Here is a 55,558-nt window from a genome sequence, read left to right on the forward strand (position 1 = left end):
GTGCTGACCATGGTCGCCCGCCCGCTCAGCGTCGTCCTGTGCCTGACCCCGTTCCGGGTGCCCTGGCAGGAGCAGACGCTGATGTCCTGGGCCGGGCTGACCGGCGGTGCGGGGCGAGCGACGGCGGTCACACCACCGCGCCGCGCCAGCCCCCGGTCTCCAGGCCGCGCTCCTCGATGAACGTCTTGAAGCGCTCGAGGTCCCCCTTGGTCTGGCGCTTCACGAAGCCCAGCTTGTCGCCGACGTTCTCGGCGACGCCTTCCGGCTGGAACTCCATCTGGAGCATCACCTTCGTGTGGGCGTCGTCGAGCCGGTGGAAGGTCACCACCCCGGCCTGCCGGGCCTCGCCCGAGACCGTGGTCCAGGCGACCCGTTCGTCCGGGATCTGTTCGGTGATCTCCGCGTCGAACTCCCGGTGCACTCCGTTGACACTGGTCACCCAGTGCGTGAGCGTGTCGCTCCGCTGCTCGACGCGCTGCACGCCGCCCATGAACTCGGGGAAGCTCTCGAACTGCGTCCACTGGTTGTAGGCCGTGTGCACGGGCACGTCGACCTCGATGGATTCCTCGACCTGCGACACGGTCGTCTCCTCCTGTGTTGTCGGGTTCATCCTGTCGGTGCTGCCCGTGGCGGGTACCCGCCACAGCGGCGGCAAACAGGCCGGTTCGGTCAGTCGACGTCGAAGGTGTAATGGGCGGTGTGGTCGAGCAGGTCCGCCGGGGTGGTGTCGTTCCAGGGCCGCATCGTCTCGTGCAGGTCGACGACGTCCGGGGTACCGCCACCGGGGACGTACCCGGACCCCGGGTGCCGGCGCTGCCACCGGGCCCACAGTTTGTCGATGAAGGCGTGGTGCAGCCAGAACACCGGGTCGTTGGGGGAGACCCCGGTCGACATCTGTCCGCCGACCCACACATGGACCCGGTTGTGCAGGTTCACGCCGCGCCAGCCCTCCAGGTGATTGCGGAAGCCGTCGGAGGCGCTGTTCCAGGGAGCCATGTCGTAGGTCGCCATCGCGAGCACCGACTCGACCTCGGCCCGGGTCGGCAGCTCGCGGACGCCCGTGCCCAGTGAGCGGCGCAGGTAGGTGCGGCCGTCCACCCGGACGTTGATCGGCCAGCCGCCCGCCGCCGCGGCGAACGGACCGTCCATCACCTGGCCGTCCCGGCTGCGCCCGCTGCCGCCGAGGAAGTCCGGCGCCCACAGCGAGGATCGGGGCGAACGATCGGCGGACCAGTCCCAGTACGGCAGCGCCACCGAGGCGTCCACCGACTGCAGCGCCCGCTCGAACTCCAGCAGGAATCTGCGGTGCCACGGCAGGAAGGAGGGCGAACGGTGGCCGGTGCGCTCGCCGTCGTCGGTGTCGCCGAGGATGAACGCGTTGTGCGTGGTGACGAAGGCGTCGTAGCGGCCGGTGCGCTTGAGTTCGAGGAGGGCGGCGACCAGCCGCCGCTTCTCGTCGGCGGTCAGGGCGGCCTGGTTCTTGCGGACGGTCATGTGCGGTGCTCCAAGGGTGCGGAAGGGCAGGGCGGTCGGCGGGTCAGCCGGCCGGGAACGGGACGAGCCGGGCGCCCTGCAGTTCGTCGACCGCGGCGCGGGCCGCGGCCCGAGGCGTGGACACCGGGTCGTAGTGACTGACCACGCTGATCCAGGAGCCGTCGGCGTTGCGCATCACATGCAGCTCGACCCCGTCGACGTACACGGCGTAACCGCCCCCGTGGTGATGGCCGCCGCCGCCCTGGATCCGGCCCTGTATCCGGCGGCCCCGGTAGACCTCGTCGAAGGCCTCGGGGGAGCCGTGCGCAGGGTGCCCGCCGTCGCCGGCGCGGGCGGCACGGGCGGCGGGGACGGCGGCGAGCGTGGCGCCGGCGGCGACGGCGGCCGCGGTGAGTGCGCGACGACGGCTGAGTTGCGGCATGCGGGATCTCCCAGGGGATGAAGGGTCGGCGACCCCGCATGCCTATCGGCCGGGCGACGGGGCCGGGAAATCTCCCGAGAGAGGTTGGCTCCGATCCGGACATTCGCTTACAAGTGGTGCAGTCTTGAACCAAGATGATCTTGACCCTGGGTGCGGCCGCCGTGGGGCGGAACGGGCAATTCCTTTCCGCCGGGACACCGCTTCCGGTGATCTTTCTCGGGCCGCGATGTCGTCGGTGGTGTGGCTCACGTGCGAAAAGTGGCGCGATCGGGCAGGTGGGGCGTCCGCGAGGCGCCCTCGCCCCCTGCTACCCTGCGTCGTCAATCAACCACGTCTGGTAACTCCAAGGGGTGCGCGTGAAGGTCGCCTGTGTCGGCGGCGGGCCCGCCGGCCTGTATCTCTCGATCCTGCTCAAGCGGCAGGACCCGTCCCACGACGTCACCGTCCACGAGCGCAACCCGGAGGGCTCGACCTACGGCTGGGGCGTCACGTACTGGCAGGGTCTCCTCGACGAACTCCGCTTCCACGACCCCGAGTCGGCGCGCGCGATCGAGGAGAGCTCGGTCCGCTGGAACGAGGGCGTCGCGCACGTGAGGGACCTGGCGACCCGTCAGCCCGGCGACAACGGGCACGGCATCGGCCGTCACCGGCTGCTGGAGATCCTCGCGGACCGGGCCCGCGAGCTCGGCGTGCGGCTGGAGTTCGAGAGCGAGATCACCGCCGAGAACCTGCCGGACGCCGACCTCGTCGTGGCAGGCGACGGCGTCCGCAGCGCCCTGCGCACCCACCACGCGGACGACTTCGGCGCGCAGCTCACGGAGGGCCGCAACTCCTACGTCTGGCTCGGCACGACCAAGGTCTTCGACTCCTTCACCTTCGCCTTCGTGGAGACCGCGCACGGCTGGATCTGGTGCTACGGCTACCCCTTCAGCGACGAGCAGAGCACCTGCGTGATCGAGTGCGCCCCCGAGACCCTGACCGGGCTCGGCCTCGACCGGGCGAGCGAGGCCGACGGCCTCGCCGACCTGGAGAAGCTCTTCGCGCACATCCTCGACGGCCACCCCCTCGTCGGCCGCGCCTCCTCCGCCGGCGGCAGCGCCCAGTGGCTCACTTTCCGCACGCTGGTCAACCGCACCTGGCGCCACGGCAACCTCGTCCTTCTGGGCGACGCCGCGCACACCACCCACTACTCGATCGGCGCCGGCACCACCCTCGCCCTGGAGGACGCCATCGCCCTCGCCGAGGCGTTGCGCGAGAGCGCGGACCTTCCGCAGGCCCTCGACCGCTACGAACGCGTGCGCAAGTCCGCCCTGCTGTCCCAGCAGAGCGCCGCCCGCTACAGCGCCCAGTGGTACGAGAACCTCACCCGCTACATCCACCTGCCCCCGGAGCAGATGTTCGCCCTGCTGGGGCAGCGCCACTCGCCCCTGCTGCCCTATGTGCCGCCCCAGCTGTACTACCGCCTCGACAGGGCGGCGGGACGCCTCGAGGCGCTGCGCCGCCTCAAGCGCTGGCTGGGGCCGAAGCTGGCGCGCGGCGCGCACGCCCGCACGCTGACCTCCGGCAAGTAGTCCCGGGCGGGCCCGTCGCTCCGCGAGAACCTTGGGTGAATGACCATTCACTGCTAGGGTGAATGGTCATTCACCTAATTTTCGCGTGCCGTTCCGGCCGTTGGAGTGCCCATGGCGTCGCCCGCTCCGATACCCGCCCCGACCAGCGGGAACCCCACTCTGCGGACCCGGCTCGCCATTCCGGTCCTGGCGTACTGCGGAATTCTCATGGCGGTCATGCAGACGGTCGTCGTCCCACTGCTGCCCGACCTGCCCCGGCTCACCGGCGCCTCGGCGGGCGCCGTCTCCTGGATGGTCACCGCCGCACTGCTCTCCGGCGCCGTCCTCACCCCGGTCCTCGGCCGTGCCGGCGACATGTACGGCAAGCGGCGGGTGCTGCTCCTGTCGTTCTCCCTGATGGCCGCAGGCTCCGTGATCTGCGCCCTCACCTCCGACATCGGCGTGCTGATCGCGGCCCGCGCGCTGCAGGGCGCCGCGTCCTCCGTCGTCCCGCTGTCCATCAGCATCCTGCGCGACGAACTGCCCCCGCAGCGACGGGGATCCGCCATCGCGCTGATGAGTTCCACCGTCGGCATCGGCGCCGCGCTGGGTCTGCCCGCCGCAGCAGTGGTGGTGCAGTACGCGAACTGGCACGTGATGTTCTGGGTGACCGCCGCCCTGGGGGCCACCGGCGTCGCGCTCATCCGATGGGCGGTGCCCGAGTCGCCGGTGCGCGAGCCGGGCCGGTTCGACGTGACCGGCGCGCTCGGCCTCGCCGCGGGACTGATCTGCCTCCTGCTCGCCGTGTCCCAGGGCGGCCAGTGGGGCTGGGGCAGTCCCCGGATCGTCGGGCTCTTCCTCGGCGCCGCCGCCGTGCTCGGTCTGTGGTGGCGCCGGCAGCTGCGCTCCGCGGAGCCGCTGGTCGACCTGAGGCTGGTGTCCCGGCCGGGAGTGGGCCTCGCCCACGTGGCCGCACTGCTGACCGGCTTCGCCTTCTACGCCAACTCGCTGGTGACCGCCCAGCTGGTGCAGGCTCCCGAGGCGAGCGGGTACGGGCTCGGGCTGTCCATCGTCCAGACGGGTCTGTGCCTGCTGCCCGGCGGCATCACCATGCTGCTGTTCTCGCCGCTCTCCGCCCGCATCTCCGAGTCGCGCGGCCCCCGGATCACCCTCGCCCTCGGCGCCGCCGTCATCGCCGCGGGGTACGCCGTGCGCGTCGCCGACAGCCGTGAACTGTGGATGATCATGGTGGGAGCGACGATCGTGGCCACCGGCACGACCCTCGCCTACTCCGCGCTGCCCGCGCTGATCCTGCGCGCCGTCCCGCCCGGGCAGACCGCCTCGGCGAACGGCGTCAACGTCCTGATGCGCACCATCGGACAGGCCGTCTCCAGCGCCGCCGTCGCCGCCGTCCTCGTGCATCACACCAGCCTCCTCGGCGGGGCCCGGGTGCCCACGCTGCACGGCTATCTGGTGGCCTTCGGCGTCGCGGGCGCGGTGGCGCTCGGCGCCTGCGCGGTGGCGCTCGCCATTCCCGGCGACGCCCGGTCCGACGACACGCCGAGGCCCCTGGGCCGCACCCGGCCGGTGAGCGACGGGGCGAGGGAGGGAGCATGAACCCGTGATCACCCCACCCGACGCCTCGGACCCGACCGGCCCCCCGGCTCCCGCCCGGCGCGACGCCGAGGCGACCAGGGCCGCCATCCTGCGCGCCGCCCGGTACCTCCTCGCCCGCCAGGCCCACGCCGACATCACGCTCAAGGCCGTCGCGGAGCGTGCCGGAGTGAGCGCTCCGCTGGTCCTGAAGTACTTCGGCAACAAGGACGCCCTGTTCGCCCGGGTGATGTCCTTCCAGGAGGACGCCGACGTCCTGCTGGACGCCCCGCTGGAGCGACTGGGCCGGCACATGGTCCGGCACGTGCTGGTCAGCCAGCGCGAGCGGGGCGCCGACCCCCTGCTGCGCATCGCGTTCGCGCCCCTGCACGGCGACCACGGCGACGTCCTGCGCGCCAACTTCCGCACCCAGGTCACCGAACGCCTCGCCGCCCGCCTCACCGGCGCCGACCGCGGCGTCCGCGCCGAACTCGCCGTCGCCGCCCTGCTCGGCCTCGGCGTCATGTTCGGCATCGCCCGCGGGAGCGAACTGCGGGCGACGCCGGTCGACGACGTCGCCGACCGGTACGGGCCGACGATCCAGACCCACCTCGACGCCGGGCCAGGCGCCGCGGCGGCCCATGGCGGATGACACACTGACGGCATGGAAGAGCGCGAATTCGCCAGGTCCGGTCAGCACGCGTCCGTCGTCGGTCTCGGCACCTGGCAGCTGGGGGCCGACTGGGGCGACGTCGACGACAAGGAAGCCCTGACCGTGCTGGAAGCGGCGGCCGAGTCGGGAGTCACCTTCTTCGACACCGCCGACGTGTACGGCGACGGACGCAGCGAGCAGACCATCGCCGCCTTCCTGAGCGGCCGGCCCGACCTGCATGTGCTGGTCGCCACGAAGATGGGCCGCCGCGTCGACCAGATCCCCGAGAACTACGTCCTGGACAACTTCCGCGCCTGGAACGACCGCTCCCGCCGCAACCTCGGCGTCGACCGCGTCGACCTCGTGCAGCTGCACTGCCCGCCGACTCCCGTCTACTCCAGCGACGAGGTGTTCGACGCGCTCGACACCCTCGTCGAGGAGGAGCGCATCGCGCACTACGGGGTCAGCGTGGAGACCTGCGCCGAGGCCCTCACCGCGATCGCCCGGCCGGGCGTGGCGAGTGTGCAGATCATCCTCAACCCGTTCCGGCTCAAGCCCCTGATCGAGGTGCTCCCGGCGGCCCGCGAGGCCGGCGTCGGCATCATCGCCAGGGTTCCGCTCGCCTCCGGGCTGCTGTCCGGGAAGTACACCAGGGACACCGTCTTCCCGGAGAACGACCACCGCGCCTACAACCGCCACGGCGAGGCCTTCGACCAGGGCGAGACCTTCTCCGGCGTCGACTACGCCACCGGCGTCGAGGCCGCCGTCGAGTTCGCGTCCCTCGCCCCCGAGGGGTACACCCCGGCCCAGCTGGCGCTGCGCTGGATCGTCCAGCAGCCCGGCGTGACCACCGTGATCCCGGGCGCCCGGTCGCCCGAGCAGGCCCGCGCCAACGCGGCCGCCGCCAGGCTGCCGGAGCTCTCGGAGACCACCCTCGCGGCGGTCCGCGACCTCTACGACCGGCGGATCAGGGAGCAGGTCGAGGGCCGCTGGTAGACGACCCGGCGACGGGCGGCAAGAACGGCCGCTTCCGGGGTACTCGCGGTGAGGAGGGGGTCGAGGGACCCCGCGAACCGGGAGGACGGCAGAGGTGACCGACACGGCGACGAGCGCCGAGAGGCGCACGGGGCGCAACGAGACCGAGGAGGAGAGAGCCGACCGGATGTGGGGGGAGCTCATCCAGGAGATCCGCGTCGCCCAGACGGGTGTGCAGATCCTCTTCGGCTTCCTCCTGACCGTCGTGTTCACCCCTCGCTACGTGGAGCTTCAGGACGTCGACCAGGTCATCTACATCGTGACCGTGGTCCTCGGCGCCTGCGCGACCGGCGCCCTCATCGGCCCGGTCTCCCTGCACCGCCTGGTCTCCGGGCGCCGGGTCAAGCCGCAGGCGGTGCGGGTGGCGTCCAGGCTGACCCTCGTCGGCCTGCTCCTGCTGCTCGCCACCATGACCTCCTCGCTGCTGCTCATCCTGAGGGTGGCCACCCATGACGCGTTCGTGCCGTGGCTGGTCGCGGGCGTGGTCGCGTGGTACGGGCTGTGCTGGTTCGTGCTGCCCCTGTGGACCCGGAGCCACTACACCACGGACTGAGCGGGACCACCCGCCTCGGGGGCCCCGCCCCGTGCGCCGCGCAGCGCGGTGATGCAGCTGCCGATCGCCTGCTGAAGCTCCTCCAGCTGCTGGACCATGTCGTCCTCGTAGAAGTCCTGCGCGTCGACGTCGTCGAACGTCAGCTCCTCGAAGACCCTGGTCGCGCGCTGCAGGCTGCTGTAGAACTTCGTGCGCCGCTCCTGAACGCGCAGTTCGGGGTCGGCCTCCACGGTCTCCACGACCAGGTTCTTCATGGTGTCGTAGGCGTCGCTCGCCCACTCGCCGGAGTCCTCGCCGTCGTCCAGCTCGTCGAGCAGGGAGAGGTGCCGCTCGGCCTCCTGACGCAGCTCGGCGGGCGCGTCGAGGGTCTGCCCGGCGGGCGTCTTGATCAGGCCGGACTCGGCGATCTGGCGCACGTAGCCGATGCGGTCGGCCGAGCGGCTCTCGGAGGCCACGGCCTTCTTGAGGTCGTCGGTGCGCACGACGTCACGGGCCAGCTCGTGCTGCAGTTCCGGGTCCTCCTTGATGCGGTCCAGGAGGGCGGCGCGGGCCGCGCGGGCGGTCGAGGGGTCGGCGAGGATCGCGGCCCGCAGGGCGGTGGGGTTCTCCGCCACCTCCAGGGCCTTGGTCGGCCGGATTCCCTCGGCCTCGGCGGCCTCCGCGATCGCGGCGCCGCGCTCGGACGTCGCGCTGGAGCGCGAGACGTAGTAGGCCGGCCAGACCTCGGCGTCCGGCAGCTCGACCTCCTGGCCGGGCGCCAGCTCCTCGAAGTGGGGGACGAGGCCGTCGTCCGCGGCACGGTCCCACGCCTTGTAGAACCGCAGGACGCGCTCGGGGGAGCAGCCGGCCAGCCTGGCGAACTCCTTCGCCGACACCTTCGGCGTCTCCTGTGCGCTCTGCCCGCCCGGCCGGACGCTGCGCGCCACCAGCAGGCCGAAGGCCCATCCGCCGGTCCGCGCGTAGACGCCGAACTCGCGGGCGTCGCGCGCCACGAGGTCGGAAAGGGGCGCGGGGGACGTCTCGGCGGACGTCTCGACGGCCGTCTCGTGCGGGTCGATCGCCAGGGTCACGGGTGGGTCTCCTCTACAGGCTGCCGGCCGCGGGATCGGCGCCGCGGACGTCCGGAACGGCAGCCTATACGCGCTCCGCGGCAGGCCCGGGGCAGACCCGCGCGCGGGGCCGGACGGCGGTCACCCGAAGGCGCTGCGCAGCGCGGGCAGCAGGGTCTTCTCCGACCAGTCCAGGTAGGCGGGTTGGGCGTCGCCGCCGATCTGCACCAGGGCGACCTCCGTGAACCCGGCCTCGACGTACGGGCGTACGGCCTCGACGAACTCCTCCGGGTCGTCGCCGCAGGGAATCGAGGCGGCGACGTCGTCGGGCGTCACGAACCGGGTGGCCGCATCGAAGGAATCCGGGTGCGGCAGTTCGGAGTTCACCTTCCAGCCGCTGCCGAACCAGCGGAACTGCGCGTGCGCCCGCTGCACGGCCGTGTCCCGGTCGGCGTCGTGCGACACGGGAAGCTGGCCGACGCGCGGCTTGCCCGCGCCGCCGTGCCGGTCGAACGCCTCGAGCAGTCCCGGCTCGGGCTCGGTGGCGATCACCAGGTCGGCCAGCCGGCCCGCGAGCGCGCACGAGCGGTCGCCGGAGACGGCGATCCCGATCGGCGGCGGCTCGTCGGGAAGGTCCCACAGCCGGGCCGAGTCCACGTCGAAGTGGGCGCCGTGCCGGGTGACGTGCCGCCCCTCGAACAGGGCCCGGATGATCTCCACGGCCTCCTCGAGCATCTCGTGCCGGACGTCCACCGACGGCCACCCGCCGCCCACCACGTGCTCGTTGAGGTTCTCGCCCGAGCCGAGCCCCAGCCGGAAGCGCCCTTCGGACAGCAACTGCATCGTCGCCGCCTTCTGCGCCACCACCGCCGGGTGGTAGCGGAAGGTCGGACACGTCACGTACGTCATCAGCGGAATGCGCGAGGTGGCCTGGGCCGCCGCTCCGAGCACGCTCCAGGCGTAGGGAGCGTGGCCCTGCGAGCGCAGCCACGGGAAGAAGTGGTCCGACGTCACCGAGAAGTCGAAGCCCGCCTCCTCGGCCCGCACCACGTGGTCGACCAGGTCACGAGGGCCGGCCTGCTCGGTCATCATCGTGTATCCGATTCGCACCATGGGCCCCGAGTCCCCGGCCGCGGCGGGTGGAAACAGACCGCCGGCGATCGGGAGGACCGCCGGCATCCGAGGGGAGGGGCGGCGCCTCCCGCGGGCCCCCGCGCTCCCGGTCGCCGGGCTCAGGCGGCCGAACCGGGCCGGAAGGTCTTGAAGAACGTGTCGAGGGCCTGCCGGTTGGCGCTCGTGTTCCAGTCCGCGGCGGGCGTCGTCCAGCGGAGCGAGAAACTACGGTGTCCGCCGAGCAGGAATCCGCGGCCGAACGTGCGCTCCTGCCCGTCGGCGCCGTCCGAGACCCATTCCATGTCGGCGCCCTTGTAGCCGAGGTACGTCGTGGCTCTGATCTGGCCGATCCGCCGGAAACCCGCGGTCCGCCTCAGGTTGGGCTCGACGTCGTCGCGCCAGACGGCGACCGGGTCGGGTCCGGCGTCCTTGCTGTAGGTGACCGCGAGGGTGCGCGGGTCGCCCTTGGCGCCGAAGGTGACGCGATAGGCCCCGTCGGAGGCGCGGGCGGTGTTCAACCGCTGCCAGCCCTTGGGCAGGGCCACCGAGAAGCCTTCGTCGGCGTGGTAGACCCGGAAGCCGTCCGGGAGGGCGTCGGCGGTGGCGGGCGGCGAGGGCGAGGTCCGCGGGGGTGCGCTCGGGGAGGGACTCGCCGGCCTGCTGGGTGCGGGAGTCGGCGTGGGGGCCGGGTCCGGCGTGGCGGAGGCTCTGTCGCCCGCGTCCTCACCGGGCCCCGTGGCGGAGGCGGACGGCCGGGCCTGCGCGTCGCCCGCCGCCGTGTCGTCGCCGTCGGGCAGGCCCTGGGCCACGGCGAGCGCGGCGAGCGCCACGGTGACGACGGCAAGCGCGGTCCCGGCCGCCATCGCCCGGCCGCTCCACTGCGGTCCGACATTGCGTGCGGCGGCGCGGACGCGGCGCAGCCGGGGGGCGGGCACGGCGGCGTGCGGGTCGTCGTCCAGCAGTCGGGTCAGGGACTGGCGCACCACCGTGCGGGTCAGCCGCTCCCGGGAGTCCTTGCGCAGCAGCCCCTGCACGACCGGGGTGAGGGGCCCGGCGCGCAGCGGAGTGCGCAGGGGCAGCCTGTCCACGCCCTTCAGGGTGGCCTCGGGTCGGTCCCGGTCCCGGTACGGCGGCCGTCCCTCGACCATCGTGTAGAGGAGCGCGCCCAGCGTCCACAGGTCCGCGGCCGGGCCGATCCGCTCGTCGCGGGCCTGTTCGGGCGAGGCGTACGACGGGGCCGCCACGCGCGGGGCCAGGGTCGCGCCGGCCAGCCCGAACCCGGTGAGGACGAGGGGACCCTGGCTCCGCACGAAGATCTGCCCGGGGCTCAGCTCGCCATGGGTGATGCCCTCACCGTGCGCGACCTCGAGCACGTCGAGCAGCTGCAGCCCGATCGCCGCGGCCCGTCCCGGGCTGAACGCGCCCTTCTGCGCGATGAGCTGGCCCAGCGGGAGGCCGTCGATCCACTCGGTGACGGTCCACAGGGCCCCGTCCTCCTCCAGGGCGTCGACGACCGAGGCGATCCGGCCCGGGCACAGCCGGGCCATCGTCTCCGACATGCGCAGCACGCGGTCGGCGGCCTGGCGTGCCTTCTCCTCGCCCTGGTCGGCGGGCAGACCGATCCTGGTGACCAGGCAGGGCCGGGAAGCCCCGGTCTCCTCGACGTACTCGCCGTACCAGCTGACGCGGTTCGTCTCCCGGTGGACGACGTCGAGCAGCCGGTACCTGCCGGCGACCCACTCGTGCGTGGAGACGTGCGTCTTGACCATGGTCATCCCTCGTCGAAACCGCTGTCACCTTTCCCAGTGGTACGACCGGCGCGAGGGGGTCCGTTCAACGGGACGGCAACTCGGCCCGATTCCTGTCCTTCATTCAAGAAAGAGACTTCGCCGCGGGTCGAGTAAGTGTGCGAGAAAAGGGAATTGACGGGCTCCGGCCCGAGCCGCACCCGTCCCGTCCTGCGAGTGTAACCCGCGGTAAACGAGACATGCGGGTCTCTTCGGGCGTCCGCAAAACGCGCTTCCCGGCCGTGGTCCATTCCGCTCGACGACGCCTCGGCCGGGATTTCCCTCTTCACCGGCGAATCGACTCAGCGCACCTCGAACCGGTCCGTCCACGCCCTCATGTCGGCAGTCGTCGCGTTGCCCCCGCAGACCACCAGTCCCAGCCGTGCCCCGTCGCCGACCCGCTCGACGACCCGCCGGGCCGCGGGCAGCAGACAGCCGGCCGCCGGCTCCGTCCACACCTTCGCGTGCTCGGCGAAGTCCACGGACCCCCGCACGGCCTCCCGGTCGGAGACCACCAGCACCTCGGTGACCAGCGCACGGACGTGGTCGTACGTCAACCGCGAGACGCTCGGCGCGCTGAGGGTGGTGACGATCGACGACAGCGCCACCGGCACCGGCCCGCCCGCCGCCAGCGCCTCCGACATCGCCTGTGCGCCCTGCGTCTCCACGCCCCAGATCCGCACATCCGGCCGCCGCGCCCGCAGGGCCGCGGCGACACCCGCGATCAGCCCGCCGCCCCCGATGCTGACCAGCACGTCCGTGAGGTCGTCGGCGTCGGCGGCGAGCTCCAGACCGACGGTGCCCTGTCCGGCGACGACCAGCGGATCGTCGAACGGGTGCACCAGCGTGAGGCCTTCGTCGCGCAACCGCTCCACCAGCGCGAACGCGGCGTCCATGCCGTCGGTCAGCCGCACCGAGGCGCCGGCCGCCTCCGCGGTCTCCACGGAGCGCGCGGGCGCCGAGCGCGGCATCACCACCGTGGCCTTCACGTCCAGGGCGGCGGCCATCACCGCGAGCGCGACGCCGTGGTTCCCGCCGCTCACGGCCACCACCCCGGCCGCCCGCTCGGCCTCGCCCAGCGACAGCAGCTTCGCCGTCGCGCCCCGCACCTTGAACGAGCCGGTGCGCTGGAGGAGTTCGAGTTTCGTGGTCACGGGGACGCCGAGCAGGCCCGACAGGCCGGGGCTCGGCACAGTGGGGGTGCGGACGACATGTCCGGCGATCCGTACGGCGGCGGCTTCGATGTCCGAGATGCCGATCAAGGCGGTCACCCTTCCGGCGCGGGCGGCAGAAGACGACGGGACCGCGCCTTGGCTCTTCGTGTCCCCGCACCCTCACCCGGCGCCGCCGTGCAGGTCAACTCGCCGAGTGCCCGCGCGGGGCTCACCCCGACGCTCCGGCCTCCGGTTCCAGCAGCCGCTCGCGGTAGGCGATCGCCACGGCCTCCGTGCGGCTCGCCGCACCGAGCTTGGCGAGGATGTTGGAGACGTGCACGCTCGCCGTCTTGCCGCTGATGAACAGCTCCTCGCCGATCTGCCGGTTGCTGCGGCCGAGCCCGAGCAGCCGCAGCACCTCCTGCTCCCGGGCCGTCAGCGACGCCGGCCGGTCCCGGCCGCCCGCCGGTCCGTCGGCGAGCCGGCCGCGCCGGATCAGTGCGTCCGCCCGCTCCCGCAGCGGGCCGGCGCCCAGCCGGACGGCCGTCTCCCGGGCCGCGCCCGCCTCGACGGCGGCCTCCTCGCGACGGCCGGCCGTGAGCAGGGCCTGCGCGTACCGGAGCCGGCACCGCGCGAGCTCGTACACGTCGCCCTGGCCGAACGCCGCCACCGCCTGCTCCCAGAGCGCCGGGTCCGGTCCCACGGCGGCCCAGGCGCATTCGGCCTCCGCGCGGGCCAGCCAGGCGCGCCCCTCCGGCCCCTGCGGCGCGCCGGTCCCGCCGCGCAGGGCCACCGCCCGCGCGGGCTCCAGGAGTTCGGCGGCCACGGCCGCCCAGCGGCGGGCCGTCGCCTCGTCACCGGCGTGCCGCGCCTCGCAGGCCGCGTCCGCGACGGCCGGGAGGGCGAGCGCGGTGAGCCGCACGGTGACGTCGGGGCGCGTCCCCGCATCGTCCGTGAGGGACTCCACCGAGGACCGCAGCCGCGCCACCGCCGCCTCCGGGTCGCCGTTCGACGCCGCCGCGTCCGTCAGCACGATGCCCGCGACGAGCGTCGCCATCCAGTCGAAGCCCCCTTCGAGCAGGCCCCGGGCCCGTTCGACGGCCGTGCGTTCGCCGCGCGCGAGAGCCACGTACAACGCGGGACCGACCGCGAAGCCGCCCGAGGCGGGCAGCACCGCGAGATCGGCGGCCGCCGTGCGCAGGCACTCGTCCCAGCGGCCCAGGGTGTAGAGCACGAGCAACTGGAGATAGCGCATCTCCAGTGGGTAAAGAGAGGACAGCAGCCCGGCGCGGCGGGCCCGGTCCAGGCCCTCGGCCAGCCAGGGCAGGCACTCCTGCGGCTCCCCGGCCTCGAAGGCGCCCATGGCCAGGGTGAACAGGGCGCGCATCTCCACGGAGGTGTTGCCGCCGCGCAGGGCGAGTTCACGGGCCTCCTTCAAGCGGGCCCGGCCCTCGGGGGAGCGGCGGCCTTCGCCCTCCAGGTTGGCCAGCGAGACCAGCAGATCGGCCCGGGCGTCCGTCAGGTCCAGCCGCTCGGCGACCTCGAGGGCCTGCCGGGCGACCCTGAGGGCGGTGCCGAAGTCGCCGACCTGACGCGCCGCCAGGACATGTGTGGCGGCCGCCCACACCCATGTGGGCGACGGCGGTTCGGCGGGGATCATCGCCAGCGCCTCGCTGCTGTAGGCGAAGGCGGCCGTCAGGCTGTCCACGTTCATCAAGGTGCCCGCGAGCGTGTACCGCACCCGGGCGGCCAGTTCCGAGTCGGCGTCCTGGCCGACGCCCGCCAGCGCGGCCCGGGTCAGGGAGACCGCGCGGTGCGCCTCTCCGGCGCGCGCGGCGGCCGCCGAGGCGCGCAGCGTCAGCGTGACCCGGTCGCCTCCCTCGCCCGCCGGCAGGCCTTCGGCGGGCACGGACTCCCACAGGTCGAGCACGGATTCCAGATGCCGCAGTTCCTCGGCGGGCGCCCCGACGTGCTGTGCGTGGTCGGCGGCCTCCAGCGAGGCGGTGAGCGCCTCGAGCAGGTCGTGGCTCTCGCGGTAGTGGTGCGCCCGCTCGGCCGCCGTCTCGGCCCGCCGGCCCCGGCCGGCCAGCAGCCGGGCGAACGCACCGTGCAGCCGGGCCCGTTCGCCCGGAAGCAGGTCGGCGTACACCGCCTCGCGTGCGAGCGCGTGCCGGAAGGCGTACGTGCCGTCGTCGCCCGCCGCCAGCAGCCGGCGGCCCACGGCCTCGCGCAGCGCCGACTCCAGCTCGTCGTCCGGCAGGCCCATCGCGTCCCGCAGCAGGGCGTGCTCCACCCGACGGCCGGCGACGGCGGCCGTCCGCAGCACCTGCTGCGCGGCGTCGGGGAGTTGCTCGACGCGGATGAGCAGGAGATCGGCCAGCCCGCTCGGCATCCCGCCGGCCTCCGCGCACGCGGCGGCGGACAGCTCCTCCGCGTAGAAGGCGTTGCCCTCCGCGCGCGCCACGATCCCGCGCACCGTGGCGTCCGGCAGCGGGCGCTCCTCCAGGGACCGCACCAGGCGGGTCACCTCCGCGTCCCCCAGCGGGCGCAGTTCCAGCCGCTCCACGGCCGGCAGCCGTACCAGCTCCGCCAGCAGCGGGCGCAGCGGATGGCGGCGGTGCAGGTCGTCCGCACGGTAGGAGGCCAGCACCGCCAGCCGGTGACCCCGCCCCTCGCCCGCCGGCCGTTGCAGGAACCCGCGGCTGAGCAGGAAGCGCAGCAGGTCCCGGGAGGACTGGTCGGCCCAGTGCAGGTCCTCCAGGACGAGCAGCAGCGGAGCGACCTGCGACAGGTCGGCCAGCAGTGCCGCCATCCCCTCGAACAGCCGCAGCCGGCCCTCTCCGCCGGCCGCGCGGGCGGGGTCCCCGTCGTCCGGCGCCACGCCGCCCGCGCCCAGCAGCCGGTCGACCAGCGGATGCGCGCGGAGGACGGCGGCGAACCGCTCGTCGGCCGCCAGCGCGCCCAGGATCTCGGTGAACGGCAGGTAGGGCAGGCCCACGTCGCCGAGGTCGACGCAGTGGCCGGTCAGCACGGTCAGGCCGGATTCCGCGGCTCGCGCGGCGACCTCGCCGAGCACGCGCGTCTTGCCGACGCCCGCGTCCCCTGCGAGCAGCACGGCGCGCGCCTCGCCGTGGCGGGCGCGCTCCAGCACGCCGAGGAGCCGGGCGAGTTCCGCTTCCCGGCCGATGAACGGAGTGCTGAACACGGTCTGCGACACGCCTCCATCCTGGCACGCGCCACCGGCGACGCGGGCCACGACCAGGGACGGAGGCCGCGAGTGAGGGCCCGGCGCGGTCAGCGGTGCAGCGATCGCGCCCAGTCCTGCGGCACCCGTCCGGCCGGCCCCGGCGTCGGCTGGTCGGCGGGGTGGCTGACCGGCGGGGCCAGTTCCGGCCCCGACTCGTAGAGCTCGTCCGAGGAGTAGTCCCAGAACCACTCCTCGCCCGGCTCGAAGCTGCGGACCAGGGGATGCCCGGTGGCCTTGTAGTGGGCGGTGGCGTGCTGGGCGGGGGAGGAGTCGCAGCAGCCGACGTGCCCGCAGCTCGCGCAGCGCCGCAGGTGGAACCACCAGCCGCCCGCGGCGTCGCAGTCGACGCAGCCGTCGCCGCTGGGCGGGACGCTCGGGTCGATGCCGTCCACGTCGGTCATACGGGCTCCTCAAGGGTCGTGGGGTTCTCGGGGTCCTGGTCGCCGTCGACGCCGGGATCAGGTGCGGTCAGCGGCAGCAGGACCTGGAAGCGGGTGTCGCCCGGCGAGGACTCGACGTGCAGGCTGCCGTGGTGCTTGTTGACCACGATCCGCCACGAGATGTCCAGGCCCAGACCGGTGCCCTCGCCCACCGGCTTGGTGGTGAAGAACGGGTCGAAGATCCGGCCCCGGATGTCCGGCGGGATGCCGGGACCGGTGTCGCGGAACTCCACCAGCAGCCGGTCGCCCTCCCGCGCGGTCCGCACCGTCAGCGTGCCGTCGCCGCCGGCGCTGTCGACGGCGAACACGGCGTTGTCGACGAGGTTCGTCCACACCTGGTTGAGCTCGGCCGGGTAGGCGGGGATCTTCGGCACGGTCCGGTCGTAGTCCTTGACGACCTGGATGCGCCGGCCGATCTTGCCGCCGAGCATCAGCAGGGTGCTGTCGAGGAGCTCGTGCACGTCGACGACCCGGTACGGCGCACGGTCGAGCTGGGAGTACTGCTTGGCGGCGTCGACGAGATGGGAGATGCGGTTGGTCGAGTCGTCGATCTCGTCCATCAACAGCTCGGTCTCGACCGTGTAGTTGAGCCACCCGATCGCGCCCGGCAGGATGTCCTCGTCGACCGCGGCGGCCACCTGCTCCAGCCAGTCGACGTCGAGTCCGGCCTGCACGAAGGTCGGCGCGATCCGCCAGCCCTCGGGGAGGCCGTGGTCGTCGAGCCAGTCGGTGAGCGCGTCCTCCCGGTCGGAGGCCTCAAGCGGACTCAACGTCGGGGCCTTGGCGACCAGTTCGGCCGTGCGCTCCTGGATCTCGATCAGCCGGGTCAGCGCCGCCGGCTCGTAGCCGCCGGAGGCGATCACGGCCAGCTTGTGCCGCATCTTCGCCACCCGTTCCCGCAGCGTGGCGGTGGCCCGCACGGCAGCCGCCGCCGGGTTGTTCAGCTCGTGCGTGAGACCGGCCGACAGCGAGCCCAGCGCCAGCAGCCGTTCGCGCTGACCGATGGCCCGCTGGGTGTTCTTCGAACCGAAGAACAGCCCCTCCAGCAGATGGGCCGCCATCGGGAACCACTCCTGCATGACCGCCGAGAACGATTCGGCGGGCAGCACGAAGAACCGCGTCGGCTCCGTCACCCGCATCGAGTTCTGGTAGACCTGCGGCACCCGGTCGCCCAGGTAGGCCTGCATGGCCCCGGCGTACACCCCGCGCTGGGAGGTGCGGCTGACCTCGATGTCGTCCCCGCCGACCCTGCGGTACATCACGACCGAGCCCTCGATCATCACGTAGAAGCAGGTCGCCGGATCACCCTCGGTGTACACCGGGCCGGGCTCGAACTTCTCCACCCGCCCCTCGCCGCACAGCCGTCCCAGCTGGTCGGGGGAGAGCTTCTCGAACAGGAACAGCGAACTGATCTCGGCCGGGCTGCACGGCATCAGCCGCCCGCTCACGACTGCTCCAGGTAACGGTGGACGAGCATCACGGCCATGGCTCCCTCTCCGACGGCGGACGCGACGCGTTTGGCGGACTCGGCGCGCGCGTCGCCCGCCACGAACACGCCGGGAATGTTGGTCTCCAGGTGGTACGGCGGCCGGTCCAGCTCCCAGTCCGCCGGGGGCCGCCCGTCCGGCGTGAGGTCGGGGCCGGCGAGGATGAACCCGCGCTCGTCGCGCAGCACCGCGCCGTCCAGCCAGCCGGTCAGCGGGGCCGCGCCGATGAACACGAACAGCCACTGCGCGTCGACGAGTTCGCTCTGACCGGTGGCGACGTCCCGCAGCGTCAGCTGCTCCAGGCGCCCCTCCCCGTGCGCGCTCTCGACGACCGTCCCGGCGCGCACCGAGATGTTGGGCGCCTCCTCGATCTGCTGGATCAGGTAGTGCGACATCGACGCCGTCAGGGACTCCCCGCGCACCAGCAGGGTCACGGACTTGGCGCCCCGCGACAGGTACATCGCCGCCTGCCCGGCCGAGTTGGCGCCGCCCACGATGTAGACGTCGTGCCCCTGGCAGGAGGCCGCCTCCGTGAGCGCGGACCCGTAGAACACCCCGCAGCCGGTCAGTTCGTCGCAGCCCGGGGCGGCCAGCTGCCGGTAGGACACGCCCGTCGCGAGGATCACGCTGTGCGCGGCCACCGCGGAGCCGTCCGAGAAGCGCACCACCCGGGCGGACCCGTTGATCTCGAGCCCGGTCACCTCGCGCGCGGTGAGGATCTCCGCGCCGAACTTGGCGGCCTGACGGCGTGCCCGCTCGGTGAGCTGTCCTCCGGAGACCCCGTCCGGGAAGCCCAGGTAGTTCTCGATGCGGGAGCTCTGCCCGGCCTGTCCGCCGGTCGCCGACCGCTCCACGAGCACCGTCCGCAGCCCCTCGGAGGCCCCGTACACGGCCGCGCCGAGCCCGGCCGGGCCGCCGCCGATCACCACGAGGTCGTAGAACTCGGCCGTCGGCGTGGTCGCCAGGCCCACCTGGGCGGCCAGCTCGGGCACGTCCGGCTCGACCAGGGGGGTGCCCTCCGCGGTGACCACGAGCGGCAGCCGCTGCCCGTCCACGCCGGCCGCGGCCAGCAGCCGCTGCCCCTCGGGCTCGTCGGCGGAGTACCAGCGGTAAGGCACCTGATTGCGGGCCAGGAACTCCCGCACCTGCGAGGACCGCGCCGACCAGCGGTGCCCGACGACCTTCGTGGCGGGCACGGGCCGGTGGTCGCTGGCCCGCCAGGCGTCCAGCAGATCGTCCAGGACGGGGTAGAGCTTCTCCTCCGGCGGGTCCCACGGCTTCAGCAGGTAGTGGTCGAGGTCGACGACGTTGATCGCGTCGATCGCCGCACTCGTGTCGGCGTAGGCGGTCAGCAGGACCCGCCGGGCGCCCGGGTACACGTCCAGCGCCTGTTCGAGGAACTCGATGCCGTTCATCTGCGGCATCCGGTAGTCGGCCAGGATCACCGCCACCAGGTCGCCGCGCAGCTTCAGCTCGCGCAGCGCCTCCAGCGCGGACTCCCCGGACTCGGCGCGCACGATCCGGTACGAGGCCCCGTAGCGGCGCCTCAGGTCACGGGCGACGGCACGGGACACCCCCGGGTCGTCGTCCACGGTCAGGATGACGGTCCGCGCCGAATCGGCGGCCTGTGCCATGCGTCTCCCACCCCGAGAGGGTCGTCGGTCGTCACGGCACGGCGAAGCCCGCGCCGGCTTCGCCCATCGTATGTTCGATCGCCGGGGTTCGCTCGGAGTTGTCGGCGGGCCGTGCACTGGCGGCACAGTGCCGGGCGCGCACGGTCAAGACGTCCGCCGCTCTCCCAGCACGCAGAACTCGTTGCCCTCCGGGTCGGCCAGCACCACCCACGGCTGCTCGCCCTGGCCGATGTCCACGTGCCGGGCGCCCAGCGAGACCAGACGGGCGACCTCGGCGTCCCGGTCGTCCGGCCGGAAGTCCAGGTGGAGCCGGTTCTTGGCCGTCTTCGCATCCGGCGTCCGGCCGAACAGCAGGCCCGGCAGCCGGTCCGGCTCCGGTCGGATCTCGTACTCGTCGGGCGACTCGTCGACCACGACCCACCCGAGGGCCGCCGCCCACCAGCGCCCGAGCGCCACCGGATCGGCCGAGTCGACGATCACTTGCTCCCACTCCAAAGCCATGCCCGCAGCGTAGTGAAGACTGGGGCCGACGGATGTGATCACGACACGAGGAGGCGGCGGGATGACGGGCCCGATCACGGCAGGGGTCGACGGGACGGACGAGAGCCTCGCGGCGCTCGCCTGGGCGGCCCGCGAGGCCGTCCGGCGCGACCTGGAGCTGCGGGTGGTGCACGCCTGGCGGTTCCAGCCGAACGCGGCGCAGGACGTGGCCGGCCGGGACGCGCAGGAACGCTGGGTGCGCGACGCGGCCGAGCGGAGCGTCGCGGAGATCGCCGAGCGGCACCCCGCACTGACGGTCGCCACCGACGTGCGTGAGGGCGCCCCGGTCGAGACGCTGGTCGCGGCGGCCGCGGAGGGGGAACTGCTGGTGCTCGGCTCCCGCGGGCACGGGCCGGTCGTCGGCTTCCTGCTGGGCTCGGTGGGTCAGCAGGTGATCGCCGAGGCGGAAAGCCCGGTGGTGCTGGTACGGGCGGGCGACCGCGCCTCGGCCGAGGCCGGCGGTCAGGAGATCGTGGTCGGCCAGCAGGGCGACCCGCAGGACAGCGCCGCCGCGCTGCGTTTCGCGTTCGAGACGGCCGCGGCCCGGGGCGCGGCCGTGCGCGCCGTGCGGGCCTGGACGCTGCCGCCCGTCTTCGCCTACAGCCCCGGCTCGCTCCGGCTCGCCGACGAGGCCGGCGGTCTGGAGCCGTACGAGAAGAATGCGCTGGCCGCGGCCCTGGAACCGTGGCGGGAGCGGTTCCCGGACGTGCCCGTGGTGGAGCACGTGGAGATGGGCAGCGCCGGGCAGGTGCTGCTCTCGGTGTCCGGCCGGGCGCAGCTGATGGTGGTCGGCAGAAGGGCCCACCGCACGGCCGTGGGCGCCCGGATCGGCTCGGTGGCGCACGGAGTCCTGCACCACGCGGACTGCCCGGTCGCCGTCGTGCCGCAGGGCTGACTCACTCCGGGAGCGTCGGTTCCAGGGTCTCGCGTGCCTTGGGCAGGATGTTCCTGACGTAGTCGGCGACCACCGCGTCGAGCCCGATGTCGTGCTGCGCGCGCTCCGAGAGGTACCAGCGGTGCTCCAGGAGCTCGTGGTAGATCTCCGCCGGGTCCATGGAGCCGCGCAGTTCGAGGGGGACCTCGCGCACGGTGGGCCGGAACACGTCCCGCACCCAGCGGTGCGCCAGCACCTCCGGGCGGGCCGCGAGGGGGTCGCCCGGGGCGTAGTCGTCCTGGGTGGCCATCCAGCTCTCGAGGTCGCTGAGCAGCCGCCGGGCCTGGTTCTCCTCGGTGTCCAGGCCGGTCAGGCGCAGCAGCTGGCGCTGATGGTGGCCGGCGTCCACGACCTTCGGCACGAAGGCCACCGAGTCGCCGTTGGAGGAGTGCTCGATCTGCATCTCGGCGACGTCGAAGCCGAGCTCGTTGAGCCGGCGGATGCGGCGCTCGATGTAGTGGTACTTGCCCGCCGGGTACACCGAGGTGCGGGTCAGCTCGTCCCACAGCGCCCCGTAGCGGCCGCAGATCTCGGTGCCGAACTCGATCGGGTCCACGGACGGGTGCAGCGCCCCCGACGCCTCCAGGTCGAGCAGCTCGCCGCTGATGTTGACCCGGGCGAGGTCGAGGTCGTAGTCGCGCTGGCCGGGGCTGAGCTGCGGGTGCAGGTCGCCGGTCTCGGCGTCCACGAGGTAGGCGGCGTAGGCGCCCGCGTCCCGCCGGAACAGGGTGTTGGACAGCGAGCAGTCGCCCCACGCGAAACCGGCCAGGTGGAGCCGCACCAGCAGCGCGGCGAGGGCGTCCATCAGCCGGTGCATGGTCGCCGGGCGCATCGTGGTCTCGAACATCGAGCGGTACGGGAGCGAACCGCCCAGATGGCGGGTGACCAGCACCGGCTCCAGGGAGCCTCCGCCCGGGTCGGTGCGGCCGGTGACCACGGCCAGCGGGTCGACGGAGGGGATGCCGAGCCGGTCCAGGTCGCGCAGCAGCTCGTACTCGCGCAGCGCGGGCCGTTCGGCGAGCTCCTTGACGGCGATGACCTCGTCGCCTGCCCGGGCGTAGCGCACCACGTGGCGGGAGATGCCGCGCGGCAGCGGGACGAGGACCTCCTCGGGCCACTCCTCCAGGGGCAGGTGCCAGGGCAGCTCCAGCAGGAGTGCCGGGTGCTCCGGGTTGGTGGCGCTGATCTGCAAAGCCATGGCCTGACCCTAGACGGCGCGTTCGCGGGCGAGCTCGGCCGCCGCCCGTACGGACCCCTGGTGCAGCGGGCCGTGCCCGGGCAGCAGCCGGTCGGCCGCCAGGCCGCCGATCACGTCCAGCGATTCGACCGCACGGGCCCGCTCGTGGTGGAACATGTCCGGCAGGAGCTGCGGCCCCTTCACCCGTGAGGTCGCGTGGCCGCTGACCAGCGCGTCGCCGGAGACGACGATCCCCGCCTGCGGCAGGTGGTACACGGTGTGGCCGTCGGTGTGTCCCGGGGTGTGCACGGGGACCGGCCGGCCGGGCAGGTCGAGCGGGCCGTCGGCCACCGGGAACGCCTCGGGTGCGCCGACCGGGTGCTGTTCGGCGCCGCCGGAGCGCACCACGTGCACCAGCCACGGCACGACGCCGGGCCGCCAGGCGTTGCGCAGGATCGCCCCGACGCTCACCTGCTGGAGGAAATCCCGGCGGGCGTGCGGGACTTCGGCCTCGTGCAGATAGACCGGGACGCCGTACACCGAGCGCAGGTGCTCGGCGGAGCCCAGGTGGTCGTTGTGGGCGTGGGTGATCAGCACGGCGGTGAGCGCCTCGGGCGAACCGCCCACCGACGCCAGGGAGTCGAGGACCTGCTCGCGGTCGCCCGGGTAGCCGGTGTCGATCAGGGTGAAGGCGTCCCCCTCGGCGAGGATCACCCAGTTGGTGTGCGAGCCGTGCACCAGGTAGGTGCCGTCCGCCACTTGCCGTACGTCTGCCCGCATGGCCGTCCCCGTGTCCTGGAGGTTCGTGCTCGACGGGGACAGCAAAGCAGATCACCGGACGGATGCGGACGCCGGGGTTCCGAGCCGGTCGCACCCGTGCGGCGGTCGCTCGCCCTCGGTCGGCGCTCCGCTCGCGCGCCCGGCGTCATCGCACCCCGCGCGGGCGGAACTGGACGCTGATGCGCGGCCCCGCGGCGCGGCCGGACTTGGGGACGCAGTGCTCCCAGGTCCGCTGGCAGGAGCCGCCCATCACGATCAGGTCGCCGTGGCCGAGCGGGCGCCGCACGGTCCCGCCTCCGCGCGCGGGACGCAGCAGCAGGTCGCGCGGGGAGCCCACGGAGAGGATGGCGACCATCGTGTCCTGGTCGGCGCCGCGGCCGATCCGGTCGCCGTGCCAGGCGACGCTGTCCCGGCCGTCGCGGTAGTGGCACAGGCCGGCGGTGACGAACGGCTCGCCCAGTTCCGTGGCGTAGTGCGAGGACAGCGCCCGGCGGGCCTCCTCCAGCACCGGATGGGGCAGCGCGTCGTGCTCCGCGTAGAACGCCAGCAGGCGCGGGACGGCGACGACGTTGTCGTACATCCGGCGCTGCTCGGCGCGCCACGGGACCTCGGCCGCCAGGTGTTCGAACAGGACGTCCGAGCCGGTGAGCCAGCCCGGGAGCACGTCGATCCAGGCGCCCGCGCCGAGCACGGTGCGGCGCAGCCCGTCGAGGGGACCGAGGCGCAGCTCGTCGGTCTGGTCGAAGAGGGAGCCCTGGAGGTGGTGCGCGGTCATGGTCCCAGCGTACGCCTTAATCGAAAATATGTTCGTGACAGGGTGCCCGGGGTGGAGGACGAGGTCGATCGGCGACTGTGACCGGGCGGGACATGTCACTCGGGCGAGGTATCTGTCACTGGCCGAGGAGGGTGCTCTGCTGGGCTCTGAGCCGGGACACGCTGGCTGGGACCTGTCACGAGAGGTGGAACCAGTGCGGCCGGCGCCGACCAGGGCATCGGGCCGTCGGCGCGCCGGCCCGGGGAGGTCTGCCCAGGGCGCCCCGGTGCGGGCGCGGAACAGCACGCCGTTGACGATCCGCCGGTGGTCGGCCCACTGCCCGCCAGGGCGGCCGGTGGCCGGCAGCAACGGCCTGACGGTTGCCCACTGCGCATCGGTCAGTTCGCGTCGTCGCACCCTGCTGGACACCTGCCCGGTGAATCCCGTGATCCACCGGGCGGTTCAAGAGCCATGAGAAGCGCCCTCGCCGATCGGCCCGGCCCCGGTCGCCGCGACGGACAGCCGCCAGAGCCGTGCGGCCGAAGCCGGGTCGACGGCGTACCCGCGGACCCAGCCGTCGTCCATCGGCCCGTCCTCGTCGGTGACCCGCGCCACCTCGCAGTCCTCCAGGTAGAGCCCGCCGCGGCCGGCGAGGAGCGGGGAGGTCGCCGCCCACAGACCGGTGGCGGCGCCCTGCGACGGGGTCTTGAAGCCCTCGCCGATCACAGCGCCCTGCTCGTCCACCCAGCCCAGGTCGACCTGTTCACGACGAGTCAGCTCCCGCTGGAGTTCGGTGATGATGCTTCCCGGGTGGAGGGCGAATGCCCGGACGCCGTCGCCGCGGCCGAGGGCGTCGAGGTGGACGGCGAACAGGACGTTGGCGGTCTTGGCCTGGCCGTACGCTTGCCAGCGGTCGTAGCCGGTGCGGAAGTGCGGGTCGTGCCAGCGGAAGTCGGTGATCCCGTGACCGCCGGAGCTGTAGACGACGACGCGGGCGCCGTGTGCGTCACGCAGGAGCGGGTACAGCTCGCACACCAAGGCGAAGTGCCCGAAGTGATTGGCGGTCAGCTGGTACTCCCAACCGGGCCCGACGCGCCGCTCCGGGGTGGCCATCACCCCGGCGACGGCCATGAAGAAGTCGAGCCGGTCGGCGACCTCCCGGATACGCGCGGCGGCGGAGCGGACGCTGCCGAGGTCCGCGAGGTCCACGGGGACGATTTCGCAGGGGTCGCCGGGGAGTCCGGCGAGCGCCTCCCGGGCGGACTCGGGTCGGCGCGCCGGGACGATGACCCGGGCCCCGGCGGCCGCCAGGGCCCGCGCGGTCTCCAGGCCGAGGCCGGAGTAGCCGCCGGTGACGACGGCGGTCCTGCCGGAGAGGTCGACCCCGGCCATGACCTCCTCAGCGGTGGAGGCCGCGGAGAACGGGGAGTTGATCGGATGCTGCGCGGTGGCGGTCTCAGTGCTCATGTCGAGGACGCTACGAGCTGGAGAAGGGTCTAGATCAAGCCCTAGGGTGTCCGCATGGCGACGACCGAGTCCTTCACCGAAACGCTCGGCATCGGCGAGGTCGCCGACCGCACCGGCCTGAGCGTCCACGCCCTGCGCTTCTACGAGCGCGAGGGCCTGCTGGTGGGCCCGGTCCACCGCACTGCGGGCGGTCGCCGCCGCTACAGCCCCACCGACGTCGACTGGTTGGGGATCTGCGTCCGGCTGCGGGAGTCCGGGATGCCCCTCGCCGAACTGAAGCGGTTCGCAGAACTGGTCCGGCAGGGTCCGGGCAACGAGCCGGAGCGGCTGCGGCTCCTCGACGCCCACCAACGCCGCGTCGAGGGCCAGATCCGCGCCCTTGAGGAGTGCCGCTCCATCATCGCTCGGAAGGTCGGCGTCTACGCCGAGCACGTCGCCCGCGGTACGGCCGCCGGACTGTGGGACCCGACGGCTGCCGCGGACTAGGTTGTTTCTGGTCGGCGGCTGGTGCCCGGGCGCCAGCGGCGTGCTGGTGGGCCCGGCTGGAGGCGGCGTCGATGTTCACCGCCCAAGGGCCGTCACAGACGCCCTGGGCTCACCTCCCTGTCCGTGCCGGCCGACCCTCGCATGCACTTCTTGAGCGACCGGCTCAGGCCGGGTGCCGTACGAACGGCGAAGGTCGCCGGGTTCGACGGAGCGGACGGAACGTGGAGACCGTCGGCATGCACCGATCCCCACGATCGAGTGGGTGACAACCGGACCTGGCTCGCCCGGTCACCCGACCCCTTTCGATACGTCGATGTATCGGATACATTCATGTATCGAACGGAGGTGCGGTCATGGTGGCGCAGCAGACGACGGGGCGCGTCACCCGGCGCCGCGTCCGCACCCGCGCCAACCTGCTCGACGCCGCCTTCGCCGTCTTCGCCGCCAAGGGCTTCGGCCGGGTCTCCATCGAGGAGGTCTGCGAGGCCGCCGGGTACAGCAGAGGCGCCTTCTACTCCAACTTCGGCAGCCTCGACGAACTGTTCTTCGCCCTCTACCAGGAACGTGCGGACGTCATCGCCCGGCAGGTCGCCGACTCCCTCGCCGGCGACGGGCCAGACCTCGACGTGCCGGCCTCCGTGGACCGCGTCACCGAGGTGCTCCTCCTCGACCTGGACTGGCTGCTGGTCAAGACCGACTTCCTGGTGCATGCCGCCCGTGACCCGGCCGTCGCGCAGACCCTGCTCGAACACCGGGCCCGACTGCGCCGCGCTATCGCCGACCGGCTGTCCCGGGCCCGCGGCCACACGCCGCTGCCCGCCGTGCTCGGCGACGCCGACTGCGCCGCCCGCGCGGTGGTCGCCGCCTACGACGGCGTCACCGCCCAACTGCTGCTGGACAAGGACGTGAACAGCGCCCGTGCCTGGCTCAAGCAACTGCTCACCGCGCTGCTGACCGACGGCAGCGGACAGCACGCCTGACAACCACGCACACCATCTCAGACACACTCAGACGGTTTCAGACAGACACGGACAGAAGGGCAACGGTCGCCATGGACGCGGACGTCATCGTCGTCGGAGCGGGCCTCGCCGGCCTGGTCGCGGCGCACGAACTCACCAGCAGAGGCCGGCGGGTCGCCCTGGTCGACCAGGAGAACGCCGCCAACCTCGGCGGCCAGGCGTTCTGGTCCTTCGGCGGCCTCTTCCTCGTCGACTCCCCGGAGCAGCGCCGCCTCGGCATCAAGGACTCCTTCGACCTCGCCTGGAGCGACTGGCAGGGCAGCGCGCAGTTCGACCGGACCGAGGACGAGGACTCCTGGGCGGTGCGCTGGGCGCGCGCCTACGTGGAGTGGGCGGCGGGGGAGAAGCGCAGCTGGCTCGCCGGGCACGGGATCTCCTTCGTGCCGACCGTCGGCTGGGCCGAACGCGGCGACCTGCGCGCGGACGGGCACGGCAACTCCGTGCCCCGTTTCCACGTCGCGTGGGGGACCGGCACCGGCGTCGTCGATCCGTTCGTACGCCATGCCAAGCAGGCCGCCCGGGACGGACTGCTGACCTTCTACCACCGTCACCGCGTGGACGGACTGGTCATGGAGGAGGGCGCCGCCCGCGGCGTGCGCGGCACGGTCCTCGCCCCCGACGACTCCGCGCGCGGCGTCGCCTCCAGCCGCGACCCGATCGGCGAGTTCGAGCTGACCGCCCGGGCCGTGGTCGTCACCAGCGGCGGCATCGGCGCCGACCACGACATCGTGCGGCGCTACTGGCCCGAGCGGCTCGGCACGCCCCCCGCCGAGATGGTGACCGGCGTGCCCGCCTATGTCGACGGCCGGATGCTCGACATCAGCGCCGAGGCCGGCGTCCGGCTGGTCAACCGCGACCGCATGTGGCACTACACCGAAGGCATACAGAACTGGGACCCCATCTGGCCCGGCCACGGCATCCGCATCCTGCCCGGCCCGTCCTCCCTGTGGTTCGACGCACTCGGCCGCCGGCTGCCCGACCCGTGCCTGCCCGGCTACGACACCCTCGGCACGCTCAAGTACCTGCGCACGACCGAGGACATCGCCGGCCACGACCACTCCTGGTTCATCCTCACCCGCAAGATCGTGGAGAAGGAGTTCGCGCTGTCGGGCTCCGAGCAGAACCCCGACATCACCGCCAAGGACCGCCGGGCCGTGCTGCGCGACCGGCTGCTCGGCAAGGGCGCCCCGGCGCCGGTGCAGGCGTTCCTCGACCACGGCGCGGACTTCGTGATCGCCGACACCCTCGACGAGCTCGTCGAGAAGATGAACGCCCTCACCGGGAAGCCGTTGCTCGACGTGGACGGACTGCGTCGGCAGATCGAGGCACGTGACCTGCAGATGGCCAACCCCTACAGCAAGGACGCCCAGGTCCAGGGCATCCGCAACGCCCGCCGCTACATCGGCGACCGGCTCGGCCGCGTCGCCACCCCGCACCGCGTCCTCGACCCCGAGGCCGGGCCGCTGATCGCCGTCAAGCTGCACGTCCTCACCCGCAAGACGCTCGGCGGCATCCAGACCGACCTCGACTCACGCGCCCTGGGCGCCGACGGGCAGCCGGTCGAGGGCCTGTACGCGGCAGGGGAGGTGGCCGGCTTCGGCGGCGGCGGCGTCCACGGCTACAACGCCCTCGAAGGCACCTTCCTCGGCGGCTGCCTCTTCTCCGGGCGGGCGGCCGGGCGGGCGGCGGCGAAGCAGACCGGCTGACCTCAGGGCCGGTCCGCCGTCAACAGGCGGACCAGCACCGCCGTGTGGCTCTGCTCGGGGGACTTCGCGGCGGTGAGCAGCGTCACCGGGCCCCTCGTCGTCAACTCGCGTACGTGATCGAGGAGTTCGGACGCCTCGGGCTCGGTGAGCTCCGCCTCGTACCGGCGGGCGAACTCCTCGTGGGAGCCTTCGCCCGCGTGGTACCAGCGGCGCAGTTCCGTGGACGGCGTGAGGCCCTTGGGCCACTCGTCGACGCGAGCCGCCTCCTTGGACACCCCGCGCGGCCACAGCCGGTCGACCAGCACCCGCACACCGTCCTGCGGCTCGGGCGGGTCGTAGACGCGACGTACGCGGACCTTCATTCTGGCCGTCCCAGGGTTGGCGGATCGTCTCGATCGTAGTCCCGGGACGTCCGAGGGCACCGCTCGGCTTGACCTGAATGAGGGGGAACACCGCGGCGTCCGGTCCTAGTCTGAGGACGTTTGATCACAGGCCACCCCCCAGGAGCGCACGTGACACACCCCCGCAGACGCACCACCGCCCTGCTGCGCCGCGAAGCCGTCGCCGCCACCGTCCCCGTCGCCGTGGCCGCGCTGCTCGCGGCGGCCGGCCCCGCCGCCGCGGCCGGCCCGACGGGCACGGCAGGCGTCGGCGACCCCTACTTCCCGCTCGCCGGCAACGGCGGCTATCACGTGGCCCACTACGACCTGAGCCTCCGTTACGACCCCGGCAGCCGCCACCTCGACGGCAAGGCGGTCCTCACCGCCCGCGCCACCCAGCGCCTGACCCGCTTCGATCTCGACTTCCAGGGGCTGAACGTCACCGGCCTGACGGTCGATCACGTCAAGGCCGCGTACCGCCGCCAGGGCCAGGAACTCGTCGTCACCCCCAAGCGCGCGCTGCGCAAGGGCGAGCGCTTCCGGATCACCGTCACCTACCGAGGCACCCCCGGCCCGGTGACCGACCCCGACGGGTCCCTGGACGGCTGGATCCCCACCGACGACGGCGCCTTCGTCGCCGGCGAGCCGCAGGGCGCCATGACCTGGTTCCCGGCGAACAACCACCCCCTCGACAAGTCCTCCTACGACTTCGCCATCACCGTCCCCGCCGGCCGCGCGGCCGTCGCCAACGGCGTCCTGGTCGGCCGGCGCACCGCGCACGGGAGGACCACCTACCGCTGGCGGCAGAAGGAGCCCATGGCCGCCTACCTCGCCACCGCGACCGTCGGGAAGTTCCAGGTCGAGCAGTACACCACCCGCGACGGACTCGAGGTCTACAACGCCGTCGACCCGCACGAGGCCGCGGCCGCCGCGCCGGTGCTGAAGAAACTGCCCTCCGTGCTGGAGTGGGAGAGCCGGCTGTTCGGGCCCTATCCGTTCCGCGCCGCCGGGGCGATCGTCGACCACGCCCCGAACGTCGGCTACGCCCTGGAGACCCAGACCAGGCCGGTGTACGACCGGGTGCCCTCCCTGAGCACCCTCGTCCACGAGAGCGCCCACCAGTGGTACGGCGACTCCGTCTCCCTCACCTCCTGGAAGGACATCTGGCTCAACGAGGGCTTCGCCACCTACGCCGAGTGGCTCTACGCCGAGCAGCACGGCGGCGACAGCGCCCAGAAGGCCTTCGACGACCTGTACGCCCTCCCGGCCACCGACGGACTGTGGGCCTTCCCGCCCGGCGACCCCGGCAGCGGCGCGAACATCTTCGGCACCCCGGTCTACGCCCGCGGCGCCATGACCCTGCACGTCCTGCGCACCACGGTCGGGGACCGCGCCTTCTTCCGCATCCTGCGTGGCTGGGCTGCCGCGCACCGCAACGGCAACGGCACCACGGCCCAGTTCGAACGCCTCGCGGAACGGACGTCCGGCAAGGACCTCGGCCCCCTGTTCCGGACCTGGCTGTACGGCCGGGGCAAGCCCGCAAGGCCGTAGCCGGCGAACAGGTCCCGCAACCTGACGAGTTCCACACACCTGTCGGCGAGAGTCGACCCATGATCGCCAACCCGCTCCGGCGGCCCCTGCCCCGCCCCGGTGCCGTACTGCTCGCCGCGTCCCTGCTGCTCACCGGGTGCGGCGGCACCGCGTCCTCCGACGGAGCCGGGGCCGACGGCGCGCCCGCCGCTCCCGCCGCGGCGAGCGCCGCGCCGAGCACCCCCGCACCCGCGGCCGCCGCCCGGACCGTGCCGCAGCGGATACCGGGCCTCGGGCCGAGGACCTGGTCCCAGGTGCCGGGCGACGCACGGCAGGCGGTCGTGGTGACCGGCGCCGGGAAGAACTCCCCGCTCTCCACCGTCGTCCTCTACCGGCGCACCGCGACCGGCTGGCAGGCCGGCGAGCGCTGGCCGGCGCACAACGCCCTGCGCGGCTGGAGCGACCACCACATGGGCGGCGACCTGCGCTCGCCCATCGGCGTATACGGCCTCACCGACGCCGGCGGCCTGCTGCCCGACCCCGGCACGAAACTCCCCTACGACCACGGCAGGGGTTTCCGCTCGCCCGGCACCGGATTCGAGGGCGAGTCGCTGGAAGGCTCCTTCGACTACGTCGTCGCCATCGACTACAACCGCACGCCCGGTGTCTCCCCGCTCGACTGGACCCGCCCGCTCGGCGCGGGTCGCGGCGGCGGGATCTGGTTCCACGTCGACCACGGCGGCCCCACCCACGGATGCGTGAGCATCGCCGAGCGCCACATGAGGGAACTGCTGCGCACCCTCGACCCCGCCCTGCACCCCGTGACCGTCATGGGCGACCATGCCTCTCTGGCACGCTGAAGAGGGGGCAGTCGCGTGTGCGCTCATGTACTGGTGGCCGAGGACGACGCGATGCAGGCCGAGCTCATCCGCCGCTCGCTGCTCGCGGAGGGCCACACCGCCACCGTCGTGCACGACGGCTCGGCCGCACTGGAGGCGGTGCGGCGGGACCGGCCGGACCTCGTCGTCCTCGACCTCATGCTGCCGGTCGTCGACGGGTTCGGGGTGTGCCGGGTGCTGCGGCAGGACGACGACGACATCCCGGTGCTGATGCTGACCGCCCGCGCCGCCGAGGACGACCTCCTGCTCGGCCTCGAACTCGGCGCCGACGACTACATGACCAAGCCGTACAGCCCACGCGAGCTGATGGCCCGCATCCGCACCGTCCTGCGGCGCAGCGGTCGGGCCGGCGCCGACCGACGGGACGGACCGGTCGTGCGGGCCGCGGGGCTCGCCGTCGACCCGGAGCGGCACGAGGTGCGTTGCGAGGGCGAGCCGGTGGAATGCACACCGGCCGAGTTCCAGATCCTGCTGGCGATGACCGCCGAACCCGAACGGGTCTTCTCCCGGCGGCAGTTGCTCCAGTGCACCCGCGGGTTCGACCGCTCCTCCACCGAACGCGCCGTCGACGTGCACATCATGAACCTGCGTCGCAAGATCGAGGCCGACCCGCGCAAGCCCGTGCGGCTGCTCACCGTGTTCGGCGTCGGCTACAAGCTGAGCGGCGGCCGGCCGTGAACCGCGCCCGGATACCGCTGCGCAAACGCCTGCTCGTCCGGCTGCTGAGCGCCTCCGTCCTCATCGCCGTGTGCTCGGTGGCCGCGACCGCCTGGCTGGCGGTGACCACCACCACCCGCGCACTGCGGGAGGAACAGGGCCAGGCGCTCGCCGACGACATGGACATCCTCGCCCGGCTCAGCGGCTACGCGGCCACCCACCCCGAGTGGACCGGCGTCCAGGACACGGTGCGTGAGCTGTCCGCGGTCACCGGCAGACGCATCGCCCTCACCACGACCGACCGCACCCCCCTCGCCGACTCGGCGCCACGGGGCACGTCCCTGCCGCCGCGCGCCGCCGCCACCGTCGACCCGCTGCGCACCGACACGTACACCGAGCGCGGCGCCCAGCTCAACGGCACCGACCCGCGGGCGGTGGGCCCCTATCGCCTCACCTCCGGAGAACGCGCCGAGCTCGACGCCGCCGCCCACGCACGGCAGGCGTGCTTCGCCCGGTACGACATCGAGAAGACCGTGACCCGGACCCCGAGCGGCCGCCCGGTGCTCGAGGACGCCGACGGCACGACCTCGTCCGGCTATGTGCCCGACGAATGCGCGGACGGCCGGCTCAACACCCCGATGCCCACCGAGGAGAAGGCGCTGACCACGCTCCAGGGGCTCGCGGCCGGCTGCCTGACCCGCGCGGGCCTCGATCCCGGGACGCCGCTGTTCCTCGGCCTGGGCACGCCCGGCGCCGGCGGCCGGGACGCGACCCCCGGGCCCGTCTTCGGCAAGGCGCGCGGCGCCAAGGCGATGCGGGCGGGGCAGACCTGCCTCGAGGAAAGCCGCCGAGTCCAGCTCGACCCGTACGTGGCACCGGTCGCCGAACTGTTCCTGGGAGGCGGGAACACCGGCGCCCAGCCCCGCTGGGACATGTCGCCGGCCAACAAGGCGAAGGTCGTCGGTGCGGCCGGGCTGGTGCTGGCCGTCACCGTCGCGGTGAGCGCCCTGGTCGCCACCCGTCTCGTCCGCCCCCTGCGGGCCCTGACGGAGGCCGCGCAGCAGCCGCCGGACCGACACGCACGGGTTCCCGTCACGACGCGGGACGAGACCGGCATCCTCGCGGAGGCGTTCAACGACCTGGCCGAACGCAGGGAACGGCTGGAGGCGCAGCGCAAGGCCTTCGTCGCGGACGTCGCCCACGAACTGCGCAGCCCGCTCACCAACATCCGGGGCTGGCTGGAGGTCACCCGCGACGGTCTCGTCGAACCCGACGCCGAACTGCTCGGCGCGCTGCACGAGGAGGCACTGGTCCTGCAGCGGGTCATCGACGACCTGCGCGATCTCGCCGCCGCCGACGCCGGGACCCTCCTCCTGCACCGTGAACCGGTGTCCGCCGACGATCTGCTCGCCCAGGTCGCCGCCGCGCACCGGGTGGCCGCCGACACCGCCGGGGTCGCTCTGCGCACCGAGACCGACGACGCCGTCTGGCTGGACGCCGACCCGGTGCGGCTGCGGCAGGTCCTCGGCAACCTCGTGACCAACGCCGTGCGCCACACCCCGGCGGACGGCACGGTCACACTGACCGCCCGCGGGGAAGGCGACCGGGTCGTGATGGAGGTCGCCGACACCGGCACGGGCATCGCCCCCGGGGATCTGCCGCACGTCTTCGAGCGGTTCTGGCGGGCGGAGAAGTCGCGGAGCCGGCGCACCGGCGGCAGCGGGCTGGGTCTGCCGATCGTCCGCCAGCTGACGGACGCCCACGGGGGCACGGTCGCGGCGGCCAGCATCCCCGGCGAGGGCAGCGTGTTCACCCTGCGGCTTCCCGCCGCACCGCCGCCGGGAGACGGCTGAGTCCTCAAGGCCCGGCCGCTCGGACCGCGTTCGCGGTCACGAACTGCGCCGTGCCTTGAGGCGCCGCTTGAGGGCGCGGCGTTCCGTCTCGCTCGTGCCGCCCCACACTCCGAGCGTCTGATCCGTCTCCATGGCCCACTCCAGGCACGCCTCCTGCACGGGGCAGCGCCGGCAGACCGACTTCGCCTGCTCCTCCTGCATCAGTGCCGGGCCCGAGGTTCCGATCGGGAAGAAGAGGTCCGGGTCCTCGCGGCGGCACGCGGCGTGCTGTCGCCAGTCGTCCATCGAAGTCACCTGCGATCTCGTCGTCTGTGTCTTGCCGGATGGGTTGCTCACGTTCGGGTCACCGGCGAGACGGAAGTGAAACAGGGCGCGCCCCGAAAGGCGTTCACTGTTCCCGTAGCCCCCACGGCGAGCCGTACTCCGTCAGCAGGTCGAGGAACGGGCGGGCCGGGAACGCCTCGGGCCCGAGGACGCCCGCACCCGACCAGGCGCCCGTCGCGAGCAGTTCGAGGGCGACGACCGGGTTGACCGCCGTCTGCCACACCACGGCCTGGCTGCCGTACTCGGCCATCGACCACTGGTTGTCGACCACGTGGTACAGGTACACCTCGCGGGGCGCCCCGCCCTTGACGCCGCGCACCCAGGTGCCCGCGCAGGTCTTGCCGTGCATGAGCTCGCCCAGCGTCGCGGGATCGGGCAGACAGGCGGCGACCACGTCCCGGGGCGAGACGTGAACCGGTCCCTGCGCGCTCGGCACCGGCACCGGCGTGGTGCCGTCCAGTCCCAGGCGGTGCAGCGTCCTGAGCGTCTCGACGAACTCCGCGCCGAGGCCGTACTTGAAGGTGACCCGGTCCGCCTTCACCCAGCGCGGTACGAGCAGCACCTCCTCGTGCTCCACGTTGACGCACTCCACCGGCCCGATGCCCTCGGGGAAGTCGAACATCTCGGGCTCGCTGAAGGGCGCGGTGGTGAACCAGCCGCGGTCGGCCTCGTAGACGACCGGCGGGTTCAGGCACTCCTCGATCGTGGTCCAGATGCTGAAGGAGGGGGCGAAGTCGTAGCCCTCGACGGTGAGGTTCGCGCCGTCGCGGATGCCGATCTCCTCGATCTCGTCGAAGAGCTCGTCCGCGGCGTACCGGGCGAAGACGTCCGAGAGGCCCGGCTCGACGCCCATGCCGACCAGTGCCAGGGCGCCGGCGGCGGCCCAGTCGTCGGCCTCGGCGAACTGGGCGTCGCCGAGCTTGACGCCGCATTCCTGGTGCGGCCGTTCCGGGTGCGGGCGGGACAGCGACATCGCCATGTCGACGTAGGTGGCGCCGGCCGTGCGTGCCGCGCCGAAGAGCGGCATCACGAACCGCGGGTCCGTGGCGTTCAGCAGGACGTCGCAGCGGTGACGGGCGAGCAGGGCGGCCACGGCCGCCTCGTCGGCGGCGTCGATCCGCTCGGCGACGAACCGGCGGTCGCCGTCCAGAGCGGCGACGGCGGCCGCGGCACGGGCGGGGTCGTAGTCGGCGACCACCATCGCCTCGAAGAACGGACGGCGGGCGGCGATGCGGGTGACGGCGGTGCCCACACCGCCGGCGCCAACGAGCAGGACGCGCATGAGAAGAACTCCCTCGGCTCAACCTGAGAACGACGTGTGCGAAGCGGGGCCCAGCACCGATACAACGCCTGGGGCTCGCGTAAGGTCAATGGCGTTGGCATAAGGATGAAGCCCGGGGTCGAGGGCACGACGGCGACAGGCCGGAGGGAGCGTGCGGGACGTATGGCCAAGCAGGTCGTGCCCGAGGAGAAGCGACGCAGACGCCGGCCCACCAGGAGCGGCACGGTGCTGTCCGAGCGGCTGATCGTCGAGGCGGCGCTGCGGCTGCTGCGCGAGCACGGCAGCGCCGGACTGACCGCCCGCCGCCTCGGCCTCGCCCTCGACTGCGATCCCAGCACCCTCTACCGGTACTTCCGGGGCATGGACGAACTCACCCTGGCCATCGGCGACGCGCTCATCGGCGAGGCGCTGCGCGGCTGGCGGCGGACGGGGGAGTGGCGGGCCGATCTGCACGCCGTCGGCGTGCGCATCCACGCCGCCTATGTCGCGCATCCGCAGGCCGCCCAGCTCACCGCGAGCCGGGTGACCGGCCGGGCCAACGAACTCGCCGCCGACGAGGCCGTGCTGGACGTGCTGCGCACGGCCGGCTTCCCGCTGCCGGAGACCGTGCGGATCTACCACGCCTTCATCGACCAGACCCTGGCCTTCGCCGCCCTGGACGCCGCGGCCCTGGCGTTGCCGCGGGCCGCGCAGCGCGCCGACGAGGGCATGTGGCGCTCGACCTACGCCCGTCTGCCCGCCGAGACCCACCCGCGGATCGCCGAGGCGGCCGCGTTGCTGTCGACCCGCATGGTGACGAGCGCCTACCCGACGGCACTCGAGATGCTGCTGGACAGCGCGCAGACCCGGCTGGCGGCCCTGCACGAGAACCGTTCCGCCGCACCCTGAGGGCCCGCCGTACCGTCGGGCCTGCCGCGTCCGAGGGGCCGACGCCCCATGGGCGGCGGCCCGCCCAAGGATTGGCCCGGCCGGCCACCCGTGCCCGGCCCGCCACCCTTGCGAGGCCGGCTTCTCCTGCGCCGCCCGTCGGCCGCCGGCTAGCGCTGTGGTGGGTCCCGGCGCGGAGGATGCAGGGCCTCGGCCGCCGTCGCCGCCACCGCGTCCGAGACCGCGGCCAGCGCGGGCGAGTCGAGCCGCCACCGCTGCCAGTACAGGGGGACGTCGAGGGGCCTGCGCGGGGCGAGGGAGAGCAGTCGGCCGGCCCGCAGCGGCGCCTCGGCCTGTGCTTCGGGGACCATGCCCCAGCCGAAGCCCGCGACGACCGATGTCACGAAGCCCTCCGAGGTCGGCACGGCGTGGCGCAGGGCGCTCGCGCCGCCCGCCCCACGGCGCAGACCGCGCACGAAGGCGTCCTGGAGGTCGTCGCTGCGGTCCAGCGTCATCACGGGCGCCCGGGGGAGGGTCTCGCGAAGCGGGCCCTCGGCGAGATGGCGGGCCGCGAACTCCGGGCTCGCGGCGGCCAGATAGCGCATCGTGCCCAGTGCGCGCACGGAGCAGCCCGTCACCGCGTCGGGCGACGAGGTCACCGCCGCCATCACCAGTCCCTCGCGCAGCAGTTCCGCCGTGCGCGTCTCGTCCTCGCGGTGGAGTTCGAAACAGAGCGGCGGCTCCTGCGGCACCCGGGAAAGGGCGGGCAGGAACCAGGTGGCGAGGGAGTCGGCGTTCACCGCGACCGTCACCCGGGTGGGCTCGCCCTCCGCGCTCATGCCCAGCTCGGACCGCGTGTCGCGCTCCAGCCGGGCCAGTTGGCGGGCGAACCGCACGACGATCTCCCCGGACTCCGTCGCCCGCACCGGCTTGGTGCGCAGCAGCAGCACCCGGCCGGTGCGCTGCTCCAGGGCCTTGACCCGCTGACTGACCGCCGACGGCGTCACGTGCAGCGCGGCGGCGGCTGCGTCGAAGGTGCCCTCGTCCACCACGGCGAGCAGTGTCCGTACCTGGTCGAGGGGCAGGTCCGTCATCACGTCGTCGTCATCACGTCGTCATCACGGGAACTAATGATACGTAAGAATCTTTAGCTGTACGCGGAGATTTCGCTTCCCTAGCGTGGACGGCATGTCCCACGCCCTCGCCGCCGCGACCGCCGGGTTCGGCACCGGTCTCTCGCTCATCGTCGCCATCGGAGCCCAGAACGCCTTCGTCCTGCGCCAGGGGATCCGACGGGAGGCCGTCGTCGCCGTCGTCGGGATCTGCGCCCTCTCGGACGCCCTGCTCATCGCGCTCGGCGTGGGCGGGGTGGGCGCGTTGGTGACCGCCTGGCCGGGCGTGCTGACCGCGGTCGCCTGGATCGGCGGCCTGTTCCTGCTCGGATACGGGGCGCTGGCGGCCCGGCGGGTGTTCCGGCCGTCGGGCGCGCTGGTGACCGGGGGCGACCCGGTGGGCTCCCGCCGGCGTGCGGTCCTCACCTGCCTGGCGATGACCTGGCTCAACCCGCACGTCTACCTCGACACCGTGTTCCTGCTCGGTTCCGTCGCCGCCGACCGCGGCCCGCTGCGCTGGACCTTCGGCCTCGGCGCCGCGCTCGCCAGCGTGTGCTGGTTCGCCGCACTGGGCTTCGGGGCCCGGCTGCTCGGCCGCTTCCTGTCCCGGCCCTCGGCCTGGCGCGTCCTGGACGGCCTGGTCGCCGCCACGATGATCGTCCTCGGCGTGACGCTCGTCGCGGGGGCCTGAGCCGCCCGTAACCCCGCGCCGGGGCGGACCCGCGCAGGCCGGCCGAGGGGCGCGGACGGTGGGCAGTCGGACGAGGGCCCTCGTCCGACTGTCGAGATCTTCTGTCCGAAGGGCGGCGGAACTCGCGTAGGTGCTGGGATAGTGACCCCGGACCAGAAAGATGTACCGAGCAACCAGGAATCGCGTGGACACGAGCGAGAGCAGCGCCGCACCCGAGGCCGAGGAGGCCGACCCGAGCCCACGGGGCGGTGCCCGGCGCGGCTGGCGACGCTGGACGATGGACACCCGGCCGCTGCGCCGACCGGCCTACCGGCGGCTGTGGTCCTCCACCGTCGTCACGGCGGTGGGCAGTCAGCTCACCGCCGTCGCCGTGCCCAAGCAGATCTACGACCTCACCGGATCCTCCGCCTGGGTCGGTTACGCGAGCCTGGCCGGACTGGCGCCGATGGTGCTGTTCGCACTGTGGGGCGGCGCGGTCGCCGACACCGTCGACCGGCGCAAGCTGCTGCTGGTCACCAACGGCGGCATCGCCGTCACGTCGGTGCTGTTCTGGCTCCAGGCGGCGGCGGGCCTCGGCTCGGTGGCCGTGCTGATGGTGCTGCTCGCCACCCAGCAGGCGTTCTTCGGCCTGAACGCGCCGGCCCGCAACGCCTCCATCGCCCGGCTGGTCCCGGCCGGCGAACTGGCAGCCGCCAACGCCCTCGGGTCGACCGTCATGCAGACCGGTCTGGTCGCGGGCCCGCTGCTGGCCGGTGCGCTGATCCCCGTCATCGGCCTGCCGGAGCTGTACCTCCTCGACGCCGTCGCGCTCTGCGTCACCCTGTGGGCCGTGGTCCGTCTGCCCGCGCTGCCGCCGACGGCGACCGCGACGGTCCGGCGCGCGGGCATCCGGGAGATCGCGGAGGGTTTCCGCTACATCGCCCGGCACAAGGTGCTGCTGCTGTCCTTCCTCGCCGACGTCATCGCCATGGTCTTCGGCATGCCCCGCGCCCTGTTCCCGCAGCTCGCCGCCGAGACCTTCGCCCGCTACGGCGAGGGCCTCGCCCTGGGCCTGCTGTTCGCGGCGATCCCCATCGGAGCGGTGGCGGGCGGACTGCTGTCCGGCACCTTCTCCCGGGCGCGACGGCACGGCTGGATGGTCATCGGGGCGGTGGTCGCGTGGGGCGCGGCGATCGCCTGTTTCGGGCTCAGCGGCAGTCTGTGGCTCGCCGTGCTGTTCCTGGCCTGCGCGGGTGTCGCCGACATGGTCTCCATGGTGTTCCGCGGGGCGATCCTGCTGTCCGCGGCCACCGACGAGATGCGCGGCCGTATGCAGGGAGTGTTCACGGTGGTGGTGGCGGGCGGCCCGCGCCTGGCCGACGTTCTGCACGGCACCGCGGGGGCCGCCTTCGGGCCCCGCGCGGCCGTGACGGGCGGGGGACTGCTGGTGGTCGTGGCGATGCTGGGCCTGGCGGCGGCGGTCCCCGCACTGCGCCGCTACCGCATCTGACCCGGGGCCCGGGCGCGGGTCGCCACGAGGGTGCGGCGGACGCCGGGTGAGGGCCCGAAGACGCGGGTGGCTCGCGGAGGCCGGTCGGTCGTGGACGCCGGCCTGCCGCTCCATCGCCGTCGGGCACATGCCGTCGCCGCGCTCGTCGGCGCCGGGCGCTACAGCACTCCGCGCCGGTGCGTCCCGTACTGCTCCATGAGCTTGCCCCGGGTCATCTCCAGCCGGTGCGCGAGGATCTCGGCCACGATGCGCACCAGCGTCAGGCCGAGCGCGGGGTCCTCCTCGCAGAGCTTGAGCACCGGCTGCGCCTCGAACTCGTAGGCGCGCACGGGGCTGAACGCCTCCGCGCCGAAGTCCCACCGGTACGGCGGGAACAGCCACGACCATCCCAGCAGGTCGCCGGAGCCGAGGCCGGCCACGGTCACCCGGCGCAGCGAGGTCACCTGCTGGACGAGCGAGACCGCGCCGGAGCGCAGGATCCAGAAGCGGTCGGCCGTGCCCCCCGCCTCGAAGATCCGGGCGTCCTCCGGGAAGGAGACCTCACGGGCCAGGGCCATCAGGCGCTGGCGCTGGGGCGGAGGGAGGGCGGTCAGCAACTTGGTCGCTCTGGTCATGGCGCGGGCCTCTCGCCGGCGATCGACTGGGGTGCTTGCCTTCTCCCATTTCAGCCGCTCGGGACGCCCGGGGCACCTCGGCGGACGGAACTTTCCGCGTGCGGGCAGAGAAAAGCCCTGGCTGGACGGGGGAAGCCAGCCAGGGCGGTACAGGCGTGGGGCGCGGAGGAGAAGTGAGTCGACCCCGACCACCACGTGTGTATGAACGGTAAACCATTCGCAGGTATTTGGCACACCAAAAACCCGGTTGCGTGACCTGTTTCACCTCATCTGCCGTCCGGAGGGCCTCACTTGACGTAGTCCGGGCACTGGTCCGCACTGATGCCGGCCGGGTCAGGGCCCCTCCGCCGAGCGGCCCGGGGTCACGATTTCGTCCAGCACCCTGAGGACGGCCTCGTAGGCGATCCCCCGCGTGCGGGCGTCGCGCGCCGCGTTCGCAGCGTCGGCGTCGGCGTCCGCGAGATCCGCGTCGCGGGCCCGCCAGGCCCGCACCTCCTCCTGTGCGCAGGTCCTGGCCCGCTGGATGCGGCGCAGCAGTTCGTCCGAGTCCACGACATCCATCATGTACGCCGTCTACCCCGGCAGAGGTGGACGATTGCTCCCCGGCCGGGAGGTTTGGCCGTGGGCGGGGCGGCCAGCCGGAGAGAAGAGGGACCGCGCGACGCGGTCCGGCGCAGGCTGGACCCGGCCAGGGGAGCGAAGGGATGCGTAGAAACGACTCCACTGATTCCGTGGACACGCCGGGCGACCCGTCCCGGTGCGGGGAGCACGAGCGATGCCGACCCGCCGACGTCCGCAACGCCGTGCGGCGGGCGGTGGCCGGCCGATGCGGGGCCACCGGACGCCCGTACGACGAGGAAGGCCTCTGCGACGCGCTGCTCGTCGCCTCGGAGCTCTCCACCAACGCCATCCTCCACGGGGGCGGCATGACGGGATTCGACGTCGAACTGGACGGCCGGACCGTGCTGGTCTCCGTCAGCGATCGCAGCGACCGGCTGCCCGTCGCCGTCGATCCGTACGACGAACACGGACGGCGCCGTGCGGGCGGCCGCGGCTGGCCGATCGTCTGCGGGCTGGCGCACGACGTCCGGGTGGCCGGTCTTCCCTCCGGCGGTAAGCGCGTCACCGCCGTCGTGCCGGTGTTCTGACCCGTGCGCCGGGCCTCTGCGGGCACGCCCCGGAAATTCCGTGAGCGGGTTTCGGGCAAGCGGAGTTTGCGCCCCCGGGGGCAGGGCAGAAGGAGGTTCGTGCTTCGGACCGGAGGCGCGCCGTCGGGAGCGGTATGTCCGCCCCGGGGCGCCCCGTGCGCCCCGGGTGGCAGGAGCCCTCTCGTCGTCTGTCCCTGAAATGACCGTTCAGGAGCGAATCCGCATGCCTATCGACATGTCGACAAGCCGTCACGACGTCACGGCTTCCACCCCTGCTCAGCCCAGTTCCCGGCCCACCGCGCAGACCACTGCCCAGCTGCGCCGCACCCACGACGACGCGCCCGACACGGCAAGCCGGTTCGCCCGGCTCGCCGCACTGGCGGACGGGCCGGAACGGGACGCCCTGCGCGACGACCTCGTCACCGCGTGGCTGCCCATGGCCCACCGCATCGCGGGCCGGTTCCGCGACCGCGGGGAGGCGACCGAGGATCTGCGCCAGGTGGCGGCCCTCGGCCTGGTGAAGGCCGTCGACCGCTTCGACCCCGAGCGCGGCGCCTTCGAGAGCTACGCCGTGCCCACCATCACCGGCGAGATCAAGCGCCACTTCCGTGACCGAATGTGGGCCCTGCGCGTGCCCCGCCGTGTGCAGGAGCTGCGCAACAAGGTGCGCGTCGCCCGCCGGGAACTGGCCCAGGCTCCGGGCGCCCCCGAGCCCTCGGTCGCCGACGTCGCCGCGCACACGGGTCTCACCGAGGACGAGGTCGCGGCCGGTCTGGAGGCTCTGGAGAGCTTCAGCACGCTTTCGCTGGACGCCGAGCTCCCGGCCGGCGACGACGGGTACAGCCTCGCCGACACGCTCGGCGCCGCCGACTCCTCCTTCGACACCGTGGTGGACCGCGAGTCCGCCAAGGAGGGTCTGCGGCGGCTGCCGGAACGCGAACGGGCCATCCTGTACATGCGTTTCTTCGAGGACATGACGCAGAGCAGGATCGCCGACCAGCTGGGCATCTCCCAGATGCACGTCTCCCGGCTCATCAGCCGCAGCTGTGAGCGGGTGCGCCAGGAGGCGCTGCGTTGACACAGCAGGACACCCATCCCTTCACCACCGGGTCCGTACCGAAGGACGGAGAGAAGAGACCCATGCTGATGCCCCATCCTGCCGTTCTGCGCAAACTCGTCGACGAGTACGAGGCGTTGAGGGAGTCCGGCGCGGGCGACCGGCATCCGCAGGCCCGCGACCTCGCCTACACGCTGTGCGTGTCCACCGGCACCAGGGACGTGCGGCACGCCCTGGAGACGGCGCGCCAGTGGCTCGACGCGGCCTCGGCCGCCGACGCCGCCGGACGCCACACCGACGACGGCCCGCGGGTGTACGCCTGAGCGGCCGGGACGGGCAGGCGCACCACGGCAACGGCCGCGGTGCGCCTGCCTTTCTGTGCGCCCGCCCTCCTGCGCGCCTGTCCTCCTGTGCACCTGTCGGGGCCACGCAGGCCGGCGGGTGTGTACGGCCCGAGCCGGGGCATGCGGATCTCGCGAAGTTCGGGGAGGACCAGGGGAGGCCGGGATGAATGCGAGTGCATGGGCGCGCAACGGGCGCGCCGAGGCGGAGCGGGCGGCGCGGGGGTCGCTGACCAAGGGGGCGGCCCGGGCCGGGCTCGCCGCGCGCGGGGTGATCTATCTGCTGGTGGGCGTGATCGCCCTGCAGATCGCCTTCGGCGAGAGCGCACAGGAGGCCGACCGCCGCGGCGCCCTCGCCGAGATAGCGGAGAAGCCCTTCGGCGCCGTCCTGCTGTGGGCGCTGGGCGTCGGACTGGTGGGCATGGCGTTGTGGCGGCTGTCCGAGGCCGTCTTCGGCGGGGCCGGCGCCGACGGGCGCAGCGCCAAGAAGCGGCTGACCTCGCTCGCCCGGTGCGCCTTCTACTCCTTCGTCGCCTACTCCGTGCTGGAGTTCGCCGCCGGTTCGGGCGACGGGGGCGGTTCCAGCGACGAACAGTCCCGCGACGTCACCGCCCGGGTGCTCGGCCTTCCCGCCGGACAGTGGATCGTCGGCGCGGCCGGCGTCGGGATCGTCGGCGTGGGCCTGTGGATCGGGGCCCGCGCCGTCATGCGCTCCTACCGCAAACAGCTGCGGCTGGGGGAGATGTCCCCGGGTGCACGGCGCATGGTGGACGTCACCGGAGTGGGCGGCGGTGCGGCCCGCGGGCTGGTGTTCGCGGCCGCCGGGGCCTTCGCCGTCCGGGCCGCCGTGGACTACCGGCCCGACAAGGCCAAGGGGCTCGACGACACCCTGCGCTCCTTCGCCGGCACACCCGCGGGGCCGGCCCTGCTGGCCTGCGTCGCCGCCGGGCTCGTCCTCTTCGGACTCTTCTCTTTCTGCATGGCTCGCTGGCGCAAGGTCTGACGGCCGTCTGCCGGGGAACACGGACCAAATGAACGAAGCAGAGTTCCCGCGCGACGGACGGCCCGTGGACATGTATCTCGACCTGCTGCGCGTCCGCATGGACAGCGACGACTACCAGCTCCTGCTGGAGGTCGTCGCCCCGGCGCTGCGCGCCCTCGACGACCAGCGACCAGAAAGCATCGACTTCGCCCTCGACCCGCAGGAGACCCAGGACCTGCCGCAGGAGATCCGCGACGAGGCCGCTCTGGTCATCGCCACTGCGGTCACCGGCCGGCTGGACAACCAGCTGGTGGAGATCCAGGTGGACGGAACCGGCCCGGTCCGGGTGGTCACCGACGCGGTCACCGCGTCCGACCCGTCCCGGCTCGCCGAGATAGCCGGCTGCATCCAGCAGCGTCAGAAGGACACCGAGGCCCTGCGGGGCATCGCGGCGGCCAGCGGAATGCCCACCGACTTCTGAGCCCCGCCGGGCCTCCCCACCGCCCGCGGAAACCCCCGGCCGCGTCCGGGTCCGCTCCGGCCCGCTCTCACTTCGGCGCCGCAACCGGCGCCCCGAGCGGGCGGGCGAGGCCCACCACCGCCTCGTCCAGGCGCTGGAGATGCCGCAGCACCCGGTCGGTCACCCGCCCGTAGCGCGGTGTCCCCGGGACGCCAGGACTCAGCAGCGCGGCGACGCTCGGCCCGGCCAGCACCTCCGCCGTGCTCCGCTCGTCCGTGACGCGCGCGTCGATCGCCCCGATGTTGTGCAGGATGCGCGCACCGGCCCGGCGCAGCCGCGGATCCGCCGCTATCGACGGATGGGTGGGCAGCAGCTCCGCCGTGGCCGCCAGGGACCGGGCGTGGTAGGCGCAGGTCTCCAGCAGCGCGACGACGTAGCGGGCGGTGTCCCGCCGCGACCGCAGCGGGGTCACCGGGTGGGTCAGGGGCTGGGTGGCGGCCCGCAGATCGGCCAGGGCCTGGTCGAGGTCGCGGGCCTGCTCCAGCAGATCGGCCGGGGAAGCGCCGCTCAGCTGTTCCACGGCCGCCTCGGTGACCCCGCTCAGCCGCTCGAGCACGGTCGCCAGCAGTTCGTCGGTCCGGCGGTCCGTATGCACCGGCAGCACCAGCGCCGCCGCGACGATCCCGCAGGCCGCGCCCAGCGCCGTCTCCTCCACCCGCAGCACCAGCACGGACAGGCTGTAGGTGTGCAGCAGCGTGTACAGCACACCGAGCGCGGCGGTCACGAAGAACGACATCAGCGTGTACGACAGCGGCGCGGTGTAGAACATCGCGAACACGCACAGCAGCACCACCGCGAACGCCGTCCACGTGTGCTGGCCGACCAGGCCCGCCAGCACGATGCCGGCCACCACGCCGAGCACGGTGCCCAGCAGCCGCCGGTAGCCCTTGACCAGGATCTCCCCGGTGGAGGACGTGTTGATGAACACGATCCAGCAGGTCAGCACCGCCCAGTACCAGCGGTGCGCGGAGAGCAGCTCGCCGCCGATGATGGCCAGCGAGGACCCGACGGCGACCTGCACGGCGGCCCGGGTGGTCGGCCGCCGCAGCCCGGTGACCTCGGCCGCCGGGGTCTCGTCCTCCTCGGCGCCGTCGATCGCCGCGTCCTCCGCGTCCAGCTCCTCGCGGGAGCGGGCCGTCTCGGGGCTGTCGTCGGACTCGTCCTGCGGCCCGTCGAGGGCGATCCGCAGGCCCAGCACCGCACGCGCCGTCTCACCGATGCCCCGGAAGACGTCCTGCACCGGAGGCGGCGCCTGCGGCAGGTTCTCCTCCTCCCGGTAGTCGAGCAGCCGGTTGCGCACCTGCGACAACGCGGTGCCCGACCCCGCCTCGACGGGATGCCGCACCAGCAGCCGCAGGGCCCGCAGATCGCGGCGGAGGGTGCCGAGCGCCTCGTCCCGCACCGGGAGCCGGGTGGCCTCGGGGAGCGGCGCGCCGGGCAGGTGCAGGGTCAGGGTGTCGGCCCGCTCGGCGCTGCGGGCGGTGAGGAGGAGCAGCCCCAGCCGTTCGGCGGCGATCTCGGCGTCGGCGATCCGGCGCTGCACCAGACGGGCGACCGTCTCGTCGGGCGTGCCCTCCGCCAGCCGGCCCTGGATCATCATGGCCGTCTCGTGCAGCCGGGCGGTGCCCTCGCGCACCTGGCCTAGAGCCTTCTCCGCGTCGTCCCGGCCGGCGTCGAGCAGGTCCAGCTGGGCGTCCAGCAGCTGGGCGAGCCGCGCCCGGAAGGCCTGCCGCAGCCGTTCCAGAATGCCGGACGGGGTCTGCGGAACGAGCAGGAACCGGGCCGTCGCGCTGCACACGAAGGCCACCGCGACGACCCCCAGGTAGCCGGGCAGGGACGAGGTCCCGACCCCGACGAACAGGGCCATGAAGTAGACCTGGAAGCCGATCAGCCCGAGGGCGGTCCCCCGGTCGCCGAACCGGCGGCCGTAGACGGCGCAGAAGATCAGGGCGAGGAAGAAGAAGTCGCCGGCCACCGTGCGGGAGCCGAGCAGCGCCGCGAGCGACACCGAGGCGAGCGCCACGGGCAGCCCCAGCGCCAGGGTGACGGCCTGCCTGCCGCGCTGCTTCTCCCGGACGGCGAAGGTGGCGACCATCGAGGCGATGGCGCCCGCCACCAGATGCGAGACGTCCGCGCCCAGCAGGGAGAGCACGGCCAGCGTGAGGGCGATCGCGCCGACCGTCCGCAGCCCCGCCGCCAGACGCAGCAGCCCGGGATCGGATGCGGCGACCCGATCCCGCCACCGTGCGCCGAACGCCCGTGCCGCAGCCCTCACGCCGTCGTACTCTCCTGCCGTGCGGATGTCAGGCGGTATCCGGGCCGGTCCCCTCGACCCGCGCCCGTACCTGCTCGGGCGTCAGATAACTGTCCGTGTACTCGAAGTCCTTCAGTTTCGCGGTCCGGCGCGCCTGGAAACCGGTCCGCACGAAATCGTCGCCCGCGATCGCGTTCAGCGTCCAGTTGGTCAGGACCCGCGCCTTGGCGACCCCGGTGCGCAGCGCCGACCAGTGGTAGCCGCGCGCCACGGCCTGCGCGGGCAGCCCCCGCAGCGGGATGCCGAGCGGCTTGGAGACGGCGTCGGTGCCGCCGAGGTCGACGACCAGACCGAGGTCCTTGTGCACGTACGGCCGCATCGGCCGGCCCCGCAGCGTGGCGATGACGTTGTCGGCGACGACCTTGCCCTGCCGCATCGCATGCTGCGCGGTGGGCGGGCAGACCGCGCCCTCCTCGCCCTTGGCCCGGTCGGGCACGGCGGCGGCGTCCCCGAGCGCGAACACCCCGTCGTGCCCGGGCAGGTTCATCTCGGCCCCGACCACGAGCCGCCCGCGCTGCGTCTCCGCGCCGAGCGTCGCGATCAACGGGCTCGCCACGACCCCCGCCGTCCAGATGAGCGTCCGGGTCGGGATCACCCTCCCGTCGGTGAAGGTGACCTCCTCCGGGCCCGCCTTGGCGATCGAGACGCCCAGCGAGATGTCGATGCCGCGCTTGCGCAGCACCTCCTGGGCGCTGCGGCCCAGCTTGTCGCCGAGTTCCGGCATCAGCTTCGGGGCGATGTCGATGAGATGCCACTTGATCAGGCTCGGGTCCAGCCGTGGATAGCGTTTGACCGCGTTGTGCGTGAGCAGTTGCAGACAGGCGGCCGTCTCGGTGCCGGCGTAGCCGCCGCCGACGACCACGAACTGCAGCCGCGAGGCCCGCTCGGCGGGGTCGTTGCTGGCGTCGGCGAGGTCCAGCTGAGTGATGACGTGGTCGCGGATGTACGCGGCCTCCGCGAGGGTCTTCATCCCGAACGCGTGGTCGGTCAGCCCGGGGATGTCGAAGGTGCGGGTGACGCTGCCCGGAGCCAGCACGATGTAGTCGTACGGCTCGTTCACGATCTCGTCCGTGATGGTCCGGATGACGCAGACCTTCGACGCGAGGTCCACGCCGATGGCGCCGCCCGGGATGATGCGGGTGCGGTACTTCCTGCTGCGGCGCAGCGATACGGCGATCGACTGGGGCGTCAGCACGCCGGAGGCGACCTGCGGCAGCAGCGGCAGATAGAGCTGGTAGGCGAACGGTGTCACCAGGGTGACGTCGGCCTCCGCGGCGGAGAGTTCGCGTTCCAGTCGCCGAACGCACCCCACCCCCGCGAAGCCCGCGCCCACCACCAGGATCCTGGGTCGTGTCACGATGTCCATCCCTTTCTGCGGCTCCAGGCGGTCTGCCCCGACGTCATGCGCGTGCCCCGCCCCGGGCCGTTCGCACCTCATCGATACCACCGCGCCCGGACCGGTTCCGCCAGTCGGGCGAGGCATGCAGACGAACGTTTCTCCTGAGGTCAGCGTCGTACCCCCCGATGGACCTGTGTACGCCCCGGTGCTTCGGGTAGGCCGACGTACATGACAAATCCGGTGGTCCGAGAGCAGTGACGGCGGGGTACGCGGACAGCTCCGACGACGGGCGGTGGGCGAACCGCGGTCGGCAGGCGCGGCAGGTCGCCGACGCTGTGGAGAGCCTGGTTGCCTGCTGGCTGTCGGCGGCGGAGGAGGCCTCTCCCCGGCTGCCCGCCCGGCAGCTGCACGCCCTGCGAACGGTCCGGGGCCGCCCGGAGCTGAACCTGACGGCGCTGGCCGAGCACCTCGGCGTCGGCCTGCCCACCGCGAGCCGCCTCTGCGACCGGCTGGAGGTCGCGGGGCTGCTCGAGCGGACCGTGCAGCCGCACAACCGGCGTGAGGTGCAGCTCGTGCTGACCGCCTACGGCCACCGCGTCCTCGCGGACGTGGCCGAGCGCCGGGTCAGGCGGCTCACCTCGGTGTTCGAGGCCATGACACCGGCCCAGCGGGCCGCTCTCGAGCACGGACTGTTCGCCTTCCACCAGGCCCGCTCGGCGACGGGGCCACCGGCGTCCGGCCAGGGTCCCGCCGGTCCGGACGGCTGACCGCCCCGCTCAGGCCCCGCCGCGCCCGTCGCCGACCCGGCTGCCGACGCGGCCGGCGGTGCGGCCGTCGACCCGGGTGCCGACGTGGCCGTCAGCCTGGCCGTCGACCCGGCTGTCGATGTGGCTGTCGATGTGACACAGCAGCAGACAGACGTCGTCGTCGCGTTCGGAGTCGCTCAGCATCGGCTCCAGGATGCGCTCGGCCGCCCCGTCCAGGTCCGCGTCAAGCTCCTCGGCACGGAACCCGCCGAGCGCCGCCGCCAGCCGGTCGATCCCCGGGTCTATGCCCTGCGCCCGCCGCTCGACCAGGCCGTCGGTGTAGAGCGCCAGCGTGGAGCCGGGCTCCAGCGGCACCGTGTGATCGGCGATCTCCTGGTGCAGGGGGATGCCGAGCATCGCCCCCGGCTTGGCGTCCAGCGTGCGCACCCGCCCGTCCGGGCCGCGCAGCACGGGCGGCGGATGACCCGCGGCCGCCCACGTCAGCACGGGTTCGCCGGGTCTGAATCGGGCGATCACGGCGGTCGCGTACAAGTCGGGCTGGAGGTGGTGCAAAAAGGTGTGCAGCCGGGTCAGCAGCTCGCCGGGGCTGCCCCCGTCGACGGCGTAGGCGCGCAGCGCGGTGCGCAGCTGGCTCATCATCACCGCCGCATGCAGCCCGTGCCCGGTCACGTCGCCGATGACGGTGATCAGGCTGCCGTCGGGCTGCCGGAACGCGTCGTACCAGTCGCCGCCGATGTTCAGCCCGTACGTGGCCGGCAGATAGCGGGCCGCCAGTCGCAGCCCCGACGGGGCGGGCAGTTCCGTCAGCAGGGCGCGCTGGAGGGTCTCGGCGATGTCCCGGTTGTGCTCGAAGCGGCGGGCGTTGTCGAGCGCGCCGCCCGCCCGCCGGGTGAGCTCCACGAGCATGACGGCGTCGTCGGGGTCCCAGCGCTCGCCGGGCGGGGTGAGCGTCAACACGCCCAGCGGCGCGCGGCGCGTCGGCAGCGGCACGCACAGCAGGGGCCGGGTCGGATGCAGCGCCGACGCCGGCTGGTCGTCCACCCCGGGCAGACCGCCGGGGTGGGCGGCCGCGTACTGGGGCCTGCCGGTGCGGGCCGCGATCACCGCGGCCGCGGGGCGCGGAGCGGACGCCCCCCGCTCGTCCTCGGCGTCGAACAGCCACACGTCGACCGTGCGGGCGTACTCGGGCACCAGCAGCTCGGGCAGCCGCCGCACGATCTCCTCGTGGTTGAGGGAAGCCGTGAGCGCGGCGCTGGCGTCGGCCAGGAAGGTCAGCCTGCGGCGGGCGCTCTCCGCCTCCCGGCGCGCGGCGCGTTCCGCCGCGAAGGCCTCGCGCTCGGCCCGCCCGGCGGCGTCCAGGTCGGCGTGCAGCGCCAGGACGCCCTGGTTGGTCTGGTGCAGCTCCTCCCGGTGGAAGGCGACGAGCTGCTCCTGCTCGGCGAGCCTGTCCAGCACGAGCGCGGTGTCCTCGTCCGCGCCGAGCAGCGCCTCCGACAAGGCGGTGACGTCGCCCGCCACCGGATCGCAGACGGGGGCCGCGGCCCGCTCCGGGGAGGACACGGCGGACCGCCACGGCGATTCGTCGCCGGCGGGGGAGGCGGCGACCTCGACGTGCAGCGACCCCCGGGCCACGGTCAGCTCGAGCCGCCAGACGCCGCCCTTGGTCAGACACCGGCGCAGCCGCGCGCTGAGCGCGGCCGACAACCGGGTCCGCTCCAGCGGTGTGACGCCGTACGCGGCGGCCACCCGGGCCACGGCGATACGCGCGCGTGCCGCGTCGTCGACGGCCTCGATCCGCCAGCTGCGCTTCATGGACGGTCCGACGGGCTCGGGGACAGGACGGCGACGGCGGTGTCGTCCCGGACGGGGCGGGCGGAACTGCCAGCGTCGCGCACCGTGACGGCGGCCGTGAGCGCGGGGTCCGCGGCCAGCAGACGGGGGTCGGCGGGTGGCGCCCAGCGACTGGGCAGCCCGTCGCTGTGCAGCACGAGCAGCCGGTCCGCGGCCCAGTCGGCCTCCGTCTCCGGCAGGGTGGCGGGCCGGTGCACGCCGACTATGCCCGGCCGGGAGATCAGATGCCGCCAGGAGTCGCCCTCGCGCAGTCGCGCCCCGATGTTGCCGATGCCGGCGAAGCGCAGCCGCCCGGCGCGCAGGTCGAGCCGGGCCACCCCGACCGCCGCGCCCCGTGTGCCGCGCAGCGCGGCGTCCAGGCGGCGCAGCAGCTCGGCCGGCGGGAGGTGGGCGCTGCGCCGTGCCTCCGTCACCGCCGCGGTCGAGGCGCGGGCCGCCTCGGGGCCGTGTCCCAGGCCGTCGGCCATCATCAGTGTCACCAGGTCGCCGTCCCGCACGCAGGTCCAGGCGTCGCCGGAGCACTCGTCGCCCCGGAAGGGGATGTTGACCCCGCCGACCCGCACGGCGGCGGGGGAGTGCGGGGACGGGACGTCGGCCGCCTGCCGGCGGCCGGAGGAGGCCGCCGGGCCGCCGCCGATCCGGGCGAGTGCGACCGTCCCGCGGCCCGGGACGCTGTGCAGGTCGAAGTCGTCCGACAGCCGCCGGCAGGTGCCCAGCCCCGCTCCCAGCGAGCCCGCGGTGGAGAACCCGTCGCCGAGCGCGGCCGGGACGTCGGACATGCCCGGTCCGTGGTCCACGGCGACGATCTGCACCAGCAGGGCCTCGGAGCGTGCGCCCGGCGCGGCGACCGGCTCCACGAGCAACTGCCCGCCCCGCGCGTGCTTGAGCAGGTTCGTGGCCAGTTCGGTGGCGACCAGCGCCGCGTCGGCGGTGCGCGGCCCGTCCAGTCCCGCCAGCGCCGCCGCGCCCTCGGCGGCCACCCGGGCGTCGCGCACCCGTGTCGAGTCGTGCACCGGAACGTCCCACACGCGCGTCATCGGGGCTGCTCCTCACGCGGCCGGGGCGGCCGTGCCGCCCAGGACGTCACGGTGACCGTGGTGCCGGCCCCGGGCGCGCTGTCGATGGCGAAGTCGTGCACCAGCCGGCGCGCGCCGCCCAGTCCCATCCCCAGCCCCTCGCCGGAGGTGAAGCCGTCGCTCAGGGCCTGGTCCAGGTCGGCGATGCCCGGCCCGGCGTCGGTGAACGTCAGCCGCAGCCCGCGCGCCGCCCGTCCGTCGGACACCTCCTGGGCCGCCATCTCGCCGCCACCGCCGTAGACCAGCGTGTTGCGGGCCAGTTCGCTGGCCGCGGTGACCAGCTTGGTCTGCTCCACCAGGCCGAAGCCGAGCGCCGCCGCCGCCTGGCGCACATGCTGGCGCACCCACACCAGGTCCAGGTCCGAGCGGATCGGCAGGCGGGCGTCGACGCCCGCGGACGTCTCGCTCACCGAGGCTCCCGGAGCGGGCCGTCCGGCGACGCCGCGAGCAGTTCCATGGCGGCCTCGGTGCTCAGCGCCGTCCGCAGTCCGGGCAGCGTCAGCCCCAGCTCCACCAGCGTGATCGCCACCGCGGGACGCATGCCGGCCACCACGGTCCGGGCCGCGAGCAGCCGTGCGCTCGCCGCGATCTCGGCCAGCACCCGCCCCAGGAAGGAGTCGACGATCTCCACGCCGGAGATGTCGATGACCACGCCGGTCACCCGGCTGCGGACGATCGACTCCGCGACGTCCTGCTGGAGCTGCTCCGCCGCTCCGTCGTGCAGGTCCCCCTGAAGGGTGATCAGCAGAACGTCGCCGAGCCGCAGCACCGGCACATGGGCGGTGCCCGCGCGGGAGGGGTCGTGGTTCACCGGGTACCCGCACCGCCGGACCCGGCGGGCACGATGCCGGCGCCCAGCCGGTGGAGGGCGTACGCCAGGGCGTCGGCGAGGCTCGACCGGGTGACCACGGGCAGGTCCAGGCCGAGGTGCACGATCGTCTGCGCGATGGCGGGCCGGATGCCCGAGACGACGCACTCCGCCCCCATCAGCCGGACGGCGGCGACGGTCTTCATCAGGTGCTGCGCGACCAGCGAGTCGACGGTCGGCACCCCGGTGATGTCCAGGATCGCGAACCGCGCCTGCTGGTCGACGACCGACTCCAGCAGCGTCTCCATCACGACCTGGCTGCGCGCACTGTCGAGCGTCCCGATCAGCGGCACGGCGACGATGCCGTCCCACAGCCGGATGACGGGCGTGGCGACCTCCATCAGCTGCAGCTGCTGCCGGTCGATGAGGGCCTGGCCCTCGGTCAGCGAGGTCTCCATGACCACCAGCCGCAGGGTGCCCATCAGCGCGGTCAGGGTCGTCGCGCATTCCCTGACATGCTCGGCGGACGCCTCCGGCAGGTCGGTGACCAGGAGGTTCACCACGGGCGTGCGCAGGGCGTCCACCTCGCGGGAGATCTGTGCGCTGCTGAGACCGGCGCGCGCCCGGGCGGCCGCCATCCGGGCCAACTGCTCGCGCACCGACGTGAATCCGGCGCTGTCGGTGTCCTCCATCCGCTCCGAGAGGGCCACCTGGGCGAGCGCGTCGACGACGGCGCGGCCCGCTTCCACCGCCTCGTCCCGCGAGACCGTGAACACGACGCGGAACAGGGGCTCGTCGGCCCAGCGCTGGGCGATCTGCTCGCGGCGACGGCGCAGGAACGCCCCCACCTCGTCCGCGGGCGCCGCCCGCTCGGCCGGCTCCGCCGCCGTCTCGTCTTCCGGCATCTCTTTCACTCCTCGTCCGCGTGGTGCCGCTGCGGTCCCGACGGTGACGGCGGGACCGGGCCGTGCCCCTCGCCGGGCGACGGCTGTGAGCCGGGGCGGCCGGACGGCGACGGGGACGGCTGGCCGAACCAGTCGAGACACACGACCAGCGCGTCGTCGTCCGGCTCGGGTCTGCCCCGGTGGGTGGTCAGCGCGCGCAGCACCGCGCCCGGCACGTCCGCCGCCGGCAGCAGGGCCGCCGACGCCACCGCCCGGGCGAGCGCCTGCTCGCCGTACGCCTCGCCGCCCGGCGCGACGACGGCGTGCACGCCGTCGCTGACGAACAGCAGCCGGTCGCCGGGCAGCAGGGTGAGCTCCTGAGCCACGTAGTCGGTCTCCTCGAACATGCCCAGCGGGAGCTGGGCGTCCAGGTCCACCCGGGTCAGCGCCCGGTCGCGCACCAGCAGCAGGTGCGGCGAGCCCGCGTCGACGACCTGCAGACGCCCGGTGGACAGCTCGATGTCCACCAGGAGCACCGACAGGTGGGCCTCGCCCCCGTAGTGGGCGTGGATGGCCTGGTCCGCCAGGGCCGCCTGGTCCGCGATCGGGACGCCGGCCCGGCGCGCGTTGCGCAGCGCGTTGATGCCGAGACTGGTCAGCAGCGACGCCTCGATGCCCTCGCCCATCCCGTCGGTGACGCACACCGTCAGGTGGTCGTCGTCGGCCGCCCAGTCGAAGTTGTCGCCGAACACGGCGTAGGCGGGCTGCAGTTGGGCGCCCAACGCGTACTCGTCCCGGGCACAGGACCGGGCCGGGAGCAACTGCCACTGGATCTCGGCCGCCAGGGTCAGCCGGTCCGTGCGGCGCGCACGCCGGTACGCGTCGGTGTCGCGCTCGGCGACGAGGATCTCGTGGCCCAGCAGCTGCGCCGTCTCGGTGAGCTCGGTGAGCCGCTCCCGGGCCTGCGTCCCGGGCAGCGTGACCGACAGGACGCCCAGCCGGTCGCCGCGCACGGTCACCGGCAGGTGTGCGAGGACGAGCCCGTCGCCGAGCTCCTCGACATGGGGTTCCTGGGCGCCGAAGGCGCGGCCGGGCGCGCTGCCGTGCACGGCGGCCGGCGCCGGGACGCTCGTTTCCCGCGCGCCGCCGAACGGCACGGGCAGCAGCACCGTCAGTCCGTAGTCGGCCAGCCGGAGTTCGACCGCTTCCGCCGCGTAGTGGGCGCGCAGCACCTCGCGCAGCGCGTCGGGCAGCCGGTGGGGTGCCGCGGAGCGCAGGGCGCGTCCCGCGGCGACGAGTCTGTTCACGCGGCCGGTCCCGTCGTCGCCCCACGTCGGGTGCGGGCTGACAGTCGCCTCGATCCCTGCGAGAGTGTCACCGTGATGTCCTCCTCCTCGCGTCCGCAGCCCGACCAGGTGGCGCGTGTGACCTCACAGGCGTCCGAGCTGCTGGAAGTCCTGTGGGGTCGCGCCTCCACGGCGCCGGTCTCCGCGTCCCAGCTGCGCGTGCTGTTCATCCTGGAGCACCACGAAGGCATCAACCTGCGCACGCTCGCCGACTCCCTCGGGTCCACGCCGCCGTCCACCAGCCGTCTCTGCGACCGGCTCCAGGCCGTGGGCTTCGTCGAACGCCGGACCGCCGCCGGCAGCCGCCGGGAGCTGGAACTGTTCCTGAGCCGTCGCGGGCGCGCGTTCCTGGCCGACCTCAGGTCCCGTCGGGAAGCGGCGCTGGGGGACGTGCTGGAGCAGATGCCGGCGGTGCAGCGCAGCGCCCTGCTGAGGGGGCTGGAGGCGTTCTGCGCGGCCGCGGCCTCGCAGATCCACGACTCCGACGCCGCTGACGCCCGTACCGCCTGACGGTGTCCCCGCGTGCTCGGGTTCGCCCACAGGCACATCGGTGATCCCTTCCGCATCTGTCCTGCTCACTCTCTTGCCTCGTGCGGACAGTTGTCAAATGACAACTGTCGGGCGGCAGTCGTCCGCACCTGCGCTTTCTCCCGGGAACCGGCGGCGGGCCCGCGTGACCGGCGGGCGGCGGCCGTCGGTCGGCGTCAGCCGGCCGGGGTCTGCGGCCCTTGCTGACGGTCGATGAGCTCCAGGGCCTCGTCCGCCTTCTCCGATATGGGCACCGTGATGCTGACCCCGGTCAGCTCCAGCACCCGGCGCACGGCCGGCCTCGGATCGATCACGTGGACGCTGCCCGGCAGGTTCCGTGCCTCCTGGTAGACCCGCAGGATGATGTTCATCCCGGACGAGTCCATGAACGGGACCCCGGAGAGGTCGATCAGGAAGTGCCGTCGTCCGTGATGGAGCTGGTTGGCCAGATGGGCCTGGAACTCGGTCGCGGTGTCGAGATCCAGATGGCCCTCGACCGTGACCAGAGCGACGTCCTCACGAGGCAGCGTGACCTCGACGGACAGGGGGTTCTGGGCGATGGACACGTGTTCCTCCGAAAGCTGGCGGTCGAGGGCGTCTACCCCGGCAGGCGACTTGGATGCGCCGGGGCGGCGGGCCGGGACGGGCGGGCGCGGGAAAGTTCCCCATCGTCCTGTCCTGCCCCTTTCCACCTGCGGATCCCCGGCCTGTCGGTGCGCACAGCCGGATACCCCCTGACCGCTGCCTCATGCATCGCCCCCGCACACCCGTCACCGCGGGAGTCCTACCGCAGACGGATGCCCACGATGCACGTGTCGTCGTCCGTG

55 protein-coding genes and 1 pseudogene (1 of these 56 cut by a window edge) are annotated in these 55,558 nt (G+C 73.4%); 23 read left to right on the forward strand and 33 right to left on the reverse strand.

Translation table 11 applies throughout. The features are described from left to right. Positions 1-127: 127 nt before the first annotated feature. From ACN6LD_RS25380 to melC1, 3 genes are all read right to left on the reverse strand, one after another. Positions 128-580, reverse strand: coding sequence for an SRPBCC family protein (locus ACN6LD_RS25380; protein ID WP_445044395.1), 453 nt, complete (start codon positions 578-580; stop codon positions 128-130). 89 nt (positions 581-669) lie between these two features. After that, positions 670-1,494 (reverse strand): tyrosinase MelC2, encoded by an 825-nt coding sequence (melC2, locus tag ACN6LD_RS25385; protein WP_319186957.1) that lies wholly within the window; start codon positions 1,492-1,494, stop codon positions 670-672. 43 nt (positions 1,495-1,537) lie between these two features. Continuing rightward, on the reverse strand, positions 1,538-1,915 hold the full coding sequence (gene melC1 / locus ACN6LD_RS25390) for an apotyrosinase chaperone MelC1 (protein WP_445044357.1): 378 nt from the start codon (positions 1,913-1,915) through the stop codon (positions 1,538-1,540). 350 nt (positions 1,916-2,265) lie between these two features. Between melC1 and ACN6LD_RS25395 the strand changes: the two genes are divergently transcribed. The 5 genes from ACN6LD_RS25395 to ACN6LD_RS25415 all read left to right on the forward strand — a co-directional run bounded on the left by ACN6LD_RS25395 (position 2,266) and on the right by ACN6LD_RS25415 (position 7,298). Further along, on the forward strand, positions 2,266-3,486 hold the full coding sequence (locus tag ACN6LD_RS25395) for an FAD-dependent monooxygenase (RefSeq protein WP_445044358.1): 1,221 nt from the start codon (positions 2,266-2,268) through the stop codon (positions 3,484-3,486). A 111-nt stretch (positions 3,487-3,597) separates the two neighbouring features. Next, on the forward strand, positions 3,598-5,082 hold the full coding sequence (locus ACN6LD_RS25400) for an MFS transporter (protein WP_445044359.1): 1,485 nt from the start codon (positions 3,598-3,600) through the stop codon (positions 5,080-5,082). 4 nt (positions 5,083-5,086) lie between these two features. Continuing rightward, positions 5,087-5,710 (forward strand): TetR/AcrR family transcriptional regulator, encoded by a 624-nt coding sequence (locus tag ACN6LD_RS25405; protein WP_319186961.1) that lies wholly within the window; start codon positions 5,087-5,089, stop codon positions 5,708-5,710. Positions 5,711-5,722: 12 nt separating this feature from the next. After that, complete coding sequence (locus ACN6LD_RS25410) at positions 5,723-6,706, forward strand: aldo/keto reductase (protein WP_319186962.1); 984 nt, start codon at positions 5,723-5,725, stop codon at positions 6,704-6,706. A 94-nt stretch (positions 6,707-6,800) separates the two neighbouring features. After that, the gene (locus tag ACN6LD_RS25415) at positions 6,801-7,298 is read left to right on the forward strand and encodes a DUF6328 family protein (protein WP_415924817.1); all 498 of its coding nucleotides are present in this window, start codon (positions 6,801-6,803) and stop codon (positions 7,296-7,298) included. Here ACN6LD_RS25415 and ACN6LD_RS25420 read toward each other — a convergent pair. From ACN6LD_RS25420 to ACN6LD_RS25460, 9 genes are all read right to left on the reverse strand, one after another. Then, positions 7,283-8,368 (reverse strand): hypothetical protein, encoded by a 1,086-nt coding sequence (locus tag ACN6LD_RS25420; protein ID WP_445044360.1) that lies wholly within the window; start codon positions 8,366-8,368, stop codon positions 7,283-7,285. The genes ACN6LD_RS25415 and ACN6LD_RS25420 overlap by 16 nt on opposite strands. Before the next feature lie 120 nt (positions 8,369-8,488). Continuing rightward, positions 8,489-9,460 carry an LLM class F420-dependent oxidoreductase gene (locus tag ACN6LD_RS25425; protein WP_445044361.1) on the reverse strand — a complete coding sequence of 324 codons (972 nt, stop codon included), beginning with the start codon at positions 9,458-9,460 and terminating at the stop codon, positions 8,489-8,491. Positions 9,461-9,579: 119 nt separating this feature from the next. Further along, on the reverse strand, positions 9,580-11,235 hold the full coding sequence (locus tag ACN6LD_RS25430; protein ID WP_445044362.1) for a serine/threonine protein kinase: 1,656 nt from the start codon (positions 11,233-11,235) through the stop codon (positions 9,580-9,582). A gap of 314 nt (positions 11,236-11,549) precedes the next feature. Beyond that, the gene (locus tag ACN6LD_RS25435) at positions 11,550-12,509 is read right to left on the reverse strand and encodes a threonine/serine dehydratase (protein WP_319186966.1); all 960 of its coding nucleotides are present in this window, start codon (positions 12,507-12,509) and stop codon (positions 11,550-11,552) included. Positions 12,510-12,630: 121 nt separating this feature from the next. Next, entirely contained in the window at positions 12,631-15,618 is a 2,988-nt protein-coding gene (locus ACN6LD_RS25440; protein WP_445044363.1) for an ATP-binding protein, read from the reverse strand. Positions 15,619-15,695: 77 nt separating this feature from the next. Continuing rightward, positions 15,696-16,049, reverse strand: coding sequence for a UBP-type zinc finger domain-containing protein (locus ACN6LD_RS25445; protein ID WP_445044364.1), 354 nt, complete (start codon positions 16,047-16,049; stop codon positions 15,696-15,698). Next, complete coding sequence (locus tag ACN6LD_RS25450) at positions 16,046-17,521, reverse strand: ATP-binding protein (protein ID WP_415924818.1); 1,476 nt, start codon at positions 17,519-17,521, stop codon at positions 16,046-16,048. The genes ACN6LD_RS25445 and ACN6LD_RS25450 overlap by 4 nt, the downstream gene beginning before the upstream one ends. Before the next feature lie 11 nt (positions 17,522-17,532). Then, entirely contained in the window at positions 17,533-19,209 is a 1,677-nt protein-coding gene (locus ACN6LD_RS25455; protein WP_445044365.1) for an FAD-dependent oxidoreductase, read from the reverse strand. A gap of 144 nt (positions 19,210-19,353) precedes the next feature. After that, positions 19,354-19,710 carry a VOC family protein gene (locus ACN6LD_RS25460; protein ID WP_445044366.1) on the reverse strand — a complete coding sequence of 119 codons (357 nt, stop codon included), beginning with the start codon at positions 19,708-19,710 and terminating at the stop codon, positions 19,354-19,356. Between the two features lie 61 nt (positions 19,711-19,771). Between ACN6LD_RS25460 and ACN6LD_RS25465 the strand changes: the two genes are divergently transcribed. Beyond that, complete coding sequence (locus tag ACN6LD_RS25465) at positions 19,772-20,644, forward strand: universal stress protein (RefSeq protein ID WP_445044367.1); 873 nt, start codon at positions 19,772-19,774, stop codon at positions 20,642-20,644. 1 nt (position 20,645) lies between these two features. Here the strand turns inward: ACN6LD_RS25465 and ACN6LD_RS25470 are convergent, their stop codons facing one another. The 5 genes and pseudogenes from ACN6LD_RS25470 to ACN6LD_RS25490 all read right to left on the reverse strand — a co-directional run bounded on the left by ACN6LD_RS25470 (position 20,646) and on the right by ACN6LD_RS25490 (position 24,861). Continuing rightward, complete coding sequence (locus ACN6LD_RS25470) at positions 20,646-21,881, reverse strand: DUF4032 domain-containing protein (RefSeq protein WP_319186973.1); 1,236 nt, start codon at positions 21,879-21,881, stop codon at positions 20,646-20,648. Positions 21,882-21,890: 9 nt separating this feature from the next. Beyond that, positions 21,891-22,640 carry an MBL fold metallo-hydrolase gene (locus ACN6LD_RS25475; RefSeq protein WP_319186974.1) on the reverse strand — a complete coding sequence of 250 codons (750 nt, stop codon included), beginning with the start codon at positions 22,638-22,640 and terminating at the stop codon, positions 21,891-21,893. A gap of 145 nt (positions 22,641-22,785) precedes the next feature. Then, on the reverse strand, positions 22,786-23,415 hold the full coding sequence (locus ACN6LD_RS25480) for an alpha-ketoglutarate-dependent dioxygenase AlkB (protein WP_319186984.1): 630 nt from the start codon (positions 23,413-23,415) through the stop codon (positions 22,786-22,788). Positions 23,416-23,664: 249 nt separating this feature from the next. Further along, positions 23,665-23,823: pseudogene (locus tag ACN6LD_RS25485) on the reverse strand (transposase); the annotation flags it as partial. 33 nt (positions 23,824-23,856) lie between these two features. Then, positions 23,857-24,861, reverse strand: coding sequence for an oxidoreductase (locus ACN6LD_RS25490; protein ID WP_319186975.1), 1,005 nt, complete (start codon positions 24,859-24,861; stop codon positions 23,857-23,859). 54 nt (positions 24,862-24,915) lie between these two features. On the opposite strand from ACN6LD_RS25490, the gene ACN6LD_RS25495 reads away from it, so the two are divergent. The 3 genes from ACN6LD_RS25495 (at position 24,916) to ACN6LD_RS25505 (ending at position 28,072) form a co-directional block, all read left to right on the forward strand. Beyond that, positions 24,916-25,347, forward strand: coding sequence for a MerR family transcriptional regulator (locus ACN6LD_RS25495; protein ID WP_319186976.1), 432 nt, complete (start codon positions 24,916-24,918; stop codon positions 25,345-25,347). A gap of 353 nt (positions 25,348-25,700) precedes the next feature. Continuing rightward, positions 25,701-26,327 carry a TetR/AcrR family transcriptional regulator gene (locus tag ACN6LD_RS25500; protein ID WP_319186977.1) on the forward strand — a complete coding sequence of 209 codons (627 nt, stop codon included), beginning with the start codon at positions 25,701-25,703 and terminating at the stop codon, positions 26,325-26,327. A 71-nt stretch (positions 26,328-26,398) separates the two neighbouring features. Further along, positions 26,399-28,072: an FAD-binding dehydrogenase gene (locus tag ACN6LD_RS25505; protein WP_445044368.1), complete on the forward strand. Its 1,674-nt coding sequence runs from the start codon at positions 26,399-26,401 to the stop codon at positions 28,070-28,072. A gap of 2 nt (positions 28,073-28,074) precedes the next feature. On the opposite strand, the gene ACN6LD_RS25510 is transcribed toward ACN6LD_RS25505, so the two are convergent. Further along, positions 28,075-28,434 (reverse strand): DUF488 domain-containing protein, encoded by a 360-nt coding sequence (locus ACN6LD_RS25510; RefSeq protein ID WP_445044369.1) that lies wholly within the window; start codon positions 28,432-28,434, stop codon positions 28,075-28,077. A gap of 150 nt (positions 28,435-28,584) precedes the next feature. Between ACN6LD_RS25510 and ACN6LD_RS25515 the strand changes: the two genes are divergently transcribed. Genes ACN6LD_RS25515 through ACN6LD_RS25530 form a run of 4 tightly spaced genes read left to right on the forward strand, consistent with a single transcriptional unit; the run spans position 28,585 to position 33,391 of the window. Beyond that, positions 28,585-30,003: a M1 family metallopeptidase gene (locus ACN6LD_RS25515; RefSeq protein ID WP_445044370.1), complete on the forward strand. Its 1,419-nt coding sequence runs from the start codon at positions 28,585-28,587 to the stop codon at positions 30,001-30,003. A gap of 59 nt (positions 30,004-30,062) precedes the next feature. Then, the gene (locus tag ACN6LD_RS25520; RefSeq protein ID WP_445044371.1) at positions 30,063-30,842 is read left to right on the forward strand and encodes a L,D-transpeptidase family protein; all 780 of its coding nucleotides are present in this window, start codon (positions 30,063-30,065) and stop codon (positions 30,840-30,842) included. 15 nt (positions 30,843-30,857) lie between these two features. Further along, the gene (locus ACN6LD_RS25525; protein ID WP_319195547.1) at positions 30,858-31,559 is read left to right on the forward strand and encodes a response regulator transcription factor; all 702 of its coding nucleotides are present in this window, start codon (positions 30,858-30,860) and stop codon (positions 31,557-31,559) included. Then, positions 31,556-33,391, forward strand: a complete 1,836-nt coding sequence (locus ACN6LD_RS25530) for a sensor histidine kinase (RefSeq protein ID WP_319195546.1) — start codon at positions 31,556-31,558, stop codon at positions 33,389-33,391. The genes ACN6LD_RS25525 and ACN6LD_RS25530 overlap by 4 nt, the downstream gene beginning before the upstream one ends. Positions 33,392-33,427: 36 nt before the next feature. Here ACN6LD_RS25530 and ACN6LD_RS25535 read toward each other — a convergent pair whose 3' ends face one another. Together ACN6LD_RS25535 and ACN6LD_RS25540 are read right to left on the reverse strand one after the other, a co-directional pair. After that, positions 33,428-33,676: a WhiB family transcriptional regulator gene (locus ACN6LD_RS25535; RefSeq protein ID WP_319195544.1), complete on the reverse strand. Its 249-nt coding sequence runs from the start codon at positions 33,674-33,676 to the stop codon at positions 33,428-33,430. A gap of 103 nt (positions 33,677-33,779) precedes the next feature. Next, positions 33,780-34,997: a saccharopine dehydrogenase C-terminal domain-containing protein gene (locus tag ACN6LD_RS25540; protein WP_445044372.1), complete on the reverse strand. Its 1,218-nt coding sequence runs from the start codon at positions 34,995-34,997 to the stop codon at positions 33,780-33,782. 162 nt (positions 34,998-35,159) lie between these two features. Between ACN6LD_RS25540 and ACN6LD_RS25545 the strand changes: the two genes are divergently transcribed. Then, on the forward strand, positions 35,160-35,885 hold the full coding sequence (locus ACN6LD_RS25545; RefSeq protein WP_319195541.1) for a TetR/AcrR family transcriptional regulator: 726 nt from the start codon (positions 35,160-35,162) through the stop codon (positions 35,883-35,885). Between the two features lie 149 nt (positions 35,886-36,034). Here ACN6LD_RS25545 and ACN6LD_RS25550 read toward each other — a convergent pair whose 3' ends face one another. Continuing rightward, positions 36,035-36,958, reverse strand: coding sequence for a LysR family transcriptional regulator ArgP (locus ACN6LD_RS25550; protein ID WP_319195539.1), 924 nt, complete (start codon positions 36,956-36,958; stop codon positions 36,035-36,037). 94 nt (positions 36,959-37,052) lie between these two features. Between ACN6LD_RS25550 and ACN6LD_RS25555 the strand changes: the two genes are divergently transcribed. Together ACN6LD_RS25555 and ACN6LD_RS25560 are read left to right on the forward strand one after the other, a co-directional pair. Further along, positions 37,053-37,667 (forward strand): LysE/ArgO family amino acid transporter, encoded by a 615-nt coding sequence (locus ACN6LD_RS25555; RefSeq protein ID WP_319195538.1) that lies wholly within the window; start codon positions 37,053-37,055, stop codon positions 37,665-37,667. Between the two features lie 184 nt (positions 37,668-37,851). Next, positions 37,852-39,156 (forward strand): MFS transporter, encoded by a 1,305-nt coding sequence (locus ACN6LD_RS25560; protein WP_445044373.1) that lies wholly within the window; start codon positions 37,852-37,854, stop codon positions 39,154-39,156. 158 nt (positions 39,157-39,314) lie between these two features. On the opposite strand, the gene ACN6LD_RS25565 is transcribed toward ACN6LD_RS25560, so the two are convergent. Both ACN6LD_RS25565 and ACN6LD_RS25570 read right to left on the reverse strand, forming a co-directional pair. Beyond that, positions 39,315-39,770, reverse strand: a complete 456-nt coding sequence (locus tag ACN6LD_RS25565) for a cyclic nucleotide-binding domain-containing protein (protein ID WP_319165530.1) — start codon at positions 39,768-39,770, stop codon at positions 39,315-39,317. A 333-nt stretch (positions 39,771-40,103) separates the two neighbouring features. Continuing rightward, positions 40,104-40,334 carry a hypothetical protein gene (locus ACN6LD_RS25570; RefSeq protein ID WP_319195535.1) on the reverse strand — a complete coding sequence of 77 codons (231 nt, stop codon included), beginning with the start codon at positions 40,332-40,334 and terminating at the stop codon, positions 40,104-40,106. Positions 40,335-40,474: 140 nt separating this feature from the next. Here ACN6LD_RS25570 and ACN6LD_RS25575 point away from each other — a divergent pair, with 140 nt between their 5' ends. The 5 genes from ACN6LD_RS25575 to ACN6LD_RS25595 all read left to right on the forward strand — a co-directional run bounded on the left by ACN6LD_RS25575 (position 40,475) and on the right by ACN6LD_RS25595 (position 43,779). After that, positions 40,475-40,918, forward strand: a complete 444-nt coding sequence (locus tag ACN6LD_RS25575; RefSeq protein WP_445044374.1) for an ATP-binding protein — start codon at positions 40,475-40,477, stop codon at positions 40,916-40,918. 223 nt (positions 40,919-41,141) lie between these two features. Continuing rightward, positions 41,142-41,996 carry a SigB/SigF/SigG family RNA polymerase sigma factor gene (locus ACN6LD_RS25580; protein WP_445044375.1) on the forward strand — a complete coding sequence of 285 codons (855 nt, stop codon included), beginning with the start codon at positions 41,142-41,144 and terminating at the stop codon, positions 41,994-41,996. Next, positions 41,993-42,298: a DUF5133 domain-containing protein gene (locus tag ACN6LD_RS25585; RefSeq protein WP_445044376.1), complete on the forward strand. Its 306-nt coding sequence runs from the start codon at positions 41,993-41,995 to the stop codon at positions 42,296-42,298. The genes ACN6LD_RS25580 and ACN6LD_RS25585 overlap by 4 nt, the downstream gene beginning before the upstream one ends. A 184-nt stretch (positions 42,299-42,482) precedes the next feature. Continuing rightward, positions 42,483-43,319, forward strand: coding sequence for a DUF1206 domain-containing protein (locus tag ACN6LD_RS25590; RefSeq protein ID WP_445044377.1), 837 nt, complete (start codon positions 42,483-42,485; stop codon positions 43,317-43,319). A 28-nt stretch (positions 43,320-43,347) separates the two neighbouring features. Beyond that, positions 43,348-43,779, forward strand: a complete 432-nt coding sequence (locus ACN6LD_RS25595) for a hypothetical protein (RefSeq protein ID WP_319195528.1) — start codon at positions 43,348-43,350, stop codon at positions 43,777-43,779. 67 nt (positions 43,780-43,846) lie between these two features. Here the strand turns inward: ACN6LD_RS25595 and ACN6LD_RS25600 are convergent, their stop codons facing one another. Continuing rightward, a complete protein-coding gene (locus tag ACN6LD_RS25600) occupies positions 43,847-46,093 on the reverse strand; it encodes an FUSC family protein (RefSeq protein ID WP_445044378.1) in 2,247 nt (748 codons plus the stop codon). Positions 46,094-46,121: 28 nt separating this feature from the next. After that, complete coding sequence (locus ACN6LD_RS25605; protein WP_319191732.1) at positions 46,122-47,498, reverse strand: NAD(P)/FAD-dependent oxidoreductase; 1,377 nt, start codon at positions 47,496-47,498, stop codon at positions 46,122-46,124. A 227-nt stretch (positions 47,499-47,725) separates the two neighbouring features. On the opposite strand from ACN6LD_RS25605, the gene ACN6LD_RS25610 reads away from it, so the two are divergent. After that, a complete protein-coding gene (locus tag ACN6LD_RS25610; RefSeq protein ID WP_445044379.1) occupies positions 47,726-48,238 on the forward strand; it encodes a MarR family winged helix-turn-helix transcriptional regulator in 513 nt (170 codons plus the stop codon). Between the two features lie 9 nt (positions 48,239-48,247). On the opposite strand, the gene ACN6LD_RS25615 is transcribed toward ACN6LD_RS25610, so the two are convergent. From ACN6LD_RS25615 to ACN6LD_RS25640, 6 genes are read right to left on the reverse strand one after another with little or no spacing between them, the layout of a single operon-like run. Beyond that, positions 48,248-50,050 (reverse strand): PP2C family protein-serine/threonine phosphatase, encoded by a 1,803-nt coding sequence (locus tag ACN6LD_RS25615; protein ID WP_445044380.1) that lies wholly within the window; start codon positions 50,048-50,050, stop codon positions 48,248-48,250. Beyond that, positions 50,047-51,126, reverse strand: coding sequence for a SpoIIE family protein phosphatase (locus ACN6LD_RS25620; protein WP_445044381.1), 1,080 nt, complete (start codon positions 51,124-51,126; stop codon positions 50,047-50,049). Before ACN6LD_RS25620 ends, ACN6LD_RS25615 begins: the two co-directional genes overlap by 4 nt. Continuing rightward, on the reverse strand, positions 51,123-51,575 hold the full coding sequence (locus ACN6LD_RS25625) for an anti-sigma regulatory factor (protein ID WP_445044382.1): 453 nt from the start codon (positions 51,573-51,575) through the stop codon (positions 51,123-51,125). Before ACN6LD_RS25625 ends, ACN6LD_RS25620 begins: the two co-directional genes overlap by 4 nt. Continuing rightward, positions 51,572-51,976: an STAS domain-containing protein gene (locus tag ACN6LD_RS25630; RefSeq protein ID WP_445044383.1), complete on the reverse strand. Its 405-nt coding sequence runs from the start codon at positions 51,974-51,976 to the stop codon at positions 51,572-51,574. Before ACN6LD_RS25630 ends, ACN6LD_RS25625 begins: the two co-directional genes overlap by 4 nt. After that, positions 51,973-52,878 carry an STAS domain-containing protein gene (locus tag ACN6LD_RS25635; RefSeq protein WP_445044384.1) on the reverse strand — a complete coding sequence of 302 codons (906 nt, stop codon included), beginning with the start codon at positions 52,876-52,878 and terminating at the stop codon, positions 51,973-51,975. The genes ACN6LD_RS25630 and ACN6LD_RS25635 overlap by 4 nt, the downstream gene beginning before the upstream one ends. 5 nt (positions 52,879-52,883) lie before the next feature. Next, entirely contained in the window at positions 52,884-54,164 is a 1,281-nt protein-coding gene (locus tag ACN6LD_RS25640) for a PP2C family protein-serine/threonine phosphatase (protein WP_445044385.1), read from the reverse strand. A 75-nt stretch (positions 54,165-54,239) separates the two neighbouring features. Between ACN6LD_RS25640 and ACN6LD_RS25645 the strand changes: the two genes are divergently transcribed. Continuing rightward, positions 54,240-54,713 (forward strand): MarR family winged helix-turn-helix transcriptional regulator, encoded by a 474-nt coding sequence (locus tag ACN6LD_RS25645; RefSeq protein ID WP_319191719.1) that lies wholly within the window; start codon positions 54,240-54,242, stop codon positions 54,711-54,713. Positions 54,714-54,907: 194 nt separating this feature from the next. Here the strand turns inward: ACN6LD_RS25645 and ACN6LD_RS25650 are convergent, their stop codons facing one another. Continuing rightward, positions 54,908-55,297, reverse strand: a complete 390-nt coding sequence (locus tag ACN6LD_RS25650) for an STAS domain-containing protein (protein WP_319191717.1) — start codon at positions 55,295-55,297, stop codon at positions 54,908-54,910. Positions 55,298-55,515: 218 nt separating this feature from the next. After that, positions 55,516-55,558: the 3' end of a SpoIIE family protein phosphatase gene (locus ACN6LD_RS25655; RefSeq protein ID WP_445044386.1), read on the reverse strand. Its footprint extends 2,447 nt past the window's final position; only the last 43 of its 2,490 coding nucleotides appear in the window; the start codon falls outside the window, past its right edge; the stop codon is at positions 55,516-55,518.

The organism is Streptomyces sp. SAS_272 (assembly GCF_052543235.1).

Bases quoted from the DNA above. Each gene is read 5' to 3' on its own strand.
- melC2 (WP_319186957.1), bottom strand. From the start codon at position 1,494: ATGACCGTCCGCAAGAACCAGGCCGCCCTGACCGCCGACGAGAAGCGG.
- melC1 (WP_445044357.1), bottom strand. From the start codon at position 1,915: ATGCCGCAACTCAGCCGTCGTCGCGCACTCACCGCGGCCGCCGTCGCC.
- ACN6LD_RS25400 (WP_445044359.1), top strand. From the start codon at position 3,598: ATGGCGTCGCCCGCTCCGATACCCGCCCCGACCAGCGGGAACCCCACT.
- ACN6LD_RS25410 (WP_319186962.1), top strand. From the start codon at position 5,723: ATGGAAGAGCGCGAATTCGCCAGGTCCGGTCAGCACGCGTCCGTCGTC.
- ACN6LD_RS25425 (WP_445044361.1), bottom strand. From the start codon at position 9,460: ATGGTGCGAATCGGATACACGATGATGACCGAGCAGGCCGGCCCTCGT.
- ACN6LD_RS25430 (WP_445044362.1), bottom strand. From the start codon at position 11,235: ATGACCATGGTCAAGACGCACGTCTCCACGCACGAGTGGGTCGCCGGC.
- ACN6LD_RS25445 (WP_445044364.1), bottom strand. From the start codon at position 16,049: ATGACCGACGTGGACGGCATCGACCCGAGCGTCCCGCCCAGCGGCGAC.
- ACN6LD_RS25450 (WP_415924818.1), bottom strand. From the start codon at position 17,521: ATGCCGTGCAGCCCGGCCGAGATCAGTTCGCTGTTCCTGTTCGAGAAG.
- ACN6LD_RS25455 (WP_445044365.1), bottom strand. From the start codon at position 19,209: ATGGCACAGGCCGCCGATTCGGCGCGGACCGTCATCCTGACCGTGGAC.
- ACN6LD_RS25460 (WP_445044366.1), bottom strand. From the start codon at position 19,710: ATGGCTTTGGAGTGGGAGCAAGTGATCGTCGACTCGGCCGATCCGGTG.
- ACN6LD_RS25465 (WP_445044367.1), top strand. From the start codon at position 19,772: ATGACGGGCCCGATCACGGCAGGGGTCGACGGGACGGACGAGAGCCTC.
- ACN6LD_RS25470 (WP_319186973.1), bottom strand. From the start codon at position 21,881: ATGGCTTTGCAGATCAGCGCCACCAACCCGGAGCACCCGGCACTCCTG.
- ACN6LD_RS25475 (WP_319186974.1), bottom strand. From the start codon at position 22,640: ATGCGGGCAGACGTACGGCAAGTGGCGGACGGCACCTACCTGGTGCAC.
- ACN6LD_RS25480 (WP_319186984.1), bottom strand. From the start codon at position 23,415: ATGACCGCGCACCACCTCCAGGGCTCCCTCTTCGACCAGACCGACGAG.
- ACN6LD_RS25490 (WP_319186975.1), bottom strand. From the start codon at position 24,861: ATGAGCACTGAGACCGCCACCGCGCAGCATCCGATCAACTCCCCGTTC.
- ACN6LD_RS25495 (WP_319186976.1), top strand. From the start codon at position 24,916: ATGGCGACGACCGAGTCCTTCACCGAAACGCTCGGCATCGGCGAGGTC.
- ACN6LD_RS25500 (WP_319186977.1), top strand. From the start codon at position 25,701: ATGGTGGCGCAGCAGACGACGGGGCGCGTCACCCGGCGCCGCGTCCGC.
- ACN6LD_RS25505 (WP_445044368.1), top strand. From the start codon at position 26,399: ATGGACGCGGACGTCATCGTCGTCGGAGCGGGCCTCGCCGGCCTGGTC.
- ACN6LD_RS25510 (WP_445044369.1), bottom strand. From the start codon at position 28,434: ATGAAGGTCCGCGTACGTCGCGTCTACGACCCGCCCGAGCCGCAGGAC.
- ACN6LD_RS25520 (WP_445044371.1), top strand. From the start codon at position 30,063: ATGATCGCCAACCCGCTCCGGCGGCCCCTGCCCCGCCCCGGTGCCGTA.
- ACN6LD_RS25535 (WP_319195544.1), bottom strand. From the start codon at position 33,676: ATGGACGACTGGCGACAGCACGCCGCGTGCCGCCGCGAGGACCCGGAC.
- ACN6LD_RS25540 (WP_445044372.1), bottom strand. From the start codon at position 34,997: ATGCGCGTCCTGCTCGTTGGCGCCGGCGGTGTGGGCACCGCCGTCACC.
- ACN6LD_RS25545 (WP_319195541.1), top strand. From the start codon at position 35,160: ATGGCCAAGCAGGTCGTGCCCGAGGAGAAGCGACGCAGACGCCGGCCC.
- ACN6LD_RS25550 (WP_319195539.1), bottom strand. From the start codon at position 36,958: ATGACGGACCTGCCCCTCGACCAGGTACGGACACTGCTCGCCGTGGTG.
- ACN6LD_RS25555 (WP_319195538.1), top strand. From the start codon at position 37,053: ATGTCCCACGCCCTCGCCGCCGCGACCGCCGGGTTCGGCACCGGTCTC.
- ACN6LD_RS25565 (WP_319165530.1), bottom strand. From the start codon at position 39,770: ATGACCAGAGCGACCAAGTTGCTGACCGCCCTCCCTCCGCCCCAGCGC.
- ACN6LD_RS25570 (WP_319195535.1), bottom strand. From the start codon at position 40,334: ATGATGGATGTCGTGGACTCGGACGAACTGCTGCGCCGCATCCAGCGG.
- ACN6LD_RS25575 (WP_445044374.1), top strand. From the start codon at position 40,475: ATGCGTAGAAACGACTCCACTGATTCCGTGGACACGCCGGGCGACCCG.
- ACN6LD_RS25580 (WP_445044375.1), top strand. From the start codon at position 41,142: ATGCCTATCGACATGTCGACAAGCCGTCACGACGTCACGGCTTCCACC.
- ACN6LD_RS25590 (WP_445044377.1), top strand. From the start codon at position 42,483: ATGAATGCGAGTGCATGGGCGCGCAACGGGCGCGCCGAGGCGGAGCGG.
- ACN6LD_RS25595 (WP_319195528.1), top strand. From the start codon at position 43,348: ATGAACGAAGCAGAGTTCCCGCGCGACGGACGGCCCGTGGACATGTAT.
- ACN6LD_RS25605 (WP_319191732.1), bottom strand. From the start codon at position 47,498: ATGGACATCGTGACACGACCCAGGATCCTGGTGGTGGGCGCGGGCTTC.
- ACN6LD_RS25615 (WP_445044380.1), bottom strand. From the start codon at position 50,050: ATGAAGCGCAGCTGGCGGATCGAGGCCGTCGACGACGCGGCACGCGCG.
- ACN6LD_RS25620 (WP_445044381.1), bottom strand. From the start codon at position 51,126: ATGACGCGCGTGTGGGACGTTCCGGTGCACGACTCGACACGGGTGCGC.
- ACN6LD_RS25635 (WP_445044384.1), bottom strand. From the start codon at position 52,878: ATGCCGGAAGACGAGACGGCGGCGGAGCCGGCCGAGCGGGCGGCGCCC.
- ACN6LD_RS25645 (WP_319191719.1), top strand. From the start codon at position 54,240: ATGTCCTCCTCCTCGCGTCCGCAGCCCGACCAGGTGGCGCGTGTGACC.